Origin of the sequence: Isoptericola sp. BMS4 (assembly GCF_011634835.1) — a bacterium.
GTDB lineage: Bacteria > Actinomycetota > Actinomycetes > Actinomycetales > Cellulomonadaceae > Isoptericola.
Genome location: NZ_SIRP01000001.1, coordinates 3,267,154 through 3,324,824, shown reverse-complemented (window position 1 = coordinate 3,324,824; position 57,671 = coordinate 3,267,154). Strand labels below are relative to the sequence as shown.

Below are 57,671 nucleotides of genomic sequence, written 5' to 3'. Positions count from 1 at the left end.
TGCAGTGGTGCGACGACGTCCGCATGGTGCTGGGCTACCGGTGCAGCAACTCCGGCATGACGCTCGCCGTGGCCGCGGACGACGTCCTGGAGACCGAGGACCCGTGGGACGTGCGCTCGCAGGCGGAGGACGACCTCGCCAAGCACGTCTTCCGCGTCGACGCGCGCGCGGGCCACACGATCCGGCTCACCAAGGTCGTGTCGTACCACTCGTCGCGCGGGGTGCCCCCGCGCGAGCTCGTCGACCGGTGCCGCCGCACCCTCGACCGCGTGCGCTCGCGCGGCATCGACGTCGAGCGCCGCCAGCAGCGCGAGTGGCTCGACGAGTTCTGGACGGCCTCGGACGTCGAGGTGGCGGGCAACCCGGAGGTCCAGCAGGCGGTGCGCTGGAACCTGTTCCAGCTCGCCCAGGCGACGGCGCGCGCCGAGGGCTCCGGCGTGCCCGCCAAGGGCCTGACCGGCAGCGGCTACTCGGGGCACTACTTCTGGGACACCGAGGTGTACGTGCTGCCGTTCCTCACCTACACCAACCCGCGGTACGCCCGGAACGCGCTGCGGTTCCGCTACCAGATGCTCGACGCGGCCCGGCGCCGTGCGGGCGAGCTCTCGCAGAAGGGCGCCCTGTTCCCGTGGCGCACCATCAACGGTGAGGAGGCGTCGGCCTACTACGCGGCGGGCACGGCGCAGTACCACATCGACGCCGACATCAGCTTCGCGCTGGTGCAGTACGTGCGCGCCACGCGCGACACCGAGTTCCTGCACCGCGAGGGCGTCGACGTGCTGGTGGAGACGGCGCGCCTGTGGCAGGACCTCGGCTTCTGGCGCGCCAACGGCGACTACGACTTCCACATCCACGGGGTCACGGGCCCCGACGAGTACACGACGGTCGTCAACGACAACCTGTTCACCAACGTCATGGCGCGGTTCAACCTCCGCGCGGCCGCCCGGGTCGTGGACGACATGCGCGCCGACCACCCCGAGGAGTACGTGCGGCTCGTCGGGCGGCTCGGCCTGGCCCCGCACGAGAGCGGGGAGTGGGCACGCACGGCCGACCACATGGCGATCCCGTACGCCAAGCAGATCGGCATCCACCCGCAGGACTCGCACTTCCTCGAGCGGGAGATCTGGGACCTGGCGGCGACCCCGCCCGACAAGCGGCCGCTGCTGCTGCACTACCACCCGCTGGTCATCTACCGGTACCAGGTGCTCAAGCAGGCCGACGTCGTCCTGGCGCTCTTCCTGCAGGGGCAGCACTTCACGGCGGAGGAGAAGCTCGCCGACTTCGAGTACTACGACCCGCTGACGACGGGGGACTCGACGCTGTCCGGCGTCGTGCAGTCGATCGTGGCGGCCGAGGTCGGGTACCACGAGCTCGCGATGGAGTACTTCCTGTCGTCGCTGTTCGTGGACCTGGCCAACCTGCACGCGAACGCGAGCGACGGCGTCCACGTGGCCTCCGCGGGCGGCACCTGGTCGGCGCTGGCCTACGGGTTCGGCGGCATGCGCGACCACGGGGGCGAGCTGTCGTTCGACCCGCGGCTGCCCGACGGCTGGGAGGGCCTGACGTTCCGGGTGACGTGGCGCTCCTCGCGGCTGCGCGTCACCGTGCTGCCCGACGCCCTGGAGATCGACGCGGAGACCGGCGACGGCGCCACGGTCACCGTCTGCGGTGCCACCGTCACCGTCACGCCGGGGACGGTCAGCCGCGTGCCGCTCGACGGGCAGGGCCCGCGGCGGTCCGGGCGGCCGGGCCTGCGGGCGCTGTCGGGGAACCGGCGCGACGACGGCACCCTCATCACCGCGCGGGTGCCGCACAGCTGAGCACGGCCGCATGCGTCCGCTCGGTGTCGGGTCGGGGACGGGTCCTTGTCGAGAGGCTGGCCGGGCCTGGCGGGAGCCGCGAGGAACGAGCGGCGAATGGCGCGCCTCGCGACAAGGACCCGTCCCCGGCCCGACCTCCCGCCAGAGGCCGTGGGCGTCTCCGGCTCAGGTGAGCCGGTCGCGCAGGAACGTCCAGGCGAGCGCGCTCATGTGCGCGGCCTGGGCGTTGTTCGCGGCCCCGCCGTGCCCGCCCTCGACGTTCTCGTAGTAGGTGACGTCCTTGCCGGCGGCGTGCAGCAGCGCCGCCATCTTGCGGGCGTGGCCGGGGTGCACCCGGTCGTCCTTGGTGGACGTCGTCAGCAGCACCGGGGGGTAGTCACGGGCGGCGTCCACCAGGTGGTAGGGGGAGAACGTGCGGATGAACTCCCAGTCGTCGGTGTCGGGGTCGCCGTACTCGGCCGTCCACGACGCGCCGGCGAGCAGGTGCGAGTACCGCTTCATGTCGAGCAGCGGCACCTGGATCACGACCGCACCGAACAGCTCGGGGTGGCGGGTGAGCATGTTCCCCGCCAGCAGCCCGCCGTTCGACCCGCCCTGGACGCCCAGGTGCCGCGGCGAGGTGATGCCGCGGGCCACGAGGTCGCGGGCCACGGCGGCGAAGTCCTCGTAGGCCCGGTGCCGGTGCTCGCGCAGCGCCGCCTGGTGCCACGACGGCCCGTACTCGCCGCCGCCGCGGATGTTCGCCACCACGTAGACGCCGGCGTCGGGCCCCGTGAGCCAGGCGCGCCCGACCGTGCCCGAGTAGCCGGGCAGCAGCGGGATCTCGAAGCCGCCGTACCCGTACAGCAGGGTGGGGGCGGTGCCGGGCGCCGAGGGGTCGGCCGGGCGGACCAGGTCCTCGCGGCCCACGACGAAGTACGGCACCCGCGTGCCGTCGGCGGAGGTCGCGACGTGCTGGTCGGCGACGAGGCCCTCGGGGTCGAAGAACGCCGGGGCCGACTTGAGGGCCTCGGGCTCCGGGTCGGGGTCGCCAGGGCCCGGGACGGTGGCGGTCGCGAGCGTCGCGGGGGTGAGGTAACCGGTGGTCGTGACCCACACGTCGTCGCTCTCGAGCGGGTCGACGGCGCGGGTGGTCACCGTCTGCAGGTGGCCGCCGAGGGGCAGCTCGCGGCGCTCCCAGGCGACGCCGGCGGCGGCGTCCGTCGGCGGGGTGAGCACGTGCAGCGTGTTCACCACGTCCTCGAGCACGGTGACGACCAGGTGGTGGCGGGTCCAGGTCGCCCCCGCGAGGGAGGTCGAGGGCGTCGGCGCGAAGAGCACGGTGAGCTCGCGCGAGCCGGCGAGGAAGTCGTCCGCGGGTGCGGCGAGCAGCGACCCCGCGGCGTACGTGCGCGCGGCGTCGCCGTCGCCCACGGTCCAGTCGTCGCGGAGCTCGACGAGCAGCCACTCGCGGTGGAACCCGACCTCGGCCGACTCGGGGACGTCGATCCGCACGAGCCGCTGGTGCGGCGTGCCGACGTCGTGGACCAGGAAGGTCTCCGAGGCGAAGAAGGCGATCCCGCGTCGCACCACGTCCCGCTCGAACCCCGGCGTCCGGGAGCGGTGGGCCGAGACGCCCAGGTCGTCGGGGGCGCCCGCGTAGACCTCGACGGCGTCGTCGAGGGGCGTCCCGCGCCGCCACAGCCGCACGGTGCGGGGGTAGCCCGAGGGCGTCGTCGTGCCCGGGCCGAAGTCGGTGAACACGTACACGGTGTCCTCGTCGGCCCAGGACAGGCCGCCCTTCGCGCCCCCGCCGCCGGCCTCGGGCGCGTGGTCGCGCTCGAACCCGCCCTCGGCGGCCGGGACGAACCGCTTCTCGACGAGGTCGAACTCGCAGGTGACGTCGGCGTCCGACCCGCCCACGGAGAGGTCCACGAGGGCACGTCTCCACGGCTCGCCCGCGGCGAGCTGCTCCGGGGTGGGCCGCAGCAGCGAGGCGCCGTGCCAGACCCAGCTGATGCCCTCGTCCTCGGCGAGCGCGTCGAGGTCCAGCACCGTCTCCCACTCGGGCGAGTCCGTGCGGTACGACTCCGGGGTGGTGCGGCGCCAGACGCCGCGCTCGTGGCCGGCGTCGCGCCAGAAGTTGTAGCAGTGCCCGCCGACCCGGGACACCTGGGGGATGCGGTCGTCGGAGTCGAGGACCTCGAGGATCGCGGCTTCGGTCGCCCGTGACCGCTCCCCCCCGAGGCGCGCGTGCGACTCGGCGTTGCGCGCCCGCACCCAGTCGAGCGCCACGGCGCCGGAGACGTCCTCCAGCCACCCGAACGGGTCGGGGCCCTGCGGGTCGAGAGGGGTGACGGGTGCGGCGGGCTCCGCCGTGCTCCGGGGGGTCCGGGTGGTCTGGGTGGTCTCGGCGCTCATGCCGGGCACGATAGCCCGGCGGACCGACCTGGTCGGGGCGCGGACCCTTTCACCCGACCGTGGCACGTGGTAGAAACTCCTGGTCAGGGCTTTTATCCGGTACGAACATTTCCGCCGGGTTCGTGGAGAAGGCTGCGCAGACCGGGGTGGCGCGCGCGGCGTGAACGGGCCCGGTCCTACCGACGGGGGTGCGGTGAGCACGACGACCTCTCCAAGACCACGTGCGACCGGGCAGGTCCTTCCATCGCTCTGCGTGGTGGGGGCAGCCCTGTGCGCGGCCGCGCTCCCGCTCGCGCAGGACGCCGCCACCCGCACGTTCGGCTGGGTGCTGGGCGGGTCGGCGGCACTCCTCACGGTCGTGGCGGCCGTGCTGCTGCTGGTCGCCCGCCGCCGCGACGACGCGACCCTGCGTGGCGTCGTCGCCCAGCGCGACAGCCTCGCCGCCAGCCTGGACGAGGCCGTGGCCGCCCTGGAGGGGGCGACGACGGCGCTCCGGCGGGAGGAGGAGTCCCGCGACGAGCAGCGCAAGGCGGTGGAGATCGCCGTCGTGGCGCTGAGCCGCAAGGTGCAGGCCTCGGCCCACCGGATCCAGGAGGAGGCGGCGCGCATGGTGCAGCGGCACTCGGCCGACCCGGACGTCCTGCAGACGTCCATGCGTATCGACCACGCCGCGGCGCAGCACGCCCGGCAGGCGCAGAACCTGGTCGCGCTCTGCGGCCGGCGCCCGGGTCAGTCGTGGGACGCGCCGCTCCCGCTCCCGGACGTCGTCAAGGCCGCCGCGGGGCGCATCACGGCCTTCCAGCGCGTGGACGTCTCGGGGGAGCCCGGCCTCGCGGTCGTCGGGCAGGCGGTCGAGCCTGTCGTCCACGTGGTGGCGGAGCTGCTGGCCAACGCCACGCAGTGCTCCCCGCCCAGCACCCAGGTGCTCGTGGTCATCCGTCAGGTGCAGCGCGGCGCGGTCGTCGAGATCGACGACTGCGGCGTCGGTATGGGCAGCCGCGAGCTGGACCGGGCCCGGCAGGTCGCGTCCGGCAAGGAGCAGGTCGGCATCGCCGACCTCGGCGAGGTGCCGCAGACGGGCCTGGCCGTCGTCGGGGCGTACGCCCGCCAGCTGGGCCTGCGCGTCGACCTCGTCGAGTCCGTCTACGGAGGGTTGCGCGCCGTGGTCATGGTGCCCAGCGAGATCACGGTGCCGGCCTCGGCGGCGACCGACGCGCTCGCGCCCGCCGTCGACGAGGCGTGGCGGGCGTCCGCTCCCTCCGGCGCGGTGCCGCCGGCACGCCCGGTCGGCGCGCACTCCGCGCCCACGGCCGTCGTCGACGCGCCCGCCGTGGCGCCGTCTCCCGGCGAGCGGGCCGCCGAGGCACCGCCCGTCCCGGCGGAGCGGCCCGTCCTGCCGCAGCGCAGGTCGCGGCGTGCGGAGACCGGCAGCATCGACGCCGGGGAGGTCGGGGCGGGTCGCGCCCGGCGGGGCGGCCCGGGGGCGCCCGAGGGCGCTTCGCCGGCCGCGCGCCGGGACCGGGGGCCGGCCGTCCGTGCCGCGGACCAGACCGCCGAGCAGGCGGGTGCCTGGATCGGTGCCTTCTTCGCCGCCGCCGGCGAGTCGGTGCCGGCCGCACCGTCGGCGCCGGACGACCATGAAGCCCACGAAGCCCAGAGCCCGCGGGAGAAGTCCGGGGGGACGGACCTGAACACGGAGGACCGATGACGACGCAGACCAGCGAAGAGACGTCACAGCAGGAGGCGCACCCCGACGGGTGGATGCTCGACCTCGTGGCCGGGGTGCGAGGTGTCCGGCACGCCGTCGTGCTCAGCTCCGACGGCCTGGTGAAGGTGCGCACGGACGACACCGACCCCGACACCGCCGACAAGGTGGCGGCGGCGTGCGCCGGGCTCGTGGCGCTCGGGATGAGCATGGGACGCGAGTTCGGCGCGGGGGACGGGCTGCGGCAGGTCCTCGTCGAGTTCGACGGCGGGTTCCTGTTCGTCCGCGGGGCGGGCGACGGGTCACGGCTCGCGGTCGTCACCGACCAGGGGATCGATCCCGGGCTGGTGGCCCAGCAGATGCAGGCGCAGGTGCTCATGATCGGCGAGCGCACGCTCGGTACGGACCGGGCCGGACGTTGAGGGCCGGGCGTTGAGGGCCGAACACTGAGGAGAGAGGCGGGCTGATGCAGACCGACGGCTATCGCGACCACCCGGTGCGCTCGTACGTCCTGACCGGAGGACGTGCGCACCCGACCCGCAACACGCTGCGACCCGAGACGCTGCTGTGCACCGTGGACGACGGCCGTCGCCTGCCGGCATCCGCCGGGCGCCATCAGCGGGCGCTGCTCGAGACGTGCCGCGGCACGCTCGCGCTGGCCGAGCTCGCCGCCTACCTGCGCCTGCCCGTGAGCCTCGTCGTGGTGATGGCGTCCGACCTGATCGACGAGGGCTACCTGGCGATCCGCTCCAACCCGGTCCACGACCTGCCCGCCGCCGACCTGCTGGAGGAGGTGCTCGATGGCCTCCGCGAGTTCTGAGGCGACCGGCCCGGGGCCTGCCCCGGCCCACCTGGCCCCGAGCGTCGCGCGCTCGGTGAAGATCCTGGTGGTGGGCGCGTTCGGCGTCGGCAAGACGACCCTCATCGGCGCGGTGAGCGAGATCCCGATGCTCAGCACGGAGGAGACCATCACCACGGCGAGCGTCGGGGTCGACAGGGCACGGGACACGAAGTCGACGACGACCGTCGCGATGGACTTCGGCCGCGTGACGGTGGGCCGGGACATCGCGCTGTACCTCTTCGGCACGCCGGGCCAGCGGCGCTTCTGGGACCTGTGGGCGGGCCTCGCGGACGGCGCCGTCGGTGTGCTGGTCCTCGTCGACACCCGCCACCTGGAGGAGAGCTTCGAGGTGCTGGACCAGCTCGAGGAGCACACCCGCCTGCCGCTCACCGTGGTTGTCAACGAGTTCGAGGGCGCGCCGCGCCACGCCCCCGAGGACGTCCGGTCCGCCCTCGACCTGCCCGAGGGCACCCCCGTCGTCTCGGGCGACCTGCGCGAGCGGCCCCGGGCGGTGGAGGCGCTCACCACCCTCGTGGAGCACGCGCTGCGCCGGCAGACCGAGGGGAGCGCGGCGGCATGAGCCTCACCGCCGCGGGCCGCGTGGTGCGGCTCGAGGACATCGCCGACCGGCCGCTGCTCGCGGACCTCGCGGGCGCTGCCGACGTGACGCAGCGCTACGACGCCCTGCGCTCCCGGTGGGGCCCCGTCGCCCCGGTCGACCTGGAGCCCGGCGTGCCGGCGTGGCTCGCGCTCGGGTACGACGAGGTCGTCGCGGTGCTGCGCCACGACGTGGTCTTCTCCCGGGACTCCCGCGACTGGCGGTACGAGTCCGGGCGCCTCGTCGGGCGCCGCTCGCCGTCGCGCGCGGTGCTCGAGCAGCGCGACGCCGCGCACGACCGCGACGGCGAGGACCACCGCCGGCTGCGCGGCCCGCTGGCCGACGTCCTGGACGGCGTCGACGAGCGGCGGGTCGCCCGCACCGTGGAGGTCGCGTGCACCTCGGTGCTCGACCGGCTCGTCGCCCGCGGCGAGGCCGACCTGGTCGCGGACTACGCGATGGACGTCCCGGTGCGGGTGCTGGCCGACCTGCTGGGGATGACGCTAGCCGACGCGCGACGGATGGGCGTGCTGACCGTGGACCTGCGCTCCGGGACCGAGGTGTCGCGGCCGGCGGCCACGGAGATGGAGGACCTGCTCGCGGGCTTCGTCGCCGCACGGCGGGCGGAGCCCGGGGACGACCTCACGTCGGCGCTGCTCGCCCACCCCGGCCACGAGAACGACCTCGAGGTGATGGGGGCGGTGGGCCTCCTCTTCCGGACGGCGCTCGACTCCGAGGTCTCCTGGATCGCCAACGCGCTGGAGCGGCTGCTGGCCGACCCCGGGTTCACGGCACGTGTCGACGGCGGCCGGATCTCCCTCGACGACGCGCTGGACGAGGTCGCGCGCGACACCCCGCCCCTGCCGCACCTGCTGCCGCGCTACGCGCGTGCCGACACGGAGCTGGGCGGGCAGCCCATCGCCGCGGGCGACGCCGTCGTCCCGGCCGTCGCGGCCGCCAACGCGGACCGGGCCGTGCAGTCCGACGACCCGTGGGAGCAGGTCGGGTCCCAGTTCCACCTCACGTGGGGCGTCGGGGCCCACGCGTGCCCGGCGCACCGCACCGCGCCCCTCATCACCAGGACCGTCGTGGGGCACTTCGTCGGCCGCGGCGGCGCCGAGCTGACGGTGGCACCCGCGCAGGTCGAGCCCGTGCGCTCGGCGTGGGCGCGCTACCCGCGAGAGCTCCCGGTCCGCTTCGCCTGACGGACGTCTCCGTCCGTCGGGCGCGGGTCGGGCTCGGGGGCTCCGCGCGCGGCAGCGTTCACGGGCCCTGGGGGCCCTCCACTTCGGGATTGACTGCCGCGCGCGGAGCCCCGACCCCGACCTGCGGGTCAGGCTTCGCGCGCGAAGCCCGAGCTCGACCGACGCGCACGAAGCCCCGAGCGCGACCGGCGAACGGTGGGTCAGGACTGCTGGGTCACCCGCTCGCCCTGGTCGACGCGCTCCTTGAGCCGCGTCGACACGTGGCGGTAGGCGCCGGGGTCGATCGGCAGCAGCCACTGCTTGACCTGGGCCGACCGGGACAGGTTGAGGTCGAGGTCGTCGAGCATCTCGTCGATCTGGTGCAGCGAGAACGGGATGACGTTGGTGCCGCGGGCGTGCTTGCCGTCCGTCCGCTTCTCCATCCAGTCCACGCGCGCCGCCACCTGGCGGCGGCGCTCCTCGATCGGCGGCAGCTCGAACGCGCCGGCGAGGTGGCCGGCGATCCACACGGCGGCCATCTCGGCGGAGAGCGGGCTGAAGAGGGACGAGTTGTACCCGACGAAGGTCAGGTGCGGCACGTCGTGGGGCAGCACGTGACGGTAGAGCTGGAAGTTGCCGCGGTCGTCGAGCAGCCGGGCGGTGAGGTCCCCGTCGAGGAACGGGACCCGCTGGTGGAACCCGGTGCCGCACACCACGACGTCGGCGCGGACCGTCTTCCCGTTGCTCAGGACGGCGACCGGGTCGCCCTCGTCGTCGACCGACAGGCGCTGGATCTCGGTGTCGCGGTGCACGGTGATGGCGCCGTCGCGGACCTGCTCGTAGAAGCCGTCCGTGGACAGCGAGACGGTGGACCGCGCGATCTCCTCGAAGTCGCCGCGGGGGACGAGCCCGAGCTCGTCGAGGTACAGCTGCTTGCGTGCGACGGCGCCGATGCTGCCCAGCATCGAGCGGCGCACGGGGTCGCCGGGACCGTGGAGGAACCGCTCGACCCGGTTGGGCAGGGACTCGTAGCGGAAGAGGCCCTCGCCGAGGCGCGTGAGCAGCAGGTACTTCATGTTCACGGCCTTGCCGATCTTCTTCGGCATCTTCCAGATGAGGTTGCGGGCCACGACCGTGGTGCTCGCGGCGACGGGGCCGACGTCCGCGGCGACGTCGCACGCGGACTTGCCGTAGCCGACGACGACGACGTTCTTGCCGCGCACGTCCTCGGTGGAGTTGAGCTGGCTGGACGCGATGACCTTGCCGCCGGCGCGCATGAGCTGGACGAGGCCCTCGAACCGGGGGATCACGGGGTCGGAGAAGATCCCGTTCGCGACGACGACGTGGTCGAAGGACTCCGGGTCGCCCACCGGCGCCCCGGTGCGCCGGGACGTGACGAGCCAGCCGTCCTCGTCGGCGGTGAGCTCTGCGCGCACGACCTCCGTGGACAGCCGCAGGGCGGGCTCGAGGTCGTGCAGCGCCACGTACTGCTCGAGGTAGGCCTGCACCTGCTCCCCGCTCGGCCACTCCGGGTAGTGCTTCGGCATGGGCAGGTCGCTGTAGGAGTACGACCCCTTGTTGTTCTGCGTGAACAGACCGGAGTAGCGGCGGGTCGCGCTCCAGACCCCGCCGACGTCCGGCGCCTTCTCGAACACGGTGATGTCGTGGCCGAACTCGCGGAGAACCTTCGCGCTGGCCAGACCGGCGAATCCAGCGCCGACGACGGCGATCTTCATGGGCGTCCTTGCTGTCGATCGGTGAGTGCTCAAAACGCGATAATCGTAGCGGTCCGGACACTTCGGCAACAGGGCCTGGACCGGACGAACCGGCAGGTCGCGGCGCCGCGCCGCGCGTGTCGGCGGGAGACGGCAGGATGGGGCCGTGACCGACACCGGAGCCACCGCACCTGACGACACCGCCGCGCGACGCCGCTGGTCCGAGCTCGTCGCGCTGGTCGAGGAGGACCAGCGCGCCTACTACGAGCAGGACGCGCCCAAGGTGTCCGACGCGGAGTACGACGCCCGCATGCGGGAGCTGGCGGAGCTCGAGGCCGCCCACCCCGCCCTCGCCACCCCGGAGTCGCCCACGCAGCGGGTCGGCGGGCAGGCGGCCGCCGGCCTGCCGACCGTGCAGCACGGCGAGCGGATGCTGTCGCTCGACAACGTCTTCTCCGTGGACGAGCAGCGCGACTGGTGCGTGCGGGTGCAGAAGGCCGTGGGGCACGAGGTCGCCTGGCTGACCGAGCTGAAGATCGACGGTCTCGCCATCAGCCTGCGCTACGAGCACGGCGTGCTGGTCTCCGCGGCGACCCGCGGCGACGGGCGCGTCGGCGAGCTCGTGACCGACAACGCCGTCCGTATCGGCGACGTGCCCCGCCGGCTGTCCGGGGACGACCACCCGGCCGTCGTGGAGGTGCGCGGCGAGGTGTTCATCCCGGTCGCGGAGTTCGACCGCCTGAACGCGCTGCAGGTCCACCTGCGGGAGCGGTCCCTGGCGGAGGCGCGCGAGCGGTTCGCGGGCCGCCGCTCGACCGCCGGGGCCTTCGACGAGGAGCGCGCCCGCACGGCCGCGGAGCGGCGCTTCCCGGCGTTCGCGAACCCGCGCAACGCGGCGGCCGGCGGCCTGCGCCAGCAGCTCCACAAGAAGGAGGGGCTCGACCTGGAGGCCGGCCTGGCCCGCGTCGAGGCGCTGCGACTGTACGTGCACGGCGTCGGCGCCTGGCCGGACCCGCCGGTGCGCACCCAGTCCGACGTCTACACCCTGCTCGCCGGCTGGGGGCTGCCGACCAGCCCGCACACCCGCGTCTGCCGCGACGTCGACGAGGTCGTCGCGATGATCGGGCACTACGGCGAGCACCGGGACGACGTCGAGCACCAGCTCGACGGCATCGTGGTCAAGGTCGACGAGATCGCCGACCAGCGCCGCCTCGGCGCCACGAGCCGCGCCCCGCGGTGGGCGATCGCCTACAAGTACCCGCCGGAGGAGGTCCACACGCGGCTGCGCGCCATCCAGGTCGGGGTGGGACGCACCGGGCGGGCGACCCCGTACGCGGTGATGGACCCCGTGACGGTCGCCGGCTCGACGGTCCGGCAGGCCACCCTGCACAACCAGGACGTCGTGCGGGCGAAGGGCGTGCGGATCGGCGACATGGTCGTGCTGCGCAAGGCGGGCGACGTCATCCCGGAGATCCTCGGGCCCGTCACCGCGCTGGCGGACGACGGGTACCCCCGCGAGGACTTCGTCATGCCGTCCGAGTGCCCCGAGTGCGGCACGCCGCTGCGGCCGATGAAGGAGGGCGACGTCGACCTGCGGTGCCCGAACGCCGAGTCGTGCCCCGCGCAGGTGCGCGGCCGCGTGGAGCACATCGGGTCCCGCGGCGGGCTGGACGTCGAGGCGCTCGGCGAGGTGACGGCGGCGGCGCTCACGCAGCCGCTGGAGCCGAAGGAGCCGCCGCTGCGCACGGAGAAGGACCTCTTCGGCCTCACCGTGGAGCAGCTCGCCCCGATCAGGGTCGTGGTGCGCGACCCCGAGACCGGGCTGCCGCGGCCGGCCGACGCCCGGGGCGAGTCCGCCGAGGTCCCCATGTCCGACGGCTCCACGATGACGGCGAAGGTCGCGCGCCCGTTCCAGAAGGTCGTCGCCCGCACGTACCCGCCCGGCTTCGAGGACTCGACACCGGCCGAGCGGCGCGCGGCGGGCGTCCGCAAGGACTTCCCCGTCTACGGGCCGTCCAGCACCGCCGAGACCCTGCTCGCGGAGCTCGACCGCGCCCGCACCAAGGACCTGTGGCGCCTGCTGGTGTCCCTCAACATCCGGCACGTCGGCCCGGTGGCCGCGCGGGCGCTCGCGGACTGGTTCGGGTCCCTGGAGCGGATCCGCGCGGCGTCGCGCGAGGAGCTGGCGGCCGTCGAGGGCGTCGGGCCCATCATCGCCGACGCCGTCCTCGCGTGGTTCGAGGTCGGCTGGCACCGCGAGATCGTCGACGCGTGGACCGCGGCGGGCGTGCGGTTCGAGGTCCCGGGTCACCCCGGCCCCGAGGTGAGGGCCGAGCAGGCCGCCGAGGGCCCGACGGGTCCGCTCGCCGGGCTGACCGTCGTCGTGACGGGGTCCCTGGAGGGGTTCACCCGCGACGGGGCCAAGGAGGCCGTCCTGGCCGCCGGGGGCAAGGCGGCGGGCTCGGTGTCGAAGAAGACCGACTACGTCGTCGTCGGGGAGAACGCCGGCTCGAAGGCGGCCAAGGCGGAGGAGCTGGGGCTGCCGATCCTCGACGAGAGCCAGTTCGCCAGGCTGCTCGACGGTGGTCCGGCGGCTCTGGACGGCTGACCGGCGCTCCGTCCCGGCTCGGTGCCGGCCGGAGCGCCGGAGGCGTCAGCGGCTCGCCCAGAGCAGCCCGCGCTCGATGACGGTGCGCACCTCGGGCGTCTCGAGGTCGGCGAGCTGGTGCCCCTCGGTGCACACGAAGACCCTGCCCGCGCCCCAGCGCCGGGTCCACACCACGGGAGAGACGATCGGCTCGTGCCAGGGGTCGTCGTCCCGCGGCGGGATCTCGGTCGTGGCGAGCACCTCGCAGGCGCTGTCGGTGAGCACCCAGTACTGCTCCGAGAAGAGGTCTATCCGGTCGATGCCGGCGACGATCGGGTGGTCGGCGTGCTCGGGAACCACCTCGACGCTGTACGGCACCAGGTCGTGGGCGTGGGCGGCGAACTGCCCGCCGACCAGCTGGAGGTAGTCGGTCGCCATCCGGAAGGAGTCGACGACGCCGCCGTGCCAGCCCGCGAAGCCCGTGCCGGCGGCGACGGCGGCCCGGAGCCCGCGGATCTCGTCGGGCAGGATCTCGCCCATCGTCCAGCACTGGACGACCAGGTCGACGCCCGCCATGTACTCGGCGTCCGCGTAGGCCTCCAGCGTGTCGGTGACCGTCACGTCGAACCCCGCCTCCTTGAGGAAGGGAGTGAACAGCTCGGTCGCCTCCGCCGGGGCGTGCCCCGGCCAGCCACCCTGGACCACCAGCGCACGGCGTTCCCGTTCGGTCACGAGTCCTCCTTGACGATCGCTCTCCAGGCGCCGCCGGCCGGTCGGGCCGCGGCCTGCCATCCCACATGCTTCACCGGTGTCCGACCGGCGTCAATATCGATGTCGAACCGGTCCGGGTGAACCCGTCCGGCCTGCTGCCGGCGCCCCTCGGCGGCCCGCGGTCAGGCCCCGGCGAGGGCGTCGATCGCGGCCGCCGAGAGCACGTGGTCCACGACCATCGCGCTCGCGCCCAGCACGCCGGCCTCGCCCCGCGTCTGGGAGGTGACGATGCGCAGGTGCTGCGTCGCGAGGGGCAGCGAGCGCCGATAGACGACCTCGCGGATCCCGGCGATGAGGTGCTCCCCGGCGTCGGCGAGGATCCCGCCGATGACGATGACGGACGGGTTGAGCATGCTCACGCACGCCGCGAGCACGGAGCCGATGTCGCGTCCGGCCTGCCGCACGGCCGCGCTCGCGCGCAGGTCGCCGCCCCGGACCAGGGCGACGACGTCGACGCCGCGGTGGGCGTCGAGGCCCTCGGACGCGAGCTTGTCGGCGACGGCCTGGCCGCTCGCGATGGCCTCGAGGCAGCCGACGTTGCCGCACCGGCACGGGACCTCCTCGGCCCCGGGGACGGCGACGTGCCCGAGGTCGCCCGCCGAGCCCTGTGCGCCGCGGCGCAGCGCCCCGTCGGCGATGATGCCGGAGCCGATGCCCGTGGCGACCTTGACGAACAGCACGTTGTCGACGCTCGCCCATGCGGCGCGGTGCTCGCCGAGCGCCATGATGTTCACGTCGTTGTCCACGAGGACGGGCACGTCGAAGTGCTTGCGCAGGATGCCGGGCGTGTCGACGTGGTCCCACGCGGGCATGATCGGCGGCATGATCGGGTGGCCGGTGGAGTGCTCGACGGGCCCGGGGAGGCCGACGCCGATGCCGGCGAGGTCGCCGCGCTCCCGGTCCGCCTCGGCGAGCAGCTTCTCGCCCTGCTCGGCTACCCAGGACAGCACGACGTCCGGTCCCTCGGCGATGGCCAGGGGGGCATCGGCCTCGGCGAGCACGGTCGAGGCGAGGTCGGTGAGGGCGATCCGGGCGTGCTGGGCGCCGAGGTCGACGGCGAGCACCACCTTGGCGCGGGGGTTGAAGGCGAACGTCGCGGGCGGGCGTCCGCCGGTGGACGTGGCCTCGCCCGCGGGCACGATGAGGCCCGCCGACATCAGGAGGTCGATGCGTGCCGCGATCGTCGAGCGGGCCTGTCCGGTGGCGGCGGCGAGGTCGGCGCGGGTGCGGGGCTGACCGTCGCGCAGCATCTGGAACATCGCCCCGGCACCCGTCGGGCGGGGGGCGAACTTCAGCAGTTCCTCCATGAACACAGTCAATCATGATCATTAACCCGCCACTTTTGCTTGACGATCGGCATAAGTGGGCCTAGGTTCTGTCACATGGTCGACGCAGACCCCGACGAGGCCCCGACGCAGCGGCACGAGCCACGCCACGGCGTGGACACCGACGCCGCTCCTGACCCGCACGAGACGACGCCGCCGGCGTCGGCTCCCGAGCCCCGCACGTCCCCGACGCCCCCGATGCTGCGCATGGAGGGCATCGTCAAGCACTTCCCCGGCGCCAAGGCGCTCGACGGCGTCGACCTCGACGTCGTCGCGGGCGAGGTGCACTGCCTGCTCGGGCAGAACGGCGCCGGCAAGTCCACGCTCATCAAGGTGCTCTCGGGCGCGCACCAGCCCACCGCCGGGCGCATCCTCATCGACGACGCCGAGGTGTCGATCGCGCACCCGGTCGCCGCGCTGGGACACGGCATCGCCACCATGTACCAGGAGCTCGACGTCGTCGACGGGCTCACCGTGGCCGAGAACATCTTCCTGGGCCACGAGCTGGCGTCGGCCGGGTTCACGCAGCGCCGCGAGGTCGCCCGCCGCACCCGGGAGCTGATGGCCCGCCTCGGCCACCCCGAGATCTCGCCGCACCGCGAGGTCGGCCAGCTGCCCGCAGCGGGCAAGCAGCTCGTGTCGATGGCCCGCGCGCTGTCGCACGACGCCCGCGTGATCATCATGGACGAGCCGTCCGCCGTCCTGGACGCCGGCGAGGTGGAGAACCTCTTCCGGGTGGTCCGGGAGCTCACCGCGCAGGGCGTGGCGATCGTCTACATCTCCCACCGCATGGAGGAGATCCGCGCGATCGGCGACCGGATCACCGTGCTCAAGGACGGCCGCACGGTCGGCCGGGACCTGCCCGCGGACACCCCGACCCGCGAGCTCATCTCGCTCATGACGGGCCGCGACGTCGAGTACGCGTTCCCCGAGCGGCCCGGCGTCCCCGCCGACGCCCCGGTGGTCCTCGACGTCGAGGACCTGAGCCTCGCGGGGAGCTTCTCCGGCGTCTCGCTGCAGGTGCGCGCCGGCGAGGTGGTCGGACTGGCCGGGCTCGTCGGCTCGGGCCGCTCCGAGATCCTCGAGACAATCTACGGCGCGCGCCGCCAGACCACCGGGACGGTCACCGTCTCCGGGAAGCGGCTCCGCCCGGGCTCCGTCCCCACGGCTGTCGCGGCCGGCGTCGGGCTGTGCCCCGAGGAGCGCAAGAGCCAGGGGCTCGTGCTCGACGAGGCCGTGTACCGCAACATCACCCTGTCGACCTTCGCACGCACGGCGCGCGGCGGCTGGCTCGACGAGGCGGCAGAGCGGCGCGACGCGCAGCAGCAGGCCGAGGCCCTCGACCTGCGCCCGCGCGGCGTCGACCGGGCGATCCGCACCCTGTCGGGCGGCAACCAGCAGAAGGCGGTGCTCGCGCGCTGGCTCGTCCACGGGTGCGACGTCCTGCTCCTCGACGAGCCGACCCGCGGGGTCGACGTGGGCGCCCGCTCCGAGCTCTACGCCCTGGTGCGACAGCTCGCGGACGCCGGTACCGCCGTGCTGGTCGTCTCCAGCGAGATCCCCGAGGTCCTCGGCCTCGCCGACCGCGTCCACGTGGTCTCTGACGGGCGCGTGGTGCACCAGGCACCCGCGCAGGACATCGACGAGCACGGCGTGCTCGACCTCGTCATGGAAGGAAGTGCCGCGTGAGCACCACCACGCACAGCCCGCCGGCCGACGCGCCGACCGAGCGCCGCTCCTGGCTCTCCGGCCCCGCGGGCCGCAACCTCGGCCTCGTCGTCGCGCTCGCCCTCATCTGCGTCGTGGGCGTCGCCACGGGCGGCGAGCGGTTCGCCGACCTTGACAACGTCCTCACCATCCTGCGGCTCGCGGCCGTGACCGGGGTCGTCGCCATGGGGATGACGTTCGTCATCACCTCCGGCGGCATCGACCTGTCGGTCGGCTCCGTGCTTGGGCTCACCACCGTGTGGGCGACGACGCTCGCCACGCAGACGATGGCCGAGGACGTGCACTGGATCGTCATGGTGGCCACGGCGCTCGTCGTCGGCACCGTCGCCGGTCTGATCAACGGCGCGATCATCGCCTACGGCAGGGTCGTCCCGTTCATCGCGACCCTCGCGATGCTCGCCGCGGCGCGCGGGCTGGCAGAGATGATCTCCGACCGCCGCACCCAGCCGGTCTCGGTATCCGGGTTCACCGACTTCTTCCGGGCGGATCTGCTGGGGATCCCGGTGATCGTGTGGATCTTCGCCCTCGTGGCTGCGGCTGGTTGGATCCTGCTCAACCGCACCACGTTCGGCCGCCGGACGGTCGCCGTCGGCGGCAACGTCGAGGCCGCCCGGCTCGCCGGCATCAAGGTCCAGCGGCACATCCTCTATATCTACGGCCTCGCCGGCCTCACCGCCGGCATCGGCGGCGTGATGATGCTGGGCCGCACCACGGCGGGCACGTCGACGCACGGTCTGCTCCTCGAGCTCGACGTGATCGCCGCGGTCGTCGTCGGCGGCACGCTCCTGATCGGCGGGCGCGGCACGATCATGGGCTCCGTGCTGGGCGTGCTGATCTTCAGCACGCTGACCAACGTCTTCGTGCTCAACAACATGTCGACGTCGGCGCAGAACGTCGCCAAGGGCGCCATCATCGTCATCGCCGTCCTGCTCCAGCAGCGCTTCGCTCAACGCTCGAAGACTCCGTAGCGCTCGACATCCCTGTGATCGGCCGCGCCGTCACCCACCGGACCGGCGACGGCCCTCGCACCAGCAGCAGCATCCACCAGCAGCACCCGGACCGAATCGAGGAAGATGACATGTCCGCACACCTGACCACGGGACAGCACCGGCGCCGCGCGATCTCCGGCGCGATCGCCGCGGGGGCCGCCCTCCTGCTCGCCGCCGGCTGCACCAGCAACGAGCCGCCCGAGGAGGAGGGCGGCGAGGAGACCGCTGCGGCCGCACCCGTCGAGGCCAACGACGAGCCCGGCGACGAGGTCGTCATCGGCTTCTCCGCCCCCGCGGCCGACCACGGCTGGATGGGCGCCATCACCCGGGCCGCCGTCGACACCGCAGACCAGTACGAGGACGTCGAGCTGCGCCAGGCCGAGGCCACCAACGACGTGAACGTGCAGATCAGCCACATCGAGCAGTTCATCAACGAGGGCGTCGACGCCATCGTGCTGCTGCCGTTCGACGGCGCCGCGCTCACGCCGATCGCGACCGAGGCGATGGAGGCCGGCATCCCGGTCATCAACGTCGACCGCGAGTTCTCCAGCCCGTTCGCCTCGCGCGCCACCGTCCTGGGCGACAACTACGGCATGGGCGTGAGCGCCGGCACCTACATGTGCGAGCAGCTCGGGGACAACCCCGACGCCGTGATCGCGGAGATCCAGGGCATCGAGTCGCTCCCGCTGACCCAGGACCGCAGCCAGGGCTTCGAGGACGCGCTGGCCGACTGCGGCCTCGACGTCGACGCGCAGGTGGCGGCCGACTTCACCATCCAGGGTGGCGAGTCGGCCACGTCGAACCTGCTGCAGGCCGAGCCGGAGATCGACGCCATCTGGAACCACGACGACGACCAGGGCGTCGGCGTCCTCGCGGCGATCGAGAACGCCGGCCGCGACGAGTTCTTCATGGTCGGCGGCGCGGGGTCGCTCGACGTCATGGAGCACATCCAGGCGGGCGACTCGGTCCTCCAGGCGACGGTCGTCTACCCGTCGACCCAGGCGGCGGACGGCATCAAGCTCGCGCGCCTCATCGCGCAGAACAAGAACATGGGCGACCTGGTCTCCGCGGGCGTGCCGCGCACCACCACCCTGTTCGCGCCCGTCGTCACGGCGGACAACGTCGACCAGTACATGGACATCGGCTTCCGGTCCTGACGCCCGGCGCACCACACCACGACACACGCACACGCAAAGGAGGGGTCGATGAGCGAGTCCGGTACGCCCACGCTCGGCGTCGGCATGGTCGGCTATTCGTTCATGGGGGCGGCGCACTCGCAGGCCTGGCGGACCGCGCCGCGGTTCTTCGACCTGCCGCTGTCGCCACGGATGCGGGTCGTGGTCGGGCGCCACGCCGAGCCCGTGAAGGCAGCGGCGGCGCGGCTCGGCTGGGACGAGGCGATGACGAGCTGGCAGGACCTGGTCGCGCGGGACGACATCGACCTCGTCGACGTCTGCACCCCGGGCGACACGCACGCCGAGATCGCGATCGCCGCGCTGCAGGCGGGCAAGCACGTGCTCTGCGAGAAGCCGCTCGCCAACTCGGTGGCGGAGGCCGAGGCGATGGCCGCCGCGGCCTCCGCGGCCGCCGAGCGCGGGGTGCACGCCATGGTGGGCTTCACCTACCGGCGCGTGCCGGCGATCCAGCTCGCGCGCCGCATGGTGGCGGACGGGCGCATCGGACAGGTGCGGCACGTGCGCGTGCAGTACCTGCAGGACTGGCTCACCGACCCGCAGGCGCCGCTGTCGTGGCGCCTGGACAAGGCCAAGGCCGGCTCGGGCGCGCTCGGCGACATCGGCGCGCACGCCGTCGACCTGGCTCAGTTCGTCACCGGCGAGCAGGTGGTCGGGGTCTGCGGGATGCTCGAGACGTTCGTCAAGGAGCGGCCCCGCCCGGCGTCCTTCTCCGGGCTCTCGGGCGAGGCCGGCGAGGGCACGGGTCCCGTCACCGTCGACGACGCCGCCGTGTTCCTCGGCCGCATGTCCGGCGGGGGGTTGGCGAGCTTCGAGGCCACGCGGTTCGCCGCGGGCCGCAAGAACGCCATCCGGCTGGAGATCAACGGCGACCGGGGTTCGGTGGCGTTCGACTTCGAGGACATGAACCTCCTGCACTATTTCGACGCCGCGGAGGACGCCGCCACGGCGGGCTTCCGGCGCATCGTCGTCACGGAGGCCGAGCACCCCTACATCGCGCAGTGGTGGCCTCCGGGGCACGGGCTGGGGTACGAGCACTCCTTCACCCACCAGGTCGTCGACCTCGTGCACGACCTGGCGGCCGGGCGCCCGCCGTCGCCCTCCTTCGCCGAGGGCCTCGCCGTCCAGCGCGTGCTGGACGCCGTCGAGCGGAGCTCGGACTCCGGCAGCGGCTGGGTGGACCTGGCCTGACCGAAGCCGGGGTGGGCGGTGACCGTCCCGCGGGGGAGCCACCGCCCACCCGGCCCGCCGTCGTCGGACATCGCGGACCACGGTGTCCGGACGGCCGGAGCGCACGGCCGGCGCCCGCGCGCCGGTGGCTCGACCCGACGGCCGACCCGGCCGGCGGGGTTCCGTGATCCTGCTCGACGAGGAGAAGATCTGTGAACCACGTGCGACAACGACGACCACGCGCGGCCCTGCGGGCCGCCCGGATCGGCACCGCGACGCTGGGTGCCCTGTCCCTGTCCGCCACTCTCGCCGTCACCGCGCAGGCGACGCCGGCCGCACCGGCATCGGTGCCGGCGACCGTCCCGACCGGCCTGGCCGCCCACCCGGCGGACGAGCACGGGGGCGAGCCCTTCGACGCGCTGGTCTTCTCGCGCACCGCGGGGTTCCGGCACGACTCGATCCCGGCGGGCGTCGCCGCGATCGAGCAGCTCGGCACCGAGCACGAGTTCAGCGTGACGGCGACCGAGGACCCGACGGTCTTCACGGACGAGGGCCTGGCCGACTACGAGGTCGTGGTCTTCCTGTCGACCACCGGCGACGTGCTGGACGCCGACCAGCAGGCCGCGTTCGAGCGGTACATCCAGGGCGGCGGCGGGTACGCCGGGGTCCACGCGGCCAGCGACACCGAGTACGACTGGCCGTGGTATGGCGAGCTGGTGGGCGCCTACTTCGACTCCCACCCGCAGAACCAGGACGCGACCGTCAAGGTCGAGGACGCCGTCCACCCGTCCACCACCCACCTGCCGCAGCGGTGGGACCGCTTCGACGAGTGGTACAACTTCCGGTCGAACCCGCGCGACGACGTGCACGTCCTCGCGAGCCTCGACGAGACCACCTACGACGCGGGGTCCGGCGCCATGGGCGCCGAGCACCCGACCGCGTGGTGCCAGGACTACGACGGCGGCCGGTCCTGGTACACCGGCGGCGGCCACACTGCGGAATCGTTTTCCGAGCCGGCGTTCCTCGACCACCTGCTCGGCGGCCTCATGACGGCCGCGGGCGTCGTCGACGCCGACTGCTCGGCCACCCAGAGCGACAGCTACGAGATGGTGCCGCTCGACGAGAACACGCAGAACCCGATGATGCTGTCCGTGGCCGACGACGGCACGGTCTTCTTCGTGGAGCGCGACGGCCGGGTGCGGGTGATCGACCCGGACACCCAGACCACCTCGACCGCGATGACCCTCGACGTCACCGTCGCGAACGAGGACGGGCTGACCGGCATCGTGCTCGACCCGGACTTCGCGTCGAACTCCTGGGTGTACCTGTACTGGTCGCCCGCGGACGTCGGCGGCGACGGGCCGCACAACCGCGTGTCCCGGTTCGTCTACGACTCCGCCACGGGCACGATCGACCCGGCCAGCGAGGTCGACATCCTGCAGGTGCCCACGCAGCGGGACCGCTGCTGCCACGCGGGCGGCGACATGCAGTTCGACGCGGCGGGCAACCTGATCCTCGCCACGGGCGACAACACCGACCCGTTCGAGTCCGGCGGCTACGCCCCGATCGACGAGCGCGACGGCCGCGCCCACTTCGACTCGCAGCGCACGGCGGCGAACTCGAACGACCTGCGCGGCAAGGTGCTGCGCATCCACCCCGAGGACGACGGGACGTACACGATCCCCGAGGGCAACATGTTCGCCCCGGGCACCGCGGACACCCGCCCCGAGATCTACGCGATGGGCTTCCGCAACCCGTTCCGCATCGCGATCGACCCGGCCACGGACAACGTCCTCGTGGGTGACTACGGCCCCGACGCCGGCAGCGCGAACCCCGCACGCGGCCCCGCCGGGACCGTCGAGTGGAACGTCGTGTCCGAACCCGGGTTCTACGGCTGGCCGTACTGCACGGGCGCCAACAACGCCTACGTCGACTACGACTTCGCGACCGGTCAGTCCGGCGAGCCCTTCGACTGCGCCGGCGGCCCCGTGAACGACTCGCCGAACAACACCGGCATCACGCAGCTCCCGCCCGCGATCGGCGCGGAGGTCTGGTACGGCTACGGCGGCAACCCGTCGTTCCCGGAGATCGGCGGCGGTGGTGCGCCCATGGGCGGCCCGGTCTACGAGTTCGACCCCGAGCTCGACTCCGACCGGCAGTGGCCCGCCTACTGGGACGGCAAGGCGCTGTTCGGCGAGTGGAACCAGGGCACCGTGTACTCCTTCCAGCTCGCCGGCGAGGCCCGCGACGACCTCGTGGACATCAACCGCGTGCTGCCCGGCATCCTCGACCCGTCCGCCGGCTTCGACCGGCCGATGGACATGGAGTTCGGGTCCGACGGCGCCCTGTACGTCAGCGACTGGGGTTCCGGCTTCGGCGGGGACAACGACTCCAGCGGCATCTACCGGGTCGACTACATCCAGGGCGACCCCGCGCCGATCGCCCGCGCCGCCGCCGACGTCACCGACGGCCCCGCGCCGCTGACGGTCCAGTTCTCCTCGGAGGGAACCCGGCACCCCGCCGGGGAGCCGCTCGAGCTGTCGTGGGACTTCGGCGACGGCGAGACGTCCACCGAGGCGGACCCCGCGCACACCTACGCCGAGGTGGGCGCGTACACCGCCCAGCTCACGGCCACGGCCCCGGACGGGCAGAGCGGCGTCGCGAACGTCGAGATCACCGTCGGGAACACGGCACCCACGGTGGAGATCACGTTCCCGGACGACGGCGGGATCTTCGACTGGGGCGACCAGGTCGCCTACGAGATCTCCGTGACCGACCCCGACGGCGAGGTGGACTGCGCCGACGTCACGATGCGCACCTTCCTCGGCCACGACACCCACGGCCACCCGATCGAGGTGCTCGACGGCTGCTCCGGCGTCGTGCAGACCGCGCGCGACGAGGGCCACGGCATCGAGGCGCGGCTCTTCTGGGTGCTCGAGGCCGAGTTCACCGACGACGGCGGCGACGCCGGCGTCCCGCTGACGACGACGCACCAGCAGATCCTGCAGCCGAAGCTGCTCCAGGCGGAGTTCTTCACCGACACCGGCCGGCTGGCCGGGTCGAGCAGCGACGGTGACGCCGGCGTGCAGACCGAGGAGACCGGCGACAGCGCCGGCGGCGGGCTGAACCTCGGTTACATCGAGCCCGACGACTGGTGGGCGTACGAGCGGATCAGCCTCGACGGCGTCGACGAGATCGGCCTGCGGGCCGCGACCGGCGCGGGCGGCGGCACCGTCTCCGTGCGCTGGGACGCCCCCGACGGACCGGAGCTCGGGCAGATCACCGTCCCGGACACGGGTGACTGGCAGGCGTACACCGACGTCAGCACCACGCTCGGCGACGTGCCCGACGGCAGCGGGACGCTGTACTTCGTCCTGCTCGACGGCGGGATCAACGTCAACTGGGTCGAGTTCACCGGGACCGGCGCGGCGACCAACTCCCGGCCCGAGGTCGACACGTTCGACGTCGGACCGCTCGCCGGCGAGGCGCCCCTGGAGGTCACGGCCTCCGTGGCCGCCACCGACCCCGAGGGCCACGCGCTCAGCTACGCGTGGGACGACGGGCTCGGCGGCGGGTTCGTCGACGGCTCGGAGGACTTCTCCGTGACCTACGACGAACCGGGGGAGTACCGCCTCCAGGTGCGCGTGACCGACGAGCTCGGCGCGTACACCGTCGAGGACGCCACCGTCACGGTCACCGGCGAGGTCGTCCCGCCGCCGATCTGCCTCGACGGCCGATCGGACGGGTTCGACGGCACCGAGCTCGACGAGGACCGCTGGACCGTCGTCGACCGCGACCAGCAGCTCCACGTCGCGGACGGGTCCCTCGTGGTCCCGGCGTCGGTGAGCGACTTCTACGGCTCCGACAACACCACCGTGCCCAACCTGGTGCTGCAGGACCTGCCTGACGGGCCGTTCACCGCGACCGCGAAGCTCACGGTCGAGGCGGACGCCCAGTACCAGCAGGCCGGCCTGCTCATCTACGACGGACCGGACGACTACGCGAAGATGGTGCTGCAGGGGCGCTCGGCCCCGGCCGACCCGGCGACGCGCATCTTCCAGTTCATCCGCGAGGAGGGCGGTCAGCCGAACGAGGTCGGTGACTCCAACACCGCCGCGCTCGGCGCGGACTACCCGTCCACGGTCTACGTGCGGTTCACGTCGACCGACGGGACATCGCTGAACGCGTCCTACTCGCACGACGGCGTGACCTTCACGGACATGCCGGAGACGAAGTCGCTGGCCGGTCTCACCGACCCGCGGATCGGGCTCGTGGCGCTCGCCGGCAACGGCACGTCCGCCCCGGTCGTGGACGCGTCGTTCGACTGGTTCCACATCACGCCGGACGACTCGGTGGCCACGGGGCCGGACGACGAGTTCGACGGCGACGCGCTGGACGCCTGCCGCTGGAGCGTCCTGAACGAGGACACCGACGGCTACCGGGTCGCCGGTGGCGCCCTGGAGATCGACACGTCGCCGAACGACATCTACACGGGTGACAACTCCGACGTGCCGAACCTGGTGCTCCAGCCCCAGCCGGGTGACGAGTGGACCGTGCAGACCCGCGTCGACGGGTCGGCGTTCGACCGCCAGTACCAGCAGGGCGGGATCCTCCTGTACGGCGACGACGACCACTACGTGAAGCTCGACCTGGTGGCCGACAACACCGCGGGCTCCGACGTGCACCGGCGCATCGAGCTGCGCAGCGAGCTCGACGCCGAGATCCTGGAGCCGCAGCCCGGCGTCCAGGACGTCGGTGCCGAGGCCTGGCTCCGGCTCACCCGCTCCGGTGACACCTACACCGGTGCCTACAGCCCGGACGGGGAGACCTGGACGGACGTCGGCGTCGTCGAGAACACCGCGCTGGACACGGCGTCGGTCGGGCTCTTCGCCCTGGGCGGCGGCGCGCAGGGCGACGCGAACGTGCCGGCCTCGTTCGACCACTTCCGGGTGCTGACGGACGACGTCGCACCGCTGGAGGTCGCCGCGAGCCTCGAGCCGTCCGAGCCGGACGGCGAGGGCGGGGCGTGGCTCGGTCCGGTCACGGTCTCGGTCTCCACGACCGGGGGGCCCGACGGCGCCACCGTGTACCGCGAGGTGAACGTCGACGGCGCGGGGTGGGTCGAGTACACCGCTCCCGTCGAGGTCGCGGATCCGGGCGACCACACCGTCGAGGTGCGGGCGTCCGTCGACGGCGAGACCGTCGTCGGCGACCCGGTGACGTTCACGATCGCCACGCCGGCGACACCCGTGACGCCTGGTGCGGAGGTCACGCAGGCCACCTGCACGTGGGCGCCGGACGGCGCGTACGACGTCACGGGCGGGGCGATCGTGACCGCCGACGTCGAGGGGCTGCGCTACGTGATCCGGCCGGTCACCGAGGACGGGGCCGGGGCGGTCGTCGACGACCCGTCCGACCTCGACCCCGGCACCTACCGGGTCGCCGCCCGGCCGGCCGACGGCTACGTCGTCGAGCCCGGTGAGGGCTGGCGGGTCAACGCCGCCGGCATCGGCGTGCTGCGGGTCACTGTCGACGAGCCGGAGTGCCCGCCGCAGGGCGTGCCCGCCGTCCTCGTCGAGCCGCCGACCTGCGACGCGGGCGGGACGATCACCGGCGTGCCCATGGACACCGTCAAGAGGTACGAGATCCGTGCCGACGGCAAGGGCAAGAAGCTCGACGGCACGAACCTCGCGCCGGGCGACTACCGCGTGACCGCCTCGCCGGCTCCCCGCACCGACCTGGTCGCGGGTGACGGCTGGGAGGCCGCCGACGGCGGTCGCGTGACCACCGTGGTCACTCTCGAGGAGGTGGACTGCGGCTGACAGACGTCGTCGCGGCCGTCGACCCACCCGGCGACGGCTCCGGTCCGGGCCCCGCCCGGGTGACGGCCGCGACGACCCGGCCGGGAGACCGGCCACCCCGGTGCAGGGCGGGAACGCGCTCCGGCCCTGCACCGGGGCCCTCCGGGTCCGGGCCGGACCCGCCGTACGACCGGGGCTCGCCCCGCACACGAAGGAGCTGACATGGCACGACCGATCACTCTGTTCACCGGGCAGTGGGCGGACCTCCCGCTCGAGGAGGTGGCTCGGCTGGCCTCGGAGTGGGGGTACGACGGGCTCGAGCTCGCCTGCTGGGGCGACCACCTCGACCCGTGGCGCTGGGACGACGACGCCTACGTGCAGTCGCGCAAGGACCTGCTCGAGAGGTACGGGCTGAAGGTCTGGGCGATCTCCAACCACCTCAAGGGCCAGGCGGTCTGCGACGACCCGATCGACCAGCGCCACCGCGACATCCTGCCCGACGTCGTGTGGGGCGACGGCGACCCCGAGGGCGTGCGGCGCCGCGCGGCCGAGGAGATGCAGCACACGGCGCGCCTGGCGGCGAAGCTCGGTGTGGACACCGTCGTGGGGTTCACCGGGTCGTCGATCTGGAAGTACGTGGCGATGTTCCCGCCGGCCTCGCAGGACATGGTCGACGCGGGCTACCAGGACTTCGCGGACCGGTGGAACCCGATCCTGGACGTGTTCGACGAGGTGGGGGTGCGGTTCGCGCACGAGGTCCACCCGTCCGAGATCGCGTACGACTACTGGACGACCGTGCGCACGCTGGAGGCGATCGGGCACCGCGAGGCGTTCGGGCTGAACTGGGACCCGTCGCACATGGTGTGGCAGGACCTGGACCCCGTCGCGTTCCTGTGGGACTTCCGCGACCGTATCTACCACGTGGACTGCAAGGACACGAAGAAGCGGATGCACAACGGGCGCAACGGGCGCCTGGGCTCGCACCTGGCGTGGGCGGACCCGCGCCGCGGCTGGGACTTCATCTCCACCGGGCACGGCGACGTGCCCTGGGAGGACGCGTTCCGGATGCTCAACTCGATCGAGTACACGGGGCCGATCTCGGTCGAGTGGGAGGACGCCGGGATGGACCGCCTGGTCGGCGCCCCCGAGGCCCTGGAGTTCGTGCGCCGGTACGCGTTCGACGCCCCCGAGGCGGCGTTCGACGCCGCCTTCTCCACGAAGTGACCGAAGCACCGTGTGATCGAGACCTCGTGTGATCGAAGGAGATCATCATGACCATCCGTTCCGCGCTCGACCGCAGGACCTTCATGCGTCTCGCGGGCTCCTCCGTCGCCGTCGGTGCCGCCACGCTCGGCGGCACGACCGCGGCGTCCGCCGCCCCGGCGGCCTCCGCCGCGCCCGCCGGGCAGGGGCGGCGCCTCGTGCCGCCGGGCAAGCTCGGCATCCAGCTGTACTCGATCCGTGACAAGGTGTCGTCGCTCGGGTTCCGCGCCGTGTTCGAGCGGCTCGCCGAGCTGGGGTACGCCGAGGTGGAGTTCGCCGGGTACACGCAGAACCAGGTCGGGCCGATCACGCCGGCCGAGATCCGGACGCTGCTCGACGACAACGGCCTCGTCGCGGTCGGGTCGCACCGCGGGATCCGCGACTTCGCGGCGAACATGGAGGCCGAGCTCGACATCGCCGAGACCCTCGGCATGCGGCACGTCGGCACGGCCGACGCCCCGACGAACGACCGGACCGTCGACGGGTACCGCGCGGCCGCCGAGCAGTTCAACGGCTTCGGCGAGGCGGCCGCGGCCCGCGGGCTGAAGTTCTACCAGCACAACCACGACGGCGAGTTCGGGTTCGCCGAGGACGACCCGTCGGTCCGGCTGTACGACGTCTTCCTGGAGCACACGGACCCCGCCTCGGTGTTCCTCGAGATGGACGTGTACTGGGCGTTCGTCGGGCAGCACCGCTACCCCGGGTTCGAGCCCGTGGAGTACGTCCTGGCGAACCGGTCCCGCTACCCGCTGTTCCACCTCAAGGACGGCCGGACGAACCCGGACTCGGCCGGCGGGTACGACATGGTCGAGTTCGGCGTCGGGGACATCGACTACCAGGCGTTCCTCGGGGCGCTGACGGGGTCCGGCCGGCAGCACGGCATCTGGGAGCAGGACAACGCCGCCTCGGTGGCGGAGCCCCCGCACGAGCTCGACTCGCTGGGCAACGCCGGGCGGAGCGCCGACGCGCTTCTCGCCCTGCGCGGCGGGCGGTGCGGGTGATCCGCCCGGCCGGCTGAGGGCCGGCCTCGCCCACGACGGCGGCCCGGGACGCGATCGTCGCGTCCCGGGCCGCCGCCGTCGTCCCGTGCCCAGGGGCCGCGCCTCGGGGGCTCAGCCCGCGACGGCGGGGTCGCGCACCCCCTGCAGCTCGAGCACGAGGTCCTTCACCGCCGCGGCCGGCACCTGCCGGTCGTCGGCGCCCACGAGGCCGGCCACCGAGGACGGCACGGCGTCGTCGGAGCACAGGATCAGCGGCGTGTCCGCGGACGACGTCGGCAGGCGCCCGTGCGTGCCGCCGACGCACGACGGGTCGAGCGGGACCGTGCTCATGGCGTACCGCAGGCCGAGCTTCTTGCGCACCAGGTTCATGCCCGCCTTCGCCTTCGCCAGCCGGTCCGCGGGGTCGAAGAACAGCTCCGCCGGGTCGTAGCCGGGCTTGCGGTGGATGTCGACGCCGCGCGCGTACTCCGGCGCCCGGTCGTCGTCGAGCCAGAAGTAGTACGTGAACCAGGCCCCCGGCTCGGCGACGACGACCAGCTCGCCGGCGCGCTCGTGGTCGATCCCGTACCGGGCCTGCGCCTCGCGGTCGAGCACCTCGTCGACGCCGGGGACCTCGCGCAGCAGGCCGGCCACCCGCGCGAGGTCGGCGTCGTCGGCCACGTACACGTGGGCGACCTGGTGGTCGGCGACGGCGAACGCGCGGGACGTCCACGGGTCGAGCTGCTCGCGGCCGTCCTGCACGTACACCTCGAGCAGGCCCTCGCGGCGCAGCAGCCGGTTGAGGTGCACCGGGCGGTCGGCGGGCCCGATCCCGTACTCGGACACGGCGACCACGGTGACGCCGTCGGCCTCGGCCTGGTCGAGCAGCGGCGTCAGCGCGGCGTCGAGGGCGGCCGCGGCGGCGTCGGCCTGCGGGGAGTCCGGGCCGAACCGCTGCAGGTCGTAGTCCAGGTGCGGCACGTACGCCATCGTGAGGTCGTGGCCGCGCGTGCGCATGAGGTGCTGCGTGGCGCCGACGACCCAGCGGGACGACGTGATCGACGCGGTGGGGCCCCAGTACGTGAACAGCGGGAAGTCGCCGAGCAGATCGGTGAGCTCGTCGTGCAGGGTGGCCGGGCGCACGTACGCGTCGGGGGACTTGCGCCCGTCCGCGTGGTAGACGGGGCGCGGGGTGACGGTGGCGTCGGTCGTCATCCCCATCGCGTACCACCAGCACACGTTCGCGGCGGAGTAGCCGGGGTCGGCGGCGCGGCCGGCCTCCCAGAGCTTCTCCCCGGCCACGAGCCGGTTGTGCTGGCGCCACAGGTAGACGTCGCCGAGCCCCCGGAAGTACCAGCCGTTGCCGACGGCGCCGTGCTGGGCGGGGGCCAGGCCGGTGAGCATCGTGGACTGCACGCTGCACGTCACGGCGGGCAGCACCGTCGCGAGCTCGGACGACCAGCCGCCGGCGGCGAGCCGGCTCAGGCGGGGCATGTGCGACAGCGCGCGGGCGGTGAGCCCGACGACGTCGAGCAGCAGGACGGGCTTCATGGCGGCTCCTTCAGGCGGCGGGGGCGGGGCGGGGTGCGGCGCCGGCGGGGGTGCCGGCGGGCCGTAGGTGCTCGTCCGCCCACCTCAGCTCGGCCGCGATGCCGGCGACGAGCTCGTCGGCGCCGGCGGGCAGGGTCTCGGCGGGCAGCACCGACCAGGTGTACGTCTCGACGTCGAGGTGCGCGTCGGCACCGTGCGGCGCCGCGGCGACGGCCGCGACGGCCTCCCGCAGGACCTCGGTGGTCGAGGTCAGGGGCGCGGCGGGCTCGTGGTGCAGCGGCACGTGGAAGTGCACGCGCCACGGCCCTGCGCCGGGCAGCGCCGCGAGCGCCTCCGGCAGGTCGTCGGCGCCGAGCACCGCACCGTCGGGGGCGAGCTCGCGGGTCTGGTGCAGGTACCGCTTCTCGACGAAGCGCTCGACGGCGGCGCGTGCGCCCGCGTCGGCCGGGTCGTCGACGTGCAGGGCCGCCGACGCCTGCACCTTGACGACGCGCAGCCCGGCGTCGGTGATGCGGCGCACGGCCGCCCCCGGGTCGGCGAACGACACGGCGAGGTGGCAGGTGTCCAGGCAGACGCCGACGAGCTCGGGGTCGATGCGCTCGTCGTCGGCGCGGGCCGCGGCCGTGCGCGGAGCCAGCCAGCCGACGACGTCGTCGACGGTGTCCAGCACGCAGCCGGGCTCCGGCTCGACGGCGACGCGCACCACCTTCCCCGTGCGCGCGGCCAGCTCCCGCAGCCCGGCGGAGAGCGTCGCGAAGGCGCGGGTGGCCTCCGCGTCGTCCAGCGGTGTCCACGGGGCGCGCCAGGCGAGCGGGAGGGTCGAGATCGAGCCGTCCACGCCGTCGGGCAGCAGGTCGGCGAGGACGCGGGCGCAGGCGAGCACGTAGTTGAGGCGGGCGCGCTCGGCCCAGGTGGGGGAGTAGACGGCGTGCTTGACGACGTCGGAGTGGAAGGCGCCGTACGGGAAGGCGTTGAGGGTGTGCACCTCGAGGCCGTGCCGGTCGAGCGTCGCGCGCAGCAGGGCGCGGTCCGCGGGCGACCGGTCGAGCCGGTGCGCGAGCTCGGCGGGCAGCCACAGGCCGACGCCGAGCCGGTCGAGCCCGGCCTGGCGCCGGATCGGCGCCGCGTACCGGGCGAGCTGGTCGAGGACGCCGTCGAGGTCCTCGGCCGGGTGGACGTTGGTGCAGTAGGACAGTCGCATCGGTGCGCTCCTTCTCGGTCCCGCGCCCTCAGACCCGTGCGCCGCGGAGCACGGACGAGCCCTCGAACTCGACGCCCGCCGGCGGCGCCTCGCCGGCGACGAAGCCCGGCACGGGGTCGAGGACGAGGTTGCCCGACTGTTCGTAGAACGCCACGGGGCTGCGCCACAGCACCTGGTCGACGTCGTCGTCGCCGAAGCCGGCCTCGAGCATCGCGTGCCCGGTGCGCGCCGTCTTCAGCGGGTCGGACCGGCCCCAGTCCGCGGCGGAGTTCACGATCATCCGCTCCGTGCCGTACTCGCGCAGCAGCGCGACCATGCGCGCCTCGTCCATCTTCGTGTCGGGGTAGATGGAGAACCCGGCCCAGCAGCCGGCGTCGCGCACCATCTCCACGGTCGTCTCGTTGAGGTGGTCGACGAGCACCTGCTCGGGCGGCAGGCCGGACTCGCGCACGACGTCGAGCGTGCGGCGGGTCCCGGCCGCCTTGTCCCGGTGCGGGGTGTGCACGAGCACCGGCAGCCCCGCGTCGCGCGCCAGCTGGAGCTGCGCGGCGAAGACCTCGTCCTCGGCGGGCGTCATCGAGTCGTACCCGACCTCACCAACGGCGACGACACCGTCCTTGAGCAGGTAGCGGGGGATCTCGTCGAGCACCTCGCGGCAGCGGGGGTCGTTCGCCTCCTTGGGGTTCAGGGCGATGGTCGCGTGGTGCCGGATGCCGAACTGCGCGGCCCGGAACCGCTCCCACCCGAGCAGCGAGTCGAAGTAGTCGCGGAACGACCCCACGCTCGTGCGGGGCTGCCCGAGCCAGAACGCCGGCTCGACGACGGCGCGCACGCCCACGGCGTACATCGCCTCGTAGTCGTCCGTGGTGCGGCTCGTCATGTGGATGTGCGGGTCGAGGATGCGCATGCTCACTCCCGGGTGGTGTCGGTGGGGATCAGCCGGCCGACGTCGGCGGGGACGGGTCTGCCGGCGGCGCGGCGCTCCGCGGCGAAGTCGGCGGCCATGCGGGCGAGCTCGCCGTCCGCGCGGTCGGCGAGGCCGGCGACGGCGTCGAGGCTCACGCCCAGGAAGACCAGCTTGAGGACGGCGTGCCGCCAGGTGTGCTGGTCCAGGTGCCGCGCGCCGAACGGGCCGACGGCGGCCGCGACGAGCGCCTGGTCGTTGGCGCGCAGCGCGTCCTCGGCGAGCTCGGTGCCCACCGCGACGACGTCGGGCGGCACCTGGCCGCGCCCGGTGAGGGCGTCGAGGCCGCGCAGCACGCCACGCCGCTCGGCCGCGTCGCCCTGGTGGTAGAGGGTCGCGAGCCGGTCGGCGAGCTCGTCGGGGTCCCCGTGGTGCTCGGCGAGGGCGACGACGAGCTCCGCCCGGGCGGCGTCGTCGACCGTGCCGTGCACGACGCCCGCGGGATCGTTCTCGGGGCGCAACGGCTCGCGGCCCACCTTGCGGGCGGCGAACGCGAACGCGCGGGTCACGGCCTCCGGGTCGCGCGCGACGTCCGCGCGCGCCTGCTCCAGCCACGCGGCCGGGTCGGTGGTGGGGGTGCTGGTCATTCCGGTCGAGCCTCCTTCGTCCCGGGGGCGGTGCGCCGTGCGGGGCCGCCCTGTGCGGCCCGCGCCCACGCGTCGTGGAGCGCGGCGAGGCTCCGGCGCGCGAGGGCGGGCGCGTCGTGGGAGTGCCGCGGGAGCTCGACGGCGGCGACGCCGGTGTACCCGACGTCGGCGAGGGTGGCGAGCACGAGCGGCAGGTCGATCTCGCCCTCGCCGAACGGGCGGTGCTCGTGGTGGGTGGACGGCATGTCGTCGAGCTGGACGTTCGCCAGGTGGGGCCCGGCGGCACGCAGCGCGCCGACCACCCCCTCGGGCTCCACGACCAGGCAGTGCCCGACGTCGACCGTGAGGCCGAGCTCGGCACCGTCGGCGCCCAGGTCGTCGCGCAGCCGCAGCGCGTCGGCCACCGTCTCGACCAGCATCCCGGGCTCGGGCTCCAGCGACAGGCGCACCCCCTGCTCCCGGGCGTGGTCCAGCAGGAGGGGGAGCCGGTCGCGCAGCCGGGCCCATCCCTCGGCCGGCCGGTCGCCGGCGGGCAGGACGCCGGAGAAGAACGACACGCAGCGTGCGTCGAGCGTCGCGGCCACGTCGACGGCGCGCTCCAGGTAGCGCATCCGGCGTCCGGCCTCGGCGTCGACGAGCGTCGGGGCGTGCTTGGTCCACGGGTCGAGCGTGAACCGGGTCCCGGTCTCCACGACGACGGCGGCCCCGGCACCGTCGCGCATGCGGCCCAGCCGCCGCGCGAGCCGCGCCACCCGGGAGTCCGTGCCCGCGTCGAACGGGTCGAGGTGCGGGAACCCGAGGGTCAGCGCGACGGCGCCGTACCCGAGCGCGTCCAGCACGTCGAGCGCGTCCGGCAGCGGGTGGTCGCCGAACCCGTTGGTGCCGTAGCCGAGGGTGAACGGCGGGTCCGGCGTCGCCACGGCACTCGTCGGGAGGTCGTCGCCGCTCATGTGACGCTCACCGCCCGCCGGCGTCGGCGCAGCAGGCGGCCCGCGATGGCGACGCCGCCCAGCACGACGGCCGTGCCGAGGCGTCCGCCCCGCAGCGCCCACGCCGCCTGCAGCGGCACCATCGCGGCGATCCCGGCGCCCGTGGCCGTGCGGGCGGCCGGCGCCGAACGGTCCCGGGCCGCGCGCACCTGCGCCGGCAGGCACGCGGCGGTGTACGCGGCCGCGGCCACCGCCGCGCCGACGGCGGCGGTCCTGCCGGCGGACGGGGAGGCGGGGCCGTCGGCGAGCGGCCGGCGGGCTGCCGCGACGGCCGTCCCCGCCGTGTACGCGGTGACCCCCACGGTGCCCGCCGCGACCGTGGCGGCGACCGCCGTCGTCGTGCCGTGCACCTCGCCCCGGGACAGCGCGGTGACCCCGGCGGTGTGCGCGGCGAGCGCGGCCGCCGCGGGCAGGGCGGGCCGCAGCCCGGTCGGCGCCGCGCCGAGCAGGACGTCGAGACCGCGGCAGGCCGCCATGACGACGGGCCCGGCCGGGGTGTCCTTCGCGACGCCGTCGTACGCCCACACGCACGCGGCCAGCGGGAGCGCGACACCGAGCGCCCGCCGGCCACCGGCGGCGCCCGCGAGGGCGACGCCCGCCGCCGTGAGGCCCGCGCCCACGACGAGCGCCTGGCCCGCGGACACCCGCCCGGAGGGCACGGGGCGCTCTGGTCGCTCGACGGCGTCCAGGTCGCGGTCGGCCCAGTCGTTGAGCGCCATGCCGCCGAGGTAGAGGCAGGCGGACGCGGCGGGCAGCATCGTGCGGCGCGCGACGTCGCGCCCGCCCGCGCGGGCGCCGGGCGACGCGGGGTCGGACGCCGCGGCCCCCGCGAGCGTGTCGCCGAGCACCGTCAGCGCGGCGGGGGCGCGGACGAGCTCCGCGACGTCCCGGGGCGTCACGAGCGCGCCCGCGCCGCCGTGCGCGCCGCCCAGCCCGCGAGGTCGGACGCCTGCGCGGCGGCGTCGTGCACGTCGGACGCCCAGGGGTCCTTGAAGAAGAACCCGAGCTCCGGCACCGGGCCGGAGAGGCCCGCGGCGTGCGCGAGGGCGAGCAGCCGCGCCAGGTCGAGCACGAGCGGCGCCGCGAGCATCGAGTCGTACGCGGTCCACGTCGTCTGCAGCGTGAGCCGCGAGCCCAGGAAACCCTCGACGTGCACGTGGTCCCACGCGACCTTCGTGTCGCCGAGGTCGGGCACGTTGTCGATGTGCAGGGGGGTGACGTCGCTGCCGGTGAGGTCGCGCAGCCCGCGCGTCTTCGTGGCGAGCTTGCTGCGCACCGCCTCCGGGTCGGCGAGCGTCGCGCCGTCGCCGCCGCCGAGCAGGTTGGTCCCGGACCACGACAGGACGCGCAGCCCGCGGGCCGCGAACGCGGGCGCCAGCACGGTGCGCAGCCACGTCTGGCCGGTCTTGCCGTCCTGGCCCGCGACCGGCAGCCCGGCCTCCGTGGCGAGCCGGGTCAGGGCGGGCAGCGCCATGCCGGGCGACGGCGTGAACGAGGCGTACGGGGCGCCGGCCAGGACCGCGGCGTACGCGGCGACCGACGAGGCGGGCAGCACCGCGCGCCCCGGGTCGGTGAGCGCGGTGCGCAGCGCGTCGACGTCGTCGTGCTCGCGCCGCGGGGTGACCGGTGGCTCCGTCGAGGCGACGTCCACCACCACGACGCGGGCGAGGCCGTGGCGCTCGCGGAACGCCGTGATGTCGGCGGCGAGCCGGTCGGCGGCGTCCTGCTGGCTGCCGCGGTGCTCGGCCGGGTCGTACCCGGTGCGGACCTCTGCCTCGGCGGCCTCGAGCGCGTGGTGCGTGGCCGCGAGCAGCCGCGGGGGGATCATGCCGGTCTCGACGAGCATCTCGGCACGCTTGGGCATCGTCACGGGGGAGACGTCGTGCCCGCCCACGACCAGGTCTCCGAACGCCGGCAGCGGGACGTCGTCGAAGGACGTCCCCGCGGTCACGCAGCCCGTGGCCGGGGCCTGACCGTCGGCCAGGGCGGCGAGGCCGAGGGCCGCCGTGGTGGCGACCGACCCTCGGGCCCCGACGAGCCAGAGGCCCGTGGGTCCGGTCGTCGTCTGGTCGTCCGCTGTCGCGTGGTGCATCGTCGCTCCCCGGGGTCCTGTCGGTGCTCGGCACCGAGCACCCTGGTGAAGGCGTCCCCGCCTTCGTCCGCCGCCACGCTAGCGAGGCTTTTGTCGATTGGCAATCAAAAGACGTGGCGCGACGGCGAATAGTAGAGGGGGCGTCCGCCGCCGGCCCGGCGCGTGCGCTCGGCGCCGGGCGGCCGGTTCAGGAGGCCGCCCGCAGCATCACGACGTCGTCGTGCTGCACGCCGCCCACCTCGTAGGTACGCCGCCCCACGACGTCGAAGCCGTGCTTGCGGTAGAAGGCCTGCGCGCGGGCGTTCTCGCCGTTGGTGCCGAGCCAGAGGGGCGCCCCGGGGTGCCCGTGGTCGACGGCGAGCGCCGCGGCGGCGGCGACCGACGCGTCCATGAGCGCTCCGGCCACGCCCGAGCCCTGGGCTCCCGGGTGCACGTAGATCTTCGACAGCTCGGCGTACGGCCCCTCGTCGCCGGTGGCCGCGAGCAGGGCGTCGCGCTCCGCGGCCCCGTCGGGCAACCCGAAGGAGACGAGGGCGTAGCCGACGGGCTCGGGGACGTCGCCGGTGCCGGCGGCGACGAGAAGAGCATGCTCGGGCGACCGTGCCCAGGTGCGGAAGCGGACGGGGGACAGCCGGTCGGCGATGTGGGCCGCCATGGTCGCGACGGGTGTCCCGGCGGGGCAGGCGAGGGGGAACGTGAGCGCGGCGAGCCAGGCGAGCTCCGCGGCCTCCTCGGGGCGTGCGGCACGGACGGCGGGTGTGTGTGCTGCGGCGGTGGTCACGGTGCCGAATGTACGACGGCGGTCCCGGCGGGGACGTCGTGCGCCAGGAAGGGGCGAGGGGACGATGGCGCCGCCGCGGACGCTCCGCACCGACCTCTGGCGGGCCCTCGAGGCGGCCTGCGCGAGCGCCGGAGGCGTGTGCCCCGGGTCACCCCGGTGCGAGTTGGTGAGCAGGCCCCGGAGCGTGTAATGTTCCATGACGTCAGCCCGACAGGGAGACGGACACCGCAGGTGGCCGACCGGGGCTGGAACTCACATCGAGGATAGGGCTCCTTCGTGGACCCTGGAGACGGTGCGAGGGCCTTGCGGGAACGCAGGTCGGACCGGATGATCCGCCGGAGAGCGGGTTGGAAGGAAAGGCCGGAACCTGGTAAGGTTGAAGGGTTGCCCCGGACGGGGTCGGGATGGGATTCCTGGTCTTGGATGGTGTGCGTCGGTTGTTTGAGAACTCAACAGTGTGCTTGATAGTCTCGCCGAAGATCTCGGCGACGACCCTGGCGACCGCGCTACACCACTATCGGGGACTCAACTGAGCGCGGCAGCTCGCGATCCGACCTGGCACCGACCGGACGAGGCGTGTGCCGGCAGCAGATAGTGCCGACCACGCGTCGTCAGGTCGGCAAGGGCTGCCCGGCCCGCGACCCTGGTCCGCGGCAGGCAATGCCCGGAGTCGATACTCCCGCAGTGCGCACGGTCCCACGAGGCCGGATGGGTAGCGCGCAGTCCCTGGAAGCGATCGGGCCCACAACGCCCCCCCCGCGTCGTGCGGCACTTCGTCGTGGGTGCTCGCCGCGCGGTACTGAGAGGCTTCGGCCCAGCTGCGTGCTCGAGGCCCAGGGCAGATCGACGGACCGCATGCCTGCGCCGAGCCCCACACGCGGGCGCGGCGCACCGGACCACGTCCGACGAGGTCCGATCCAGCACGGCGGGACTGTCCCTGGAACCGGCGGGATCCTCTCGCGACGGTGCTCCTGGGCGGGCGGAGCCATGGCTCCGGTACCGGCCGCGGGGTGCCCGGGCGCAAACTTGACATGAGGGTCCGTCGCGCGCAAGACTTCACGAAACGGAAGCAGAATTCCATAGAATGGAAGAGGCTGAGGAGGAACGCTCGATGACGAGTGCTGCACTCGAGTCGTTCAACACCGCGGACCGTGAGGTGGCCCGGGACCTGGTGCTGTCGTGCGCGGCCGTCGACCGGTGGGCCGACGCGGTCGTGGCCCACCGCCCGTACGCCGACGTCGCGGCGGCGCTGGACGCGGCTCGCACGGTCGCGGACCCCTGGACGGACGCGGAGGTGGACTCGGCGCTGGCGCGGCACCCGCGCATCGGGGAGCGGGCCGACGGCGACGCGGCGGACGCCGCACACTCGCGTCAGGAGCAGGCCGGCGTGGACACGTCGGACCGCGACATCGCCGAGCGGCTGCAGGACGGCAACCGTGCCTACGAGGAGAGGTTCGGGCACGTGTTCCTCATCCGCGCGGCCGGGCGGAGCGCCGAGGAGATCCTCGCCTCGCTCCAGGAGCGCCTGGGCCACGACGCCACCACGGAGCGGAGGATCGCCGCCGAACAGCTGCGGGAGATCGCCGTCCTGAGACTCGAGGGAGAGCTCGCATGACCTCGCACATCACCACCCACGTCCTGGACGCGGTGTCGGGGACGCCGGCGGCCGGTGTGCCCGTGACGCTCTGGAGTGTCGACGGCGACGCCGCGACGCGCCTGGCCACGGCGACGACGGACGAGGACGGGCGCGTCAAGGAGCTCGGGCCGGCCGCACTCGTCCCCGGCACCTACCGCGTCACGTTCGCGACCGGGGACTACTTCGCCGCCCAGGGCGTCCCGACGTTCTACCCGTCCGTCACGATCGACTTCTTCGTCACCGAGGGACGCGACCACTACCACGTGCCCTGCCTGCTCAGCCCGTTCGCGTACTCGACGTACCGCGGCAGCTGAGCGGCGCGGCCACCTCCCCGGCCGCGGCACCGACGCCGCGGCCTCGCGTACACCGACGTACCGAGACCGTCTCGACGGTCCCTGGCACGGGGCGCACCATCGATCACGTCATCTATCAAAGGAGCTAGCGAGATGACCGCCACCGCCACCGAGACGCAGACGGGCACGATCGTGCTGGGCGACAACCAGTACGGCAAGGCCGAGGTCCGCGTCATGAAGGTCGACCGCGACCAGTCGCGTCACCGGATCACCGAGCTCTCGGTGACGTCGCAGCTGCGCGGCGACTTCTCCGCCGCGCACATCGACGGCGACCAGGGTCGCGTCGTCCCGACCGACACGCAGAAGAACACGATCTTCGCGCTCGCGAAGGAGGGCATCGCCTCGCCCGAGCAGTTCGCGATCCGCCTCTCCGAGCACTTCACCTCGAGCTTCGACTGGATCGAGGGCGGGCGCTGGGAGGCCAAGGAGTACACCTGGGAGCACATCCCGTCCTCGCTCGAGAGCCACGTGACCGACGGCGAGCACGACCACGCCTTCGTCAAGGGCGGGACCGAGACGCGCACCGCCCTCGTGCAGCGCGACGGGGACGAGGTCTTCGTCGTCGCGGGCCTGGAGGACCTCAAGGTGCTGAAGTCCACGGGCTCGGAGTTCCACGGCTTCCCCAAGGACCGGTTCACCACGCTGCAGGAGACCACCGACCGGATCCTCGCGACGTCGGTCACGGCCCGGTGGCGCTACACGACGCTCGACATCGACTTCAACGCGGTGTACGACGACGTGCGCCGGCTGCTGCTCGAGACGTTCGCGGACGTGCACTCGCTCGCGCTGCAGCAGACGCTCTACCAGATGGGCAAGCGCGTGCTGGAGGCCCACCCGGAGATCGGGGAGATCAAGTTCTCCATGCCGAACCTGCACCACTTCGTCGTGGACTTCGAGCCCTTCGGGATGGAGAACCCCAACGAGGTCTTCTACGTCGCCGACCGGCCGTACGGCAAGATCGAGGCGGAGGTGAAGCGCGAGGGCGCCGCCGCGGAGCCCCGGGCCTGGGAGACCGCGGCGGGCTTCTGCTGAGCCGCTCACCCCGACGTCGGTTCGAAGGAGCATCGACATGACGACGACGACCACGACGAGCACGGCGCGGGGGACCACCGCGTCCGGCGGGTCGCGACCCGAGGACGAGCGCTACCCGCTCGGCAGGACGTTCCTCTACGGGCTGCAGCACATCATGACGATGTACGGCGGCGTCATCGCGCCGCCGATCATCGTGGGGCAGGCCGCCGGCCTCAGCGGCGCGGGGATCGGCCTGCTGGTGTCGTCGGCCCTGCTGGTGAGCGGTCTCGCCACGGCCCTGCAGACGCTCGGGCTGCCGTTCTTCGGTTCCCGGCTCCCGCTCGTGCAGGGGATCTCGTTCGCCACGGTCTCCACCATGGTGGCCGTCGCGACCGGCGACGGCGGGCTGCCCGCGGTGTTCGGCGCCATCCTCGTCGCGGGCGCGATCGGCCTGGCGATCAGCCCGTTCTTCGCCCAGATCGTGCGGTACTTCCCGCCCGTGGTCACCGGGACCATCATCACGGTGATCGGGCTGTCGCTGCTGCCCACCGCGGCGCAGTGGATGATGGGCGGCGACCCGCAGGCGGACGACTGGGGTTCCGTGCCCCACGTGCTGCTCGCTCTGGGCACGCTCGTCGTGGTGCTCGTGCTGAGCCGCTTCCTCACGGGCACGATCTCGCGGCTGTCCATCCTCTTCGGGCTGGTCCTGGGAACCCTCGCCGCGCTGCCGTTCGGGCTCGCGGACTTCTCGGCGGTCGACGAGGGGCCGGCGATCGCCCTGCCGGAGATCTTCGCGTTCGGGCCGCCCGTCTTCCAGGTCGGCGCGATCCTCTCGATGACGATCGTCGTCCTCGTGATCATGACGGAGACGACGGCGGACCTCATCGCCATCGGCGAGGTGCTGGACACCGAGGTGGACGAGCGCCGCGTCGGGGACGGGCTGCGCGCCGACATGGCCGCGACGGTCCTCGCGCCGTTCGTCAACTCGTTCCCGGCGTCGGCCTTCGCCCAGAACGTGGGGCTCGTGGCCATCACGGGCATCAAGTCGCGCTTCGCGGTGGCCGCGGGCGGCGCCGTGCTCTTCGGCCTCGGGCTCGTGCCCGTGCTGGGGCGCGTCGTCGCAGCCATCCCGGAGCCGGTGCTCGGGGGAGCGGGCATCGTCCTGTTCGGCTCCGTGGCCGTCTCCGGGATCCGCACGCTGTCACGCGTGGAGTACGAGGGGAACCTCAACCTCACGCTCGTCGCGGTGGCGATCGGCTTCGGCGTGATCCCCATCGCCGTGCCCGAGTTCTACGACCGGTTCCCCGAGTGGGTCGGCATGATCTTCCACTCGGGCATCGCGGCGGCGGCCGTCGTGGCGGTACTGCTCAACCTCGTGTTCAACGAGCTCCGCCGCGGGCGCCACAAGGACCCGTCGGTGTTCACCGCGGGCTCCTCCGCACGCCTCGTCGTGACCACCGAGCAGGAGCAGCGCCGGCAGGAGTACTTCGCCCGCCTCGACGCCGAGCGGCTGGACGAGCGACGGGCCCGGCTCAACGCCGACGTGCGGGCGCGCGTCCGCCACGGCCACGGCCGGCGCTCGGGTTGCCTCTCGGCGATCGACCTCGACGCCGACGGCGTCCCGGACGTCCTGGAGGTCCGGGACGGGGCGCGCGTCGCGGCGGGCGCCGGGCCTCGCGCGACAGGCCCGGACGAGGCCCGGCTCGCGGCCGCCGCCACCGCCGCGGAGACGGAGGGGTCGTGAGCCCGCGGCGGTCAGGCCGCGGACAGCAGCTCGGCGGAGATCTGCCGCGCGGCGTCGTGCAGGAGCGGCAGGGCGGTCTCGCCGAACTCGTACGTCACGCGCGCCGCGGGCCCGGAGACCGACACGGCGGTGGGCGTCGGCGCGCCGGGGACCGGGACCGCGAAGCAGCGCACCCCGATCTCCTGCTCGCCGTCGTCCACGGAGTAGCCCTGCTCGCGGATGGTGGCCATCTCGGTGAGCAGGCCCTCGACGGTCGTGATGGACTGGTCCGTGGCGGGGGGCATCCCTACCCGCCCGACGATCTCCCTGATCGTCGAGTCGGGGAGCTCGGCGAGCACCATCTTGCCCACCCCGGTGCAGTGGCAGTAGACCCGGCGGCCGACCTCGGTGAACATCCGCATCGAGTGGGACGACGAGGCCTGGGCCACGTAGACCACCATGTCGCGGTCGATCATCGCGAGGTTGGCGGTCTCGCCGAGCTCACGGGCCAGCCGCTCGAGGTGCGGGCGGGCGCCGGCGCCGACCTGCCGCCCGGCGCTCTCCCCGAGACGGATGAGCCGCGGGCCCAGCGTGTATCGCCGCGACGGCAGCTGGCGGGCGTAGCCTCGCGTCACCAGGGTGCGCATGAGCCGGTGGATGGTCGGCAGCGGGAGCTCGGCAGCCGTGGCGAGCTCGCTCAGGGCCGCCTCGCCGCCGAGATCGGTCATGATCTCGAGCAGGTCGATCGCTCGGTCCACGGACTGGACGCCGCCACCGTTCGCCATGGTCATGCCCCTTTCTGCCCGCACCGGCGACGGCGCCGCGCGCGAGCGAGTCGAAGAACGTGGCCGGCCCGTACCTCGGGAGCCGACCGCCAGAAGCATCATTCCACATCTCGAAACTGACCGTCAGCAGAACGTCGAAAGGACACCACGACCATGGCGATGCCCAGCCCGAGCTACACGATCACCCTGCGCGTCGAGGCGCCGGCCACCCAGCGCGCGACGAGCGAGATCGTCCACGAGGTGACGGTGGCCGGTGCGTCGGTCATGGGTGTCGACATCGCCCAGTCGCACGCCGAGGTGATCGTCGTCGACGTCACCTGCGACACCGTCGACGCCGAGCACGGCGAGCGGATCGTCGCGGCCCTCGACGCGCTCGAGGGCGTGCGGGTGCTCAAGATGTCCGACTCGACGTTCCTCATGCACCTGGGCGGCAAGATCGCCGTCGCCCCCAAGGTGCCGCTGAAGACCCGTCGGGACCTGTCGCGGGCGTACACGCCGGGCGTCGCCCGGGTCTGCCTCGCCATCGCCGACCGCCCCGAGGACGCCCGCCGGCTGACCATCAAGCGCAACACGGTCGCGGTGGTCACCGACGGTACCGCCGTGCTCGGCCTCGGCGACATCGGGCCGAAGGCCGCGATGCCGGTGATGGAGGGCAAGGCGGCGCTGTTCAAGCAGTTCGCGGACGTCGACGCCTGGCCGATCGCGCTCGACACGACCGACACCGAGGAGATCATCCGGACCGTGAAGGCGATCGCCCCCGGGTTCGGCGGCGTGAACCTCGAGGACATCTCCGCGCCGCGCTGCTTCGAGATCGAGGCCCGGCTGCGCGAGGAGCTCGACATCCCCGTCTTCCACGACGACCAGCACGGCACCGCGATCGTGGTGCTCGCGGCGCTCGTCAACGCGCTGAAGGTCACGGGCAAGAAGATCGAGGACGTGCGGATCGCGGTGTCGGGCGTCGGCGCGGCCGGCTCGGCGATCATCCGGCTGCTCCTCGCCCAGGGCGCCAAGGACGTCATCGGCTTCGACCGGAACGGTGCGCTGACGACCGAGTCGGCGGGCACCGACCCCAACCGCACCTGGATCGTCGAGAACACCAACCCGACCGGCTTCACCGGGACGCTCCGAGACGGCCTCGAGGGTGCCGACGTCTTCGTCGGCGTCTCGGCGGGCAACATCCTCACCGGTGCGGACGTCGCGCGGATGAACGACGGCGCGATCGTCTTCGCGCTGGCCAACCCGACGCCGGAGGTCGACCCGATCGCCGCGGGGGAGACCGCCGCCGTGGTGGCGACGGGCCGCAGCGACTACCCGAACCAGATCAACAACGTGCTCGCGTTCCCCGGCCTGTTCCGGGGGCTGCTCGACGCGGGCGCGACGCAGATCACCGACGAGATGCTGCGCGTCGCCGCCGTGGCGATCGCCTCCGTCGTGGAGGACTCCGAGCTCAACCCCGCGTTCATCATCCCGGGCGTGTTCGACCACCGCGTGGCCGAGGCCGTCGCGGAGGCGGTGCGGGCCGAGGGCGTCAAGGAGGTCCCGACCGAGTCCGTGCGCACCGAGGACGCCGAACGGCTCGCGCAGCACGTGGACCGCGCCCTGCGCGGCGGCGAGAAGGCCGGTGCCGCGCGGTGACCGACGAGCGGAAGACCACCCTCGACCAGACGACGCTGGACGACGTCGAGCGTCGCCTCGCCCGCCACGACGCCTACCTCGAGGCTACGTACCCGGGGGACGACGTGGCGCGGCAGCCGGTGCACACGGTCTACGTGCCCGCGCACCGGTACGCCGCGGGCCTCGCGCGCGACTGGGGGGTGCAGGCTCGCGCCGCCGTCGACCGGCACGGCGCCGACGCGCTCGTCGCCGCGGCCGGGGTGCGCCCGGACCTGCGGGAGGCGGTCGCCGCCCAGGTGCTGCGCAAGCTGGACGCCGAGCCGATCGAGGACCTGCGCATCGACCTCGAGGACGGGTACGGCGCCCACCCGGACGCCGAGGAGGACGCCGTCACGCTCGCGACGGCGGCCGCGCTGCGTGCCGAGCTCGACCAGGGCGTGGCGCCCCCGTTCGTCGGGATCCGGTTCAAGTGCCTGGAACGGCCGACGCGCGCCCGCGGGCTGCGGACGCTCGACCTGTTCCTCAGCGCGCTCGCGGGGTCGGGCGACCTGCCCGCCGGGCTGGTGGTTATGCTGCCCAAGGTCACCGGGGTGGCGCAGGTCGAGGCGATGGTCACGGTGTGCGAGCGCATCGAGCGAGGGGTCGGCCTGCCTGCGGGGCGGCTGCGCTTCGAGGTGCAGGTCGAGACGCCGCAGTCGATCCTCGACGCCGCCGGCACGGCGACCGTCGCCCGGATGATCCAGGCCGGCGAGGGGCGGGTCAGCGGCCTGCACTACGGCACGTACGACTACTCGGCGTCGCTCGGCATCGCGGCGGCGTACCAGTCGATGGAGCACCCGGCCGCGGACCTGGCCAAGGAGGTCATGCAGCTCGCGGCCGCCGGCACGGGTGTGCGGCTCTCCGACGGCTCGACGAACGAGCTGCCCGTGGGCGACGACGAGCGGGTGCGCGCGGCCTGGGCGAACCACGGCCGCCTGGTGCGCCGCTCGTTGGAGCGCGGGTTCTACCAGGGGTGGGACCTGCACCCCGCGCAGCTGCCGAGCCGCTTCGCGGCCACGTACGCGTTCTACCGCGAGGGCTTCGAGCCCGCGGCGCGGCGTCTGCACGACTACGTCCACCAGGTCTCCGGTGCCGTGCTCGACGAGCCCGCGACGGCCAAGGCCCTCGCGTGGTTCCTCAAGCGCGGGCTCGACTGCGGCGCGCTGAGCGGCGACGAGGTCGCCGGGGCGGTGGGGCTCGGGGTCGACGAGCTCGTCGCGATGGTGGCGCGCCCTGCCGCGCAGGGCTGACCGTCGAGGTCGTTCCGCGAGGTAGTGCCCGCGGCGCCGCGGTAGTGCCCTGAGCGCACGACCGCAGTACGGCAGGCACTACCTCGCGGGGTGAGGGCCCGGCAGGAGGACTCCTCCTGCCGGGCCCTCGTGCTGTCCGGGGCCGTCGTCGTGACCGCAGGGGTTGACCGCGGGCAGAGCCTCCCGTAGTGTTTCCACAACAAGGAACTGAACTTCCACTTCACGAAAGAGGGCACCGATGGCGGACCAGATCCCCTACACCGTGAACTGCTCGATCCTGCTGACCGACCTCCCGCTCCTCGAGCGGCCCGCGGCGGCCAAGGCCGCCGGTTTCGAGGGCGTCGAGTTCTGGTGGCCCTTCGCCTCCTCGACCCCGGCCGCCGACGAGGTCGACGCGTTCGTCGGCGCGATCGCGGACGCCGGCGTCCAGCTGACCGGCCTGAACTTCGACGCGGGGAACATGCCGGGCGGCGACCGCGGCCTGGTCTCCTGGCCCGCACGCTCCGCCGAGCTGCGCGAGAACCTCGACGTCGTCGCCCGCATCGGCGAGCGCACCGGCTGCCGGGCGTTCAACGCGCTCTACGGCAACCGGGTCGAGGGGGAGGACGCCGCCGCGCAGGACGAGCTCGGTGCCGAGAACCTGGCGCTGGCGGCCCGGGCGGTCGCCCGCATCGGCGGCACCGTCCTGGTCGAGCCGGTCTCGGGCGCCGACGCCTACCCGCTCAGGACGTCCGACGACGCCGTCGCCGTCCTGGACCGGGTGGCCGCCGAGCACGGCGAGACCAACCTCGGCCTGCTGTTCGACGTCTACCACCTGGCGGTGAACGGGGCCGACGTCGACGTCGACCTCAAGAACCACGCCGACCGCGTCGCCCACGTGCAGGTCGCCGACGCCCCCGGCCGCGGCGCCCCGGGCAGCGGCGACCTGCCGATCCAGCGGTGGATCGACGACCTGCGCGCCGCGGGCTACGCCGGGCCGGTCGGCCTGGAGTACTCCACGGCCGACGTCCACCCGTTCGCCTGGCTGCCGCGCGAGGACCGCGCCTGAGCCGAGGCCGCAGTCGCGCACCCACACCACTTCCCGAAGGGACACCACGATGAGCACCATCGCCTTCATCGGCCTCGGCATCATGGGCAGCCCGATGGCCGTCCACCTGCAGGACGCCGGCCACACCGTCGTCGGGTACAACCGCACGGCCGCCAAGGCCCAGCCCCTGGTCGAGGCCGGTGGCACCGCGGCGTCGTCCGTGGCCGAGGCCGTCAAGGCGGCGGACGTCGTCGCCGTCATGGTCCCGGACTCCCCGGACGTCGAGGGCGTCCTCACCGGCGACGACGGCGTCCTCGCCAACGCCCAGCCGGGCACCCTGATCATCGACTTCTCCTCGATCCGCCCGGACGTGACGATCGCGCTGGCCGAGCAGGCCCGCGCCGCCGGCTTCCGCTTCCTCGACGCGCCGGTCTCGGGCGGCGAGGCGGGCGCGAAGAACGCGGCCCTGTCGATCATGGTCGGCGGCGAGGCGGACGACTTCGCCGCGGCGTCCGAGGTGTTCGACGCGGTCGGCACCACGGTCGTGCACGTCGGCCCGTCCGGCTCCGGCCAGACGGTCAAGGCCGCGAACCAGCTCATCGTCGCGGGCAACATCGCGCTGCTCGCGGAGGCCGTGATCTTCCTCGAGGCCTACGGGGTGGACACGACGGCGGCGGTCGAGGTGCTCGGGGGCGGGCTCGCCGGCTCCGCGGTGCTGAACCAGAAGGCCGCCAAGATGCTGGACCGTGAGTTCGCGCCGGGCTTCCGCATCGACCTGCACCACAAGGACCTGGGCATCTTCACGTCGGCCGCCCGCGAGGAGGGCGTCGTCGCCCCCGTGGGGGCCGTCGTCGCCCAGCTCATGGCCGCCGCCCGGGCCGAGGGCGACGGCGACCTGGACCACTCCGGCCTGTTCCGGGCCCTCGCGCGCCTGTCCGGCCGCGACTGAGACGGAGACGCAGGCTCGGTCGCCCCACGGATCGCCTGACGGCGACACCTGTTCTTTCCGAAGACTCGAAGGAGAGCATCATGCCCCGCATGCGCGCGGTCGACGCCGCGGTCGCCATCCTGGCGAAGGAGGGTGCCACGGAGGCCTTCGGCCTGCCGGGCGCCGCCATCAACCCGTTCTACGACGCCATGCGCAAGCACGGCGGGATCCACCACGTGCTCGCCCGGCACGTCGAGGGCGCGTCGCACATGGCCGACGGCTACTCGCGCGCCGCGCACGGCAACATCGGTGTCTGCATCGGGACCTCGGGCCCGGCGGGCACGGACATGATCACGGGCCTGTACGCCGCGTCCGCGGACTCGGTCCCGATGCTGTGCATCACCGGGCAGGCGCCCGTGGCCAAGCTCGACAAGGAGGACTTCCAGGCGGTCGACATCGCGTCGATCGCCGCGCCGGTCACGAAGATGGCCAAGATCGTCCTCGAGGCGTCGCAGGTGCCCGGGGCGTTCGCGAAGGCGTTCCAGCTCATGCGGTCGGGCCGGCCTGGGCCGGTGCTGATCGACCTGCCGATCGACGTCCAGCAGGCCGAGATCGAGTTCGACCCGGAGGCCTACGAGCCGCTGCCGGTGGAGCGCCCCGCGGCGACCCGGGAGCAGGTCGCGAAGGCCCTCGACATGCTGCTGGCCGCGGAGCGCCCGCTGATCGTCGCCGGCGGCGGGGTCATCAACGCCGGCGCGGAGGCCGAGCTGGTCGAGCTGGCCGAGACCCTCGGGGTGCCGGTCGTGCCGACGCTCATGGGCTGGGGAGCGATCGGCGACGACCACCCGCTCGCCGCGGGCATGGTCGGCATCCAGACGTCCCACCGCTACGGGAACGCGACGTTCCTGGAGTCCGACTTCGTGCTCGGCGTCGGCAACCGGTGGGCCAACCGCCACACCGGGGGCCTGGCGACCTACACCGAGGGCCGCACCTTCGTGCACGTGGACATCGAGCCCACGCAGATCGGCCGTGTGTTCGCGCCCGACTACGGCGTCGTCTCCGACGCGGGCGCCTTCCTGCGCACCGCGCTCGACGTGGCCGCGGAGCGCAAGGCCGCCGGCCGGGTGCCGGACTACGCCGCGTGGGCCGCGTCCGCCCAGGAGCGCAAGCGCACGCTGCTGCGCAAGACGCACTTCACCGAGGTGCCGATCAAGCCGCAGCGCGTGTACGAGGAGATGAACCGGGCCTTCGGCCGCGACACCGTCTACGTCACCACGATCGGCCTGTCGCAGATCGCCGGCGCCCAGCTGCTGCACACCTACTCCCCGCGGCACTGGATCAACGCCGGGCAGGCCGGCCCGCTCGGCTGGACCGGCCCCGCCGCGCTCGGCGTCTCGCGGGCGCTGCCGGAGGGGAACGTCGTCGCGCTGTCCGGCGACTACGACTTCCAGTTCATGCTGGAGGAGCTCGCCGTCGGCGCCCAGCACCACCTGCCGTACGTGCACGTCGTGGTGAACAACGCCTACCTGGGCCTCATCCGCCAGTCGCAGCGCGCCTTCGACATGGACTACCACGTGTCCCTCGCCTTCGAGAACATCAACGTGGGGCAGGCCGCGGGGGAGCCCCAGGGCTACGGCGTCGACCACGTGAAGGTCGCCGAGGCGCTGGGCTGCAAGGCGATCCGCGTGACCGACCCGGACGACCTGGGGGCCGCGTTCGCCAAGGCGCAGGCCATGACGGCGGAGCTGCGGGTGCCGGTGGTGGTCGAGGTGATCCTCGAGCGCGTCACCAACATCGCGATGGGCGCCGAGCTGAACGGCGTCAACGAGTTCGAGGACCTCGCCATCTCGGCGCAGGACTCGCCGACCGCCGTCGCGCACCTCGACTGAGGCGGCGACCGTGACCAGGACGACGGCGCGCACGGGCGGACCCGCCCGCGTGCTCCTCGCGCCCGACACGTTCAAGGGCTCGCTGTCCGCGGCGCGGGTCGCCGCCCACCTGGCGGCCGGCCTGCGCCGTGCGGCCCCCGGCGTCGTCACCTGCGAGCTCCCCGTGGCCGACGGCGGCGAGGGCACCGTCGACGCGGCGCTCGCGGCGGGCTTCGCGCCCGTCGGGACGACGGCGACCGGCCCGCTCGGCGAGCCCGTCGCCACCCGGTACGCCCGGCGTGGCGGCACCGCCGTCGTCGAGATGGCGGCCGTCTGCGGGCTCGCGATGGTGGTCCCGTCCCGCGAGACGGCCCTCGCCGCCACCTCGCGGGGGCTCGGGGAGGTGATCGCGCACGCGCTCGACGCGGGCGCCCGCGAGATCGTGGTGGGCGTGGGCGGCTCGGCGAGCACCGACGGCGGGGCGGGGATGCTCGCCGCGCTCGGCGCCCGGCTGCTCGGCCCCGCGGGCGACCTCGCCGACGGAGGCGGGCACCTGGGCGGCCTGGTGGACGTCGACCTCAGCGGGCTGCACCCGGCGCTCGCGGACACGGAGATCGTGCTGGCGAGCGACGTCGACAACCCGCTGCTCGGGCCGTCGGGCGCTGCCGCCGTCTACGGCCCGCAGAAGGGCGCCGACCCCGCGACGGTCGCGGAGCTCGAGCGCGGGCTGGCGGCCTGGGTCGACGTGCTGGCCACCGGTGGCGTGACGGGCGCGGTGGCGCACGCGGCCGCTCCCGGGGCCGGCGCGGCCGGCGGCGTCGGCTTCGCGTGCCTCCTGCTGGGCGCGCTGCGCCGCCCCGGCGTGCAGGTGGTCCTCGACCTGACGGGGTTCGCCGGCCGGCTCGCCGGCGCGGACCTCGTCGTCACGGGGGAGGGGAGCCTCGACGCCCAGTCGCTGCACGGCAAGACCCCGGTCGGGGTCGCCGCGGCCGCCACCGCCGCGGGAGTACCCGTCGTGGCGGTCTGCGGCCGGACGGCGCTCGACGCCGATCAGGCCGCCGCAGCGGGGTTCGCGGCGGTGCACGCCCTCACCGACGTCGAGCCGGACGTCGCGACCTGCGTCGCGCAGGCCGGGCCGCTGCTCGAGACCCTGGCCGCGCGCCTCGTGACCGACGCCCCCGCCGTCGCCCGCCCGGCGACGGCCCCCACACGGACGGAGCACGCATGACGACCGCACCCACGAGCCGAACCACCGAGTCCGCCGTCCCGCGCGCCACGGTCCCCGGCGAGGTCCGCCACGACCTGGTGCTGCGCGCCGCCCGGGCGGTCACCCCCGAGGGGGAGCGGGCGGTCGAGGTCGGCGTGACGGACGGTCGCGTCGCTGCGGTCGTGCCGCTGGGGACCGGCCTCGTCGGCGACGAGGTGCACGAGCTGGCCGCGGACGAGGTGCTGCTGCCCGGCCTGGTCGACTCGCACGTGCACGTCAACGAGCCGGGCCGCACCCAGTGGGAGGGCTTCGCGACCGCCACCCGCGCCGCCGCGGCCGGCGGCGTGACGACGATCGTCGACATGCCGCTGAACTCGGTGCCGCCCACGACGACCGTGGCGAACCTCGAGACCAAGCAGCGGCGCGCCGCTGACCAGGCCTTCGTCGACGTCGGCTTCTGGGGCGGCGCCGTCCCGGGCAGCACCGGGGACCTGCGGCCGCTGCACGAGGCCGGGGTCTTCGGGTTCAAGTGCTTCCTCGCGGACTCCGGCGTGCCGGAGTTCGGGCACCTCGACGACGACGAGCTGCGTCTCGACCTGGCCGAGCTGCGCACCTTCGACGGGCTGATGATCGTGCACGCGGAGGACCCGGACGCCCTCTCCTCGGCGCCGCACGAGCCGGGGCGGCACTACCGCGACTTCCTCGCCTCGCGGCCGGCCGGGGCCGAGTCGGCGGCGATCGCCGCGGTGATCGACGCCGCGCGGGCCACCGGCGCGCGTGCCCACGTGCTGCACCTGTCGGACGCCGGGTCCCTGCCGCAGATCGCGGCCGCCCGCGCCGAGGGCGTGCGCCTGACGGTCGAGACCTGCCCGCACTACCTGTCCCTGGACGCGGAGCACGTCCCCGACGGGGCGACCGCGTACAAGTGCTGCCCGCCGATCCGCGAGCAGGGCAACCAGGACGGCCTCTGGCAGGGCCTGGCGGACGGCACCATCGACATCGTGGTGACGGACCACTCGCCGGCCACCGCCGAGCTCAAGGAGCCGGCCGACGGCGATTTCGCGACGGCCTGGGGCGGCGTGTCGTCGCTGCAGCTCGGCCTGGCCGTGGTGTGGAGCGAGGCGCGCCGCCGCGGCGTCGCGCTGGAGCAGGTGGTGCGCTGGATGTCCGAGGGGCCGGCGCGGCTGGTGGGCCTGGAGGACAAGGGCGCGATCGCGGTGGGCAAGGACGCCGACCTCGTCGTCTTCGCGCCCGACGAGGCGTTCGTGGTGGACCCGCGGCGCCTGCACCACAAGAACCCGGTGACGCCCTACGCGGGCCGTGACCTGACCGGCGTGGCGCGGCGCACCCTGCTGCGCGGCCGCCCGGTGGGCGACCGGCCCACGGGCCGGCTGCTGCGCCACGCCGGCGCACCTGCTCCGGCGGACCGCCCGAGCGACCACCCGGCCGGGGCCTGAGCCCCGCCGTCCGACGCGCACGAGACGAAGGAGACCCGCCATGACCCAGCTCCGGCCCGGAGACGTCGCCCCCGACTTCACGCTGCCCGACGCCCACGGCGACGACGTGTCGCTCGCCGCGGTGCGGGCGGCCGCCGACCGGGGGGTGGTCGTGTACTTCTACCCGAAGGCCGGCAGCCCGGGCTGCACGACCGAGGCCTGCGACTTCCGGGACAACCTGGCCTCGCTGGCGGGGGCCGGCTACGCGGTGCTGGGGGTCTCGGCGGACCCGGTCGCCGACGTGCGGGCGTTCGCCGAGGCCGAGCACCTGACCTTCCCGCTGCTGAGCGACGCGGACCACGCGGTGGCCGACGCGTACGGCACGTGGGGCCCGAAGACGGTCGACGGGCGGAGCTTCGACGGCATGCACCGCTCCACGTTCGTCGTGGACCCGGACGGCACCGTCCGCACCGCGCAGTACGACGTCGAGGCCACCGGTCACGTGGCCGCGCTCCGCGAGCGGCTGGTGGGTGCCGCCGGCGCCGCGAGGCGCTAGGGTTTCCGCCAGGCGTAACTTCAATTCCGCAATCCACGAGACCAAGGAGGCACTGTCGTGGAGCTCCCCGACGGCCTGACCATCACCGCCGAGATCGGCGAGCGCGACCCCGAGGTGCTCACCCCGGCCGCGCTCGACCTGATCGCGACCCTGCACCGGAAGCTCGGCGCCCGGCGCCTCGAGCTGCTGGAGGCCCGGCGTCGCCGTCGCCAGGAGCTCGCCGACGGGGGCACGCTCGACTTCCTGCCGGAGACCGCGCACATCCGTGCCGACGACTCGTGGCGCGTGGCCGAGCCGGCGCCCGGCCTGGTCGACCGCCGCGTCGAGATCACCGGGCCCACGGACCGCAAGATGACGGTCAACGCCCTCAACTCGGGTGCCAAGGCCTGGCTCGCCGACCAGGAGGACGCCAACACGCCGCAGTGGCGCAGCGTGGTGGGCGGCCAGCTCAACCTGCTCGACGCGATCGACCGCGAGATCGACTTCACCAACGAGGCCGGCAAGTCGTACGCGCTCAAGCCCGACGACGAGCTCGCCACGATCATCGTGCGCCCGCGCGGCTGGCACATGGACGAGAAGCACGTGCTGGTCGACGGCGAGCGCACCTCCGGGGGCCTGGTCGACTTCGCCCTCTACGTGGCGACGGCCGGGCTGCGCCAGATCGACAAGGGCCACGGGCCGTACTTCTACCTGCCGAAGATGGAGTCCCACCTCGAGGCGCGGCTGTGGAACGACGCGTTCGTCCTCGCGCAGGAGGCCCTCGGCATCCCGCGCGGCACGATCCGCGCCACCGTGCTGATCGAGACGATCCCGGCCGCGTTCGAGATGGAGGAGATCCTCTACGAGCTGCGCGAGCACTCCGCGGGCCTCAACGCGGGCCGCTGGGACTACCTGTTCTCCGTCGTGAAGACCTTCCGCACCCGCGGGCACGACTTCCTGCTGCCGGACCGCAACCAGATCACCATGACGGTGCCGTTCATGCGGGCCTACACCGAGCTGCTGGTCTCGACGTGCCACCGCCGCGGCGCGCACGCCATCGGCGGCATGGCCGCGGCCGTCCCGAGCAAGGACGCCGAGGCCAACGAGCAGGCGTACGCCAAGGTCCGCGCCGACAAGGCGCGCGAGGCCGGCGACGGCTTCGACGGCTCGTGGGTCGCCCACCCCGGCATGGTGGCCACGTGCTCCGAGGCCTTCACCGCGGTGCTCGGCGACCGGCCGAACCAGATCGACCGCACGCGCGACGACGTGCGGGTGGCCGCGGCCGACCTGCTCGCCGTGGACAAGACCCCCGGCACCGTCACCGAGGCGGGCCTGCGCAACAACGTCTCCGTCGGCATCCAGTACCTGCGCGCCTGGCTCGGCGGCCTCGGAGCCGTCGCGATCTTCGGCCTCATGGAGGACGCCGCGACCGCGGAGATCTCCCGGTCGCAGGTGTGGCAGTGGCTGCACAACGACGTCACGCTCGCCGACTCGGGCGAGAAGGTGACCCGCGAGCTCGTCGACCGCGTCGTCGCCGAGGAGGTGGCGAAGCTCCCCGGCGACGCCGCCGACTACGACGAGGCGCGCGCGCTCTTCATGGAGGTCGCCGTGGCCGACGAGTACGTGGACTTCCTCACCACCGCCGCCTACGAGCGGATGGCCTGAGGAACGGCCGTGACCGGCGCGACGGGGGCGCCGGCCACGGCCGCAGCAGGGCGGCCGGTGCCGGGTCCGAGGGACCCCGGCGCCGGCCGTCGTGTCGTCCCCGGTCGTCACGTGCGGACAACCTCCGGGACACCTGCCGACCACTAGACTGGCGGCCATGTCCACCATCTCCCGAGACGAGGTCGCGCGCGTCGCCGCCCTGGCCCGCATCGACCTGAGCCCGGAGGAGGTCGACCGGTTCGCCGGCGAGCTCGACGTCATCGTCGAGTCGATCGCCCGTGTGCGCGAGGTCGCCACCCCGGACGTGCCCGCGACCAGCCACCCGCTGCCCATGACGAACGTGTTCCGCGAGGACGTGCCGACGCCGGCGCTGCCCGTCGCGGACGTCCTCGCCGCCGCGCCGGACGCCGAGGACGGCCGGTTCGCCGTGCCGCAGATCCTCGGGGAGGAGTGAGATGACGGACCTGACCCGCCTGAGCGCCGCGCGCCTCGCCGAGCTCCTCGCCGCCGGCGAGGCCTCGAGCGTCGAGGCGACCCGCGCCCACCTGGACCGCATCGCGGCCGTCGACGGCGACGTGCACGCGTACCTGCACGTGAGCGACGAGGTGGCCCTCGCCACGGCCGCCGACGTCGACGCCCGCCGCGCCGCCGGTGAGGAGCTGCACCCGCTGGCCGGCGTGCCGATCGCCGTCAAGGACGTCGTCGTCACCAAGGGCACGCCGTCGACCGCCGGATCGAAGATCCTCGAGGGCTGGATCCCGCCCTACGACGCGACCCTCGTGGAGAAGATCCGCGCGGCCGGCCTGCCGATCCTCGGCAAGACGAACATGGACGAGTTCGCCATGGGCTCCTCGACGGAGCACTCGGCGTACGGCAACACCCACAACCCGTGGGACCTCGAGCGGATCCCCGGCGGCTCCGGCGGCGGGTCCGCGGCCGCCGTCGCGGCCTTTGAGGCGCCGCTCGCGATCGGCACGGACACGGGCGGCTCGATCCGCCAGCCGGGCGCCGTCACCGGCACCGTGGGCGTCAAGCCCACCTACGGCGGGGTCTCGCGCTACGGCCTCATCGCGATGGCGTCCTCGCTGGACCAGGCGGGCCCCGTGACCCGCACGGTGCTCGACTCCGCGCTGCTGCACGAGCTGATCGGCGGGCACGACCCGCGCGACTCGACGTCCATCCCCGAGCCCCTGCCGCCGATCGTCGCCGCGGCGCGCGAGGGCGCGCTCGGGGACCTGTCCGGCCTGCGGGTCGGCGTCGTCACGCAGCTGCAGGGCGAGGGCTACCAGGCGGGCGTGCTGGCGCGGTTCCACGAGTCGCTCGAGCTGCTCACCAAGGCCGGCGCCGAGATCGTCGAGGTGTCCTGCCCGTCGTTCGAGTACGCCCTGGCCGCGTACTACCTGATCATGCCGTCCGAGGCCTCCAGCAACCTGGCGAAGTTCGACGGCATGCGCTTCGGCCTGCGGGTCGAGCCCGAGGAGGGGCCGGTGACCGCGGAGCGCGTCATGGCGGCCACCCGCGGGGCCGGGTTCGGCGACGAGGTCAAGCGCCGCGTCATCCTCGGCACCTACGCGCTGAGCGCGGGCTACTACGACGCCTACTACGGCAGCGCGCAGAAGGTCCGCACGCTCATCCAGCGCGACTTCGACGCGGCGTTCGCCGCGGCCGACGTGCTGGTCTCGCCGACGGCGCCCACGACGGCGTTCCGGTTCGGCGAGAAGCTGGACGACCCGCTCGCGATGTACCTCAACGACGTCGCGACAATCCCGGCCAACCTCGCCGGTGTGCCCGGCATCTCGGTGCCCAACGGGCTGGCCACGTCGGACGACGGTGCCGCCCTGCCCACCGGCTTCCAGATCCTCGCGCCGGCGAAGGCCGACGACCGCCTGTACCGCGTCGGCGCCGCGCTCGAGTCGGCCCTCGAGTCCTCGTGGGGCGCGCCGCTGCTGGCCCGCGCCCCCGAGCTCGGCTGAGAACGGAGACCACTGTGACCACGACCTCCGCCACCCCGGTGGCCCTCGTCGACTACGACGACGCGGTGCGGCGCTACGACCCGGTGCTCGGCATCGAGGTGCACGTCGAGCTCGGCACCCGCACCAAGATGTTCTGCTCGGCCGAGCAGTCCTTCGGCGCCGACCCGAACACCCAGACCACGCCCGTCTCGCTCGGCCTGCCCGGCGCGCTGCCCGTGGTCAACGGCACCGCCGTCGAGTACGCGATCCGCATCGGCCTGGCGCTGAACTGCCAGATCGCGGAGAGCTGCCGCTTCGCCCGGAAGAACTACTTCTACCCGGACGTGCCGAAGAACTTCCAGACCTCCCAGTACGACGAGCCCATCGCCTTCGACGGCTGGCTCGACGTCGAGCTGGAGGACGGCACCGTGCACCGCGTCGAGATCGAGCGCGCGCACATGGAGGAGGACGCCGGCAAGAACACGCACGTCGGCGGCGCCGCCGGGCGCATCCACGGCGCGGAGTACTCGCTGGTGGACTACAACCGCGCCGGCGTGCCGCTGGTCGAGATCGTCACCCGCCCGATCACCGGGGCGGGGGAGCGGGCGCCGGAGGTGGCCCGCGCCTACGTGCAGGCCCTGCGCGACATCTTCCGGGTGCTGGACGTGTCCGAGGCGCGCATGGAGCGCGGCAACGTCCGCGCGGACGTGAACGTCTCGCTGCGCCCCACCGCCGACTCGCCGCTCGGCACCCGCACCGAGACCAAGAACGTCAACTCGTTCCGGTCCGTCGAGCGGGCTGTGCGCTACGAGATCTCCCGGCAGGCGGGGCTCCTGGACGCCGGCGACACCGTGGTGCAGGAGACCCGGCACTTCCACGAGGACGACGGCTCGACGTCGCCCGGCCGCGTGAAGTCCGACGCCGAGGACTACCGCTACTTCCCGGAGCCGGACCTGGTCCCGGTGGCCCCGAGCCGCGCGTGGGTCGAGGAGATCCGCGCCACGCTGCCCGAGCTGCCGCAGGCGCGCCGCCGCCGGTTGCACGACGAGTGGGGCTTCGCCGACGCCGAGATGCGCGACGTCGTCAACGCGGGCGCCCTCGACCTCATCGAGGCCACGATCGCGGCGGGCGCGAGCCCGGCCGCCGCGCGCAAGTGGTGGATGGGCGAGCTGGCACGCCGCGCCAAGCAGTCCGAGGTCGAGCTCGCCGCGCTGGCCATCACGCCCGCGCAGATCGGCGAGCTGCAGTCGCTGGTCGACTCCGGCCGCATCAACGACAAGATCGCGCGCCAGGTGCTCGACGGCGTCCTCGCGGGCGAGGGCGATCCCGAGCAGGTCGTCGTCGCGCGCGGGCTCGAGGTCGTCTCGGACGACGGCGCGCTGCTGGCCGCGATCGACGAGGCGCTCGCCGCGCAGCCCGACGTCGTGGAGAAGGTCCGCGGGGGCAACCAGGGGCCGGTCGGCGCGATCATCGGCGCCGTCATGAAGGCGACGAAGGGGCAGGCGGACGCCAAGCGCGTCCGCGAGCTGGTGCTCGAGAGGATCGCGGGATGAGGTCCCCCCTGCTCCACGGGGAGCTCGTGCGCCTGCGCCCGATCGAGCCCCGCGACGCGGACCGCCTGTGGGCGTCGGTGCAGGACCCGGACGGCGGGCGGCTGACCGGCATGGGCACGAGCGGGTCGTCGACGCGCGCGGAGGTCGACGCCTGGGCGGCGACCGCGGCCACGGTGCCGGGGCGCTACGACTGGGCCGTCACGGCGGCCGCCGTGCGCGACGGCGAGCTCGTCAGCGACGACCTCATCGGCGAGATCGCCCTCGACCAGGTCGACACGGGCCGCGCGTCGGCGAACCTGCGCCTGCGGATGCTGCGCGACTACCGGGGGCGCGGGTACGGCCGCGAGGCGATCTCGCAGGTGCTGCGGTTCGCGTTCACGCCCGCCGACCACCCCGACGGCCCCGACGGGTCGCCCGGCGCGGGTCTCGGCCTGCACCGGGTGAGCCTGTCGGTGATGAGCATGAACACCCGGGCGCGGGCGCTGTACGACTCCCTGGGCTTCCGCGAGGAGGGTCGGCTGCGCGACGCCTACCGCGACGGCGACGGGTGGGCCGACGCCGTCGTCATGAGCATCCTCGAGGACGAGTTCCGGGCGGGGGAGGGGGCCGACTGATCCCCCGCGGGGCGGGCCCACGGGCCCGCCCCGACCTGCCGCCCGGCCACGACGACGCCGGCGCCCGCACGAGTGCGGGCGCCGGCGTCGTCGTGCGTCCGGCGGCTGCTTGACACCCGTCCCTGGCGGCTCTAGGTTCATATAGCAGAAGAGTGATTCCGGTGAGCGGAAGTGTCGTCCGTGGTGCGCACCGCGTCGGCCGCCCCGATCGAGCGAGGAGCGTCATCCATGACCCAGACC

General features: G+C 73.8%; 44 protein-coding genes and 1 pseudogene (2 of these 45 only partly in view). 32 read left to right on the top strand and 13 right to left on the bottom strand.

The window, feature by feature from the left end; genetic code table 11:
* Positions 1-1,820: the 3' portion of a glycoside hydrolase family 65 protein gene (locus EYB28_RS15040; RefSeq protein ID WP_166849461.1), read on the top strand. It extends 658 nt beyond the left edge of the window; only the last 1,820 of its 2,478 coding nucleotides appear in the window; the start codon falls outside the window, past its left edge; the stop codon is at positions 1,818-1,820.
* A 165-nt stretch (positions 1,821-1,985) separates the two neighbouring features.
* Here EYB28_RS15040 and EYB28_RS15035 read toward each other — a convergent pair whose 3' ends face one another.
* Positions 1,986-4,220: a prolyl oligopeptidase family protein gene (locus EYB28_RS15035; RefSeq protein WP_166849458.1), complete on the bottom strand. Its 2,235-nt coding sequence runs from the start codon at positions 4,218-4,220 to the stop codon at positions 1,986-1,988.
* Between the two features lie 253 nt (positions 4,221-4,473).
* Between EYB28_RS15035 and EYB28_RS15030 the strand changes: the two genes are divergently transcribed.
* From EYB28_RS15030 to EYB28_RS15010, 5 genes are read left to right on the top strand one after another with little or no spacing between them, the layout of a single operon-like run.
* Positions 4,474-5,928: an ATP-binding protein gene (locus EYB28_RS15030; protein WP_166849456.1), complete on the top strand. Its 1,455-nt coding sequence runs from the start codon at positions 4,474-4,476 to the stop codon at positions 5,926-5,928.
* A complete protein-coding gene (locus EYB28_RS15025; protein ID WP_205710935.1) occupies positions 5,925-6,347 on the top strand; it encodes a roadblock/LC7 domain-containing protein in 423 nt (140 codons plus the stop codon). The genes EYB28_RS15030 and EYB28_RS15025 overlap by 4 nt, the downstream gene beginning before the upstream one ends.
* A 44-nt stretch (positions 6,348-6,391) precedes the next feature.
* Positions 6,392-6,745, top strand: a complete 354-nt coding sequence (locus tag EYB28_RS15020) for a DUF742 domain-containing protein (protein WP_205710934.1) — start codon at positions 6,392-6,394, stop codon at positions 6,743-6,745.
* The gene (locus tag EYB28_RS15015) at positions 6,726-7,346 is read left to right on the top strand and encodes an ATP/GTP-binding protein (RefSeq protein WP_166849454.1); all 621 of its coding nucleotides are present in this window, start codon (positions 6,726-6,728) and stop codon (positions 7,344-7,346) included. The genes EYB28_RS15020 and EYB28_RS15015 overlap by 20 nt, the downstream gene beginning before the upstream one ends.
* Positions 7,343-8,569, top strand: coding sequence for a cytochrome P450 (locus tag EYB28_RS15010; protein WP_166849452.1), 1,227 nt, complete (start codon positions 7,343-7,345; stop codon positions 8,567-8,569). Before EYB28_RS15015 ends, EYB28_RS15010 begins: the two co-directional genes overlap by 4 nt.
* A gap of 200 nt (positions 8,570-8,769) precedes the next feature.
* Here the strand turns inward: EYB28_RS15010 and EYB28_RS15005 are convergent, their stop codons facing one another.
* Positions 8,770-10,284, bottom strand: coding sequence for an NAD(P)/FAD-dependent oxidoreductase (locus tag EYB28_RS15005; RefSeq protein ID WP_166849450.1), 1,515 nt, complete (start codon positions 10,282-10,284; stop codon positions 8,770-8,772).
* Between the two features lie 145 nt (positions 10,285-10,429).
* Between EYB28_RS15005 and ligA the strand changes: the two genes are divergently transcribed.
* Positions 10,430-12,871: an NAD-dependent DNA ligase LigA gene (ligA, locus tag EYB28_RS15000; RefSeq protein ID WP_166849448.1), complete on the top strand. Its 2,442-nt coding sequence runs from the start codon at positions 10,430-10,432 to the stop codon at positions 12,869-12,871.
* Positions 12,872-12,916: 45 nt separating this feature from the next.
* Here the strand turns inward: ligA and EYB28_RS14995 are convergent, their stop codons facing one another.
* Both EYB28_RS14995 and EYB28_RS14990 read right to left on the bottom strand, forming a co-directional pair.
* A complete protein-coding gene (locus tag EYB28_RS14995) occupies positions 12,917-13,582 on the bottom strand; it encodes a ThuA domain-containing protein (RefSeq protein ID WP_205710933.1) in 666 nt (221 codons plus the stop codon).
* A gap of 161 nt (positions 13,583-13,743) precedes the next feature.
* Positions 13,744-14,928, bottom strand: a complete 1,185-nt coding sequence (locus EYB28_RS14990) for an ROK family protein (protein WP_166849444.1) — start codon at positions 14,926-14,928, stop codon at positions 13,744-13,746.
* 225 nt (positions 14,929-15,153) lie between these two features.
* Between EYB28_RS14990 and EYB28_RS14985 the strand changes: the two genes are divergently transcribed.
* The 7 genes from EYB28_RS14985 to EYB28_RS14955 all read left to right on the top strand — a co-directional run bounded on the left by EYB28_RS14985 (position 15,154) and on the right by EYB28_RS14955 (position 28,091).
* A complete protein-coding gene (locus EYB28_RS14985) occupies positions 15,154-16,635 on the top strand; it encodes a sugar ABC transporter ATP-binding protein (protein WP_240930747.1) in 1,482 nt (493 codons plus the stop codon).
* On the top strand, positions 16,632-17,642 hold the full coding sequence (locus tag EYB28_RS14980) for an ABC transporter permease (protein WP_166849440.1): 1,011 nt from the start codon (positions 16,632-16,634) through the stop codon (positions 17,640-17,642). The genes EYB28_RS14985 and EYB28_RS14980 overlap by 4 nt, the downstream gene beginning before the upstream one ends.
* Positions 17,643-17,752: 110 nt before the next feature.
* The gene (locus EYB28_RS14975) at positions 17,753-18,820 is read left to right on the top strand and encodes a substrate-binding domain-containing protein (protein ID WP_166849438.1); all 1,068 of its coding nucleotides are present in this window, start codon (positions 17,753-17,755) and stop codon (positions 18,818-18,820) included.
* Positions 18,821-18,868: 48 nt separating this feature from the next.
* On the top strand, positions 18,869-20,047 hold the full coding sequence (locus EYB28_RS14970; RefSeq protein WP_166849435.1) for a Gfo/Idh/MocA family protein: 1,179 nt from the start codon (positions 18,869-18,871) through the stop codon (positions 20,045-20,047).
* A gap of 191 nt (positions 20,048-20,238) precedes the next feature.
* Positions 20,239-25,848, top strand: coding sequence for a ThuA domain-containing protein (locus EYB28_RS14965; protein WP_166849433.1), 5,610 nt, complete (start codon positions 20,239-20,241; stop codon positions 25,846-25,848).
* A gap of 201 nt (positions 25,849-26,049) precedes the next feature.
* Positions 26,050-27,051 carry a sugar phosphate isomerase/epimerase gene (locus EYB28_RS14960; RefSeq protein WP_166849431.1) on the top strand — a complete coding sequence of 334 codons (1,002 nt, stop codon included), beginning with the start codon at positions 26,050-26,052 and terminating at the stop codon, positions 27,049-27,051.
* Positions 27,052-27,098: 47 nt separating this feature from the next.
* Positions 27,099-28,091, top strand: coding sequence for a sugar phosphate isomerase/epimerase (locus EYB28_RS14955; protein ID WP_166849428.1), 993 nt, complete (start codon positions 27,099-27,101; stop codon positions 28,089-28,091).
* Positions 28,092-28,202: 111 nt separating this feature from the next.
* Here EYB28_RS14955 and EYB28_RS14950 read toward each other — a convergent pair whose 3' ends face one another.
* The 8 genes from EYB28_RS14950 to EYB28_RS14920 all read right to left on the bottom strand — a co-directional run bounded on the left by EYB28_RS14950 (position 28,203) and on the right by EYB28_RS14920 (position 36,235).
* Positions 28,203-29,621 (bottom strand): alkaline phosphatase family protein, encoded by a 1,419-nt coding sequence (locus EYB28_RS14950; RefSeq protein WP_166849425.1) that lies wholly within the window; start codon positions 29,619-29,621, stop codon positions 28,203-28,205.
* A 10-nt stretch (positions 29,622-29,631) separates the two neighbouring features.
* Complete coding sequence (gene eboE / locus EYB28_RS14945; protein WP_166849422.1) at positions 29,632-30,822, bottom strand: metabolite traffic protein EboE; 1,191 nt, start codon at positions 30,820-30,822, stop codon at positions 29,632-29,634.
* A gap of 28 nt (positions 30,823-30,850) precedes the next feature.
* Entirely contained in the window at positions 30,851-31,729 is an 879-nt protein-coding gene (locus tag EYB28_RS14940; protein ID WP_166849420.1) for a TatD family hydrolase, read from the bottom strand.
* A gap of 2 nt (positions 31,730-31,731) precedes the next feature.
* Positions 31,732-32,373, bottom strand: a complete 642-nt coding sequence (locus tag EYB28_RS20145; RefSeq protein ID WP_205710932.1) for an EboA domain-containing protein — start codon at positions 32,371-32,373, stop codon at positions 31,732-31,734.
* Positions 32,370-33,323: a sugar phosphate isomerase/epimerase gene (locus EYB28_RS20140; RefSeq protein ID WP_205710931.1), complete on the bottom strand. Its 954-nt coding sequence runs from the start codon at positions 33,321-33,323 to the stop codon at positions 32,370-32,372. Before EYB28_RS20140 ends, EYB28_RS20145 begins: the two co-directional genes overlap by 4 nt.
* On the bottom strand, positions 33,320-34,261 hold the full coding sequence (locus EYB28_RS14930; RefSeq protein WP_166849418.1) for an SCO3242 family prenyltransferase: 942 nt from the start codon (positions 34,259-34,261) through the stop codon (positions 33,320-33,322). The genes EYB28_RS20140 and EYB28_RS14930 overlap by 4 nt, the downstream gene beginning before the upstream one ends.
* The gene (locus EYB28_RS14925; RefSeq protein WP_166849417.1) at positions 34,258-35,454 is read right to left on the bottom strand and encodes an inositol-3-phosphate synthase; all 1,197 of its coding nucleotides are present in this window, start codon (positions 35,452-35,454) and stop codon (positions 34,258-34,260) included. Before EYB28_RS14925 ends, EYB28_RS14930 begins: the two co-directional genes overlap by 4 nt.
* A gap of 187 nt (positions 35,455-35,641) precedes the next feature.
* Positions 35,642-36,235, bottom strand: a complete 594-nt coding sequence (locus tag EYB28_RS14920) for an N-acetyltransferase (RefSeq protein WP_240930580.1) — start codon at positions 36,233-36,235, stop codon at positions 35,642-35,644.
* A gap of 1,111 nt (positions 36,236-37,346) precedes the next feature.
* Between EYB28_RS14920 and uraD the strand changes: the two genes are divergently transcribed.
* The 4 genes from uraD to EYB28_RS14900 all read left to right on the top strand — a co-directional run bounded on the left by uraD (position 37,347) and on the right by EYB28_RS14900 (position 40,979).
* Positions 37,347-37,850: a 2-oxo-4-hydroxy-4-carboxy-5-ureidoimidazoline decarboxylase gene (gene uraD, locus EYB28_RS14915; protein WP_205710930.1), complete on the top strand. Its 504-nt coding sequence runs from the start codon at positions 37,347-37,349 to the stop codon at positions 37,848-37,850.
* Positions 37,847-38,185, top strand: coding sequence for a hydroxyisourate hydrolase (uraH, locus tag EYB28_RS14910; RefSeq protein WP_166849411.1), 339 nt, complete (start codon positions 37,847-37,849; stop codon positions 38,183-38,185). Before uraD ends, uraH begins: the two co-directional genes overlap by 4 nt.
* 132 nt (positions 38,186-38,317) lie before the next feature.
* The gene (gene pucL, locus EYB28_RS14905) at positions 38,318-39,256 is read left to right on the top strand and encodes a factor-independent urate hydroxylase (protein WP_166849409.1); all 939 of its coding nucleotides are present in this window, start codon (positions 38,318-38,320) and stop codon (positions 39,254-39,256) included.
* A gap of 37 nt (positions 39,257-39,293) precedes the next feature.
* A complete protein-coding gene (locus EYB28_RS14900) occupies positions 39,294-40,979 on the top strand; it encodes a nucleobase:cation symporter-2 family protein (RefSeq protein ID WP_205710929.1) in 1,686 nt (561 codons plus the stop codon).
* A gap of 11 nt (positions 40,980-40,990) precedes the next feature.
* Here the strand turns inward: EYB28_RS14900 and EYB28_RS14895 are convergent, their stop codons facing one another.
* Positions 40,991-41,749 carry an IclR family transcriptional regulator gene (locus EYB28_RS14895; protein WP_166849407.1) on the bottom strand — a complete coding sequence of 253 codons (759 nt, stop codon included), beginning with the start codon at positions 41,747-41,749 and terminating at the stop codon, positions 40,991-40,993.
* A gap of 147 nt (positions 41,750-41,896) precedes the next feature.
* Between EYB28_RS14895 and EYB28_RS14890 the strand changes: the two genes are divergently transcribed.
* The 14 genes and pseudogenes from EYB28_RS14890 to EYB28_RS14825 form a co-directional block, all read left to right on the top strand.
* Entirely contained in the window at positions 41,897-43,378 is a 1,482-nt protein-coding gene (locus tag EYB28_RS14890) for an NAD-dependent malic enzyme (protein ID WP_166849404.1), read from the top strand.
* Positions 43,375-44,646, top strand: a complete 1,272-nt coding sequence (locus tag EYB28_RS14885) for a DUF6986 family protein (protein WP_166849400.1) — start codon at positions 43,375-43,377, stop codon at positions 44,644-44,646. Before EYB28_RS14890 ends, EYB28_RS14885 begins: the two co-directional genes overlap by 4 nt.
* 250 nt (positions 44,647-44,896) lie before the next feature.
* Positions 44,897-45,694: a hydroxypyruvate isomerase family protein gene (locus EYB28_RS14880; RefSeq protein ID WP_205711046.1), complete on the top strand. Its 798-nt coding sequence runs from the start codon at positions 44,897-44,899 to the stop codon at positions 45,692-45,694.
* A gap of 34 nt (positions 45,695-45,728) precedes the next feature.
* Positions 45,729-46,622, top strand: a pseudogene (locus EYB28_RS14875) (2-hydroxy-3-oxopropionate reductase); the annotation flags it as partial.
* An 80-nt stretch (positions 46,623-46,702) separates the two neighbouring features.
* Entirely contained in the window at positions 46,703-48,490 is a 1,788-nt protein-coding gene (gene gcl / locus EYB28_RS14870) for a glyoxylate carboligase (RefSeq protein ID WP_166849391.1), read from the top strand.
* A 10-nt stretch (positions 48,491-48,500) separates the two neighbouring features.
* Entirely contained in the window at positions 48,501-49,697 is a 1,197-nt protein-coding gene (locus EYB28_RS14865; protein WP_205710928.1) for a glycerate kinase, read from the top strand.
* The gene (gene allB, locus EYB28_RS14860) at positions 49,694-51,133 is read left to right on the top strand and encodes an allantoinase AllB (RefSeq protein WP_166849388.1); all 1,440 of its coding nucleotides are present in this window, start codon (positions 49,694-49,696) and stop codon (positions 51,131-51,133) included. Before EYB28_RS14865 ends, allB begins: the two co-directional genes overlap by 4 nt.
* Positions 51,134-51,173: 40 nt before the next feature.
* On the top strand, positions 51,174-51,668 hold the full coding sequence (gene bcp, locus EYB28_RS14855) for a thioredoxin-dependent thiol peroxidase (RefSeq protein WP_166849385.1): 495 nt from the start codon (positions 51,174-51,176) through the stop codon (positions 51,666-51,668).
* A 57-nt stretch (positions 51,669-51,725) separates the two neighbouring features.
* On the top strand, positions 51,726-53,312 hold the full coding sequence (gene aceB, locus EYB28_RS14850) for a malate synthase A (protein WP_166849382.1): 1,587 nt from the start codon (positions 51,726-51,728) through the stop codon (positions 53,310-53,312).
* 157 nt (positions 53,313-53,469) lie between these two features.
* Positions 53,470-53,766: an Asp-tRNA(Asn)/Glu-tRNA(Gln) amidotransferase subunit GatC gene (gene gatC / locus EYB28_RS14845; RefSeq protein ID WP_166849379.1), complete on the top strand. Its 297-nt coding sequence runs from the start codon at positions 53,470-53,472 to the stop codon at positions 53,764-53,766.
* A 1-nt stretch (position 53,767) separates the two neighbouring features.
* Complete coding sequence (gatA, locus tag EYB28_RS14840) at positions 53,768-55,285, top strand: Asp-tRNA(Asn)/Glu-tRNA(Gln) amidotransferase subunit GatA (protein ID WP_166849376.1); 1,518 nt, start codon at positions 53,768-53,770, stop codon at positions 55,283-55,285.
* A gap of 14 nt (positions 55,286-55,299) precedes the next feature.
* Positions 55,300-56,817 (top strand): Asp-tRNA(Asn)/Glu-tRNA(Gln) amidotransferase subunit GatB, encoded by a 1,518-nt coding sequence (gene gatB / locus EYB28_RS14835; protein ID WP_166849374.1) that lies wholly within the window; start codon positions 55,300-55,302, stop codon positions 56,815-56,817.
* Positions 56,814-57,431: a GNAT family N-acetyltransferase gene (locus EYB28_RS14830; RefSeq protein ID WP_166849371.1), complete on the top strand. Its 618-nt coding sequence runs from the start codon at positions 56,814-56,816 to the stop codon at positions 57,429-57,431. Before gatB ends, EYB28_RS14830 begins: the two co-directional genes overlap by 4 nt.
* 228 nt (positions 57,432-57,659) lie before the next feature.
* On the top strand, positions 57,660-57,671 hold the 5' portion of the coding sequence (locus tag EYB28_RS14825; protein WP_166849368.1) for a bifunctional allantoicase/(S)-ureidoglycine aminohydrolase. It continues 816 nt past the right edge of the window; 12 of the gene's 828 nt are visible here — the first part of the coding sequence; the start codon lies at positions 57,660-57,662; its stop codon lies off the right edge, out of view.

Coding starts and splice junctions, on each gene's coding strand:
- EYB28_RS15035 (WP_166849458.1), bottom strand. CDS start 4,220: ATGAGCGCCGAGACCACCCAGACCACCCGGACCCCCCGGAGCACGGCG.
- EYB28_RS15025 (WP_205710935.1), top strand. CDS start 5,925: ATGACGACGCAGACCAGCGAAGAGACGTCACAGCAGGAGGCGCACCCC.
- EYB28_RS15020 (WP_205710934.1), top strand. CDS start 6,392: ATGCAGACCGACGGCTATCGCGACCACCCGGTGCGCTCGTACGTCCTG.
- EYB28_RS15015 (WP_166849454.1), top strand. CDS start 6,726: ATGGCCTCCGCGAGTTCTGAGGCGACCGGCCCGGGGCCTGCCCCGGCC.
- EYB28_RS15010 (WP_166849452.1), top strand. CDS start 7,343: ATGAGCCTCACCGCCGCGGGCCGCGTGGTGCGGCTCGAGGACATCGCC.
- EYB28_RS15005 (WP_166849450.1), bottom strand. CDS start 10,284: ATGAAGATCGCCGTCGTCGGCGCTGGATTCGCCGGTCTGGCCAGCGCG.
- EYB28_RS14990 (WP_166849444.1), bottom strand. CDS start 14,928: ATGGAGGAACTGCTGAAGTTCGCCCCCCGCCCGACGGGTGCCGGGGCG.
- EYB28_RS14985 (WP_240930747.1), top strand. CDS start 15,154: ATGGAGGGCATCGTCAAGCACTTCCCCGGCGCCAAGGCGCTCGACGGC.
- EYB28_RS14975 (WP_166849438.1), top strand. CDS start 17,753: ATGTCCGCACACCTGACCACGGGACAGCACCGGCGCCGCGCGATCTCC.
- EYB28_RS14970 (WP_166849435.1), top strand. CDS start 18,869: ATGAGCGAGTCCGGTACGCCCACGCTCGGCGTCGGCATGGTCGGCTAT.
- EYB28_RS14960 (WP_166849431.1), top strand. CDS start 26,050: ATGGCACGACCGATCACTCTGTTCACCGGGCAGTGGGCGGACCTCCCG.
- EYB28_RS14955 (WP_166849428.1), top strand. CDS start 27,099: ATGACCATCCGTTCCGCGCTCGACCGCAGGACCTTCATGCGTCTCGCG.
- EYB28_RS14950 (WP_166849425.1), bottom strand. CDS start 29,621: ATGAAGCCCGTCCTGCTGCTCGACGTCGTCGGGCTCACCGCCCGCGCG.
- eboE (WP_166849422.1), bottom strand. CDS start 30,822: ATGCGACTGTCCTACTGCACCAACGTCCACCCGGCCGAGGACCTCGAC.
- EYB28_RS14940 (WP_166849420.1), bottom strand. CDS start 31,729: ATGCGCATCCTCGACCCGCACATCCACATGACGAGCCGCACCACGGAC.
- EYB28_RS20145 (WP_205710932.1), bottom strand. CDS start 32,373: ATGACCAGCACCCCCACCACCGACCCGGCCGCGTGGCTGGAGCAGGCG.
- EYB28_RS20140 (WP_205710931.1), bottom strand. CDS start 33,323: ATGAGCGGCGACGACCTCCCGACGAGTGCCGTGGCGACGCCGGACCCG.
- EYB28_RS14925 (WP_166849417.1), bottom strand. CDS start 35,454: ATGCACCACGCGACAGCGGACGACCAGACGACGACCGGACCCACGGGC.
- uraD (WP_205710930.1), top strand. CDS start 37,347: ATGACGAGTGCTGCACTCGAGTCGTTCAACACCGCGGACCGTGAGGTG.
- uraH (WP_166849411.1), top strand. CDS start 37,847: ATGACCTCGCACATCACCACCCACGTCCTGGACGCGGTGTCGGGGACG.
- pucL (WP_166849409.1), top strand. CDS start 38,318: ATGACCGCCACCGCCACCGAGACGCAGACGGGCACGATCGTGCTGGGC.
- EYB28_RS14900 (WP_205710929.1), top strand. CDS start 39,294: ATGACGACGACGACCACGACGAGCACGGCGCGGGGGACCACCGCGTCC.
- EYB28_RS14895 (WP_166849407.1), bottom strand. CDS start 41,749: ATGACCATGGCGAACGGTGGCGGCGTCCAGTCCGTGGACCGAGCGATC.
- EYB28_RS14890 (WP_166849404.1), top strand. CDS start 41,897: ATGGCGATGCCCAGCCCGAGCTACACGATCACCCTGCGCGTCGAGGCG.
- gcl (WP_166849391.1), top strand. CDS start 46,703: ATGCCCCGCATGCGCGCGGTCGACGCCGCGGTCGCCATCCTGGCGAAG.
- allB (WP_166849388.1), top strand. CDS start 49,694: ATGACGACCGCACCCACGAGCCGAACCACCGAGTCCGCCGTCCCGCGC.
- bcp (WP_166849385.1), top strand. CDS start 51,174: ATGACCCAGCTCCGGCCCGGAGACGTCGCCCCCGACTTCACGCTGCCC.
- gatC (WP_166849379.1), top strand. CDS start 53,470: ATGTCCACCATCTCCCGAGACGAGGTCGCGCGCGTCGCCGCCCTGGCC.
- gatA (WP_166849376.1), top strand. CDS start 53,768: ATGACGGACCTGACCCGCCTGAGCGCCGCGCGCCTCGCCGAGCTCCTC.
- EYB28_RS14830 (WP_166849371.1), top strand. CDS start 56,814: ATGAGGTCCCCCCTGCTCCACGGGGAGCTCGTGCGCCTGCGCCCGATC.